Source organism: Streptomyces sp. NPDC092952, assembly GCF_044754785.1.
GTDB lineage: Bacteria > Actinomycetota > Actinomycetes > Streptomycetales > Streptomycetaceae > Streptomyces.
On sequence record NZ_JBIVPT010000001.1, the window covers coordinates 197,909 to 254,587 of the forward strand.

Annotated in this window: 49 protein-coding genes (2 of these 49 only partly in view); 26 read left to right on the forward strand and 23 right to left on the reverse strand. The window is 71.8% G+C overall.

The genetic code is table 11. The features are described 5' to 3' along the window. Positions 1-417, forward strand: partial view of a malonic semialdehyde reductase gene (locus ACIQGQ_RS00890; RefSeq protein WP_402389002.1) — the 3' portion only. 174 nt of this gene lie to the left of the window's left edge; the window shows 417 of its 591 coding nt (coding positions 175-591); its start codon lies off the left edge, out of view; its stop codon occupies positions 415-417. A 125-nt stretch (positions 418-542) separates the two neighbouring features. Here the strand turns inward: ACIQGQ_RS00890 and ACIQGQ_RS00895 are convergent, their stop codons facing one another. Next, the gene (locus ACIQGQ_RS00895; protein ID WP_402389004.1) at positions 543-1,091 is read right to left on the reverse strand and encodes a DUF4245 domain-containing protein; all 549 of its coding nucleotides are present in this window, start codon (positions 1,089-1,091) and stop codon (positions 543-545) included. A 154-nt stretch (positions 1,092-1,245) separates the two neighbouring features. Here ACIQGQ_RS00895 and glpX point away from each other — a divergent pair, with 154 nt between their 5' ends. Next, positions 1,246-2,277, forward strand: a complete 1,032-nt coding sequence (gene glpX, locus ACIQGQ_RS00900) for a class II fructose-bisphosphatase (RefSeq protein WP_402389006.1) — start codon at positions 1,246-1,248, stop codon at positions 2,275-2,277. A gap of 172 nt (positions 2,278-2,449) precedes the next feature. Here the strand turns inward: glpX and ACIQGQ_RS00905 are convergent, their stop codons facing one another. Then, a complete protein-coding gene (locus ACIQGQ_RS00905; RefSeq protein ID WP_366295475.1) occupies positions 2,450-2,833 on the reverse strand; it encodes a WhiB family transcriptional regulator in 384 nt (127 codons plus the stop codon). Positions 2,834-3,232: 399 nt separating this feature from the next. After that, on the reverse strand, positions 3,233-3,892 hold the full coding sequence (locus ACIQGQ_RS00910) for a DUF1707 domain-containing protein (RefSeq protein WP_402389010.1): 660 nt from the start codon (positions 3,890-3,892) through the stop codon (positions 3,233-3,235). Positions 3,893-4,123: 231 nt separating this feature from the next. On the opposite strand from ACIQGQ_RS00910, the gene ACIQGQ_RS00915 reads away from it, so the two are divergent. Both ACIQGQ_RS00915 and ACIQGQ_RS00920 read left to right on the forward strand, forming a co-directional pair. Next, the gene (locus ACIQGQ_RS00915) at positions 4,124-5,791 is read left to right on the forward strand and encodes a fumarate hydratase (protein WP_402389013.1); all 1,668 of its coding nucleotides are present in this window, start codon (positions 4,124-4,126) and stop codon (positions 5,789-5,791) included. A gap of 465 nt (positions 5,792-6,256) precedes the next feature. Further along, a complete protein-coding gene (locus ACIQGQ_RS00920; protein ID WP_402389016.1) occupies positions 6,257-7,558 on the forward strand; it encodes a M18 family aminopeptidase in 1,302 nt (433 codons plus the stop codon). 72 nt (positions 7,559-7,630) lie between these two features. On the opposite strand, the gene ACIQGQ_RS00925 is transcribed toward ACIQGQ_RS00920, so the two are convergent. Continuing rightward, positions 7,631-9,163 (reverse strand): ricin-type beta-trefoil lectin domain protein, encoded by a 1,533-nt coding sequence (locus ACIQGQ_RS00925; RefSeq protein WP_402389018.1) that lies wholly within the window; start codon positions 9,161-9,163, stop codon positions 7,631-7,633. Positions 9,164-9,278: 115 nt separating this feature from the next. On the opposite strand from ACIQGQ_RS00925, the gene ACIQGQ_RS00930 reads away from it, so the two are divergent. From ACIQGQ_RS00930 to ACIQGQ_RS00945, 4 genes are all read left to right on the forward strand, one after another. Further along, positions 9,279-10,703: a class II fumarate hydratase gene (locus ACIQGQ_RS00930; protein ID WP_402390265.1), complete on the forward strand. Its 1,425-nt coding sequence runs from the start codon at positions 9,279-9,281 to the stop codon at positions 10,701-10,703. Positions 10,704-10,748: 45 nt separating this feature from the next. After that, the gene (locus ACIQGQ_RS00935; RefSeq protein ID WP_402389021.1) at positions 10,749-11,447 is read left to right on the forward strand and encodes a DUF402 domain-containing protein; all 699 of its coding nucleotides are present in this window, start codon (positions 10,749-10,751) and stop codon (positions 11,445-11,447) included. A 378-nt stretch (positions 11,448-11,825) separates the two neighbouring features. Then, positions 11,826-13,718: a SpoIIE family protein phosphatase gene (locus tag ACIQGQ_RS00940; protein WP_402389024.1), complete on the forward strand. Its 1,893-nt coding sequence runs from the start codon at positions 11,826-11,828 to the stop codon at positions 13,716-13,718. A gap of 135 nt (positions 13,719-13,853) precedes the next feature. Continuing rightward, positions 13,854-15,332, forward strand: a complete 1,479-nt coding sequence (locus ACIQGQ_RS00945) for a catalase (protein WP_402389027.1) — start codon at positions 13,854-13,856, stop codon at positions 15,330-15,332. Between the two features lie 104 nt (positions 15,333-15,436). Here the strand turns inward: ACIQGQ_RS00945 and ACIQGQ_RS00950 are convergent, their stop codons facing one another. Further along, positions 15,437-17,662 carry a transglycosylase domain-containing protein gene (locus ACIQGQ_RS00950; protein WP_402389029.1) on the reverse strand — a complete coding sequence of 742 codons (2,226 nt, stop codon included), beginning with the start codon at positions 17,660-17,662 and terminating at the stop codon, positions 15,437-15,439. Between the two features lie 238 nt (positions 17,663-17,900). On the opposite strand from ACIQGQ_RS00950, the gene ACIQGQ_RS00955 reads away from it, so the two are divergent. The 5 genes from ACIQGQ_RS00955 to ACIQGQ_RS00975 all read left to right on the forward strand — a co-directional run bounded on the left by ACIQGQ_RS00955 (position 17,901) and on the right by ACIQGQ_RS00975 (position 22,907). Further along, positions 17,901-18,872 carry an SPFH domain-containing protein gene (locus ACIQGQ_RS00955; RefSeq protein WP_402389032.1) on the forward strand — a complete coding sequence of 324 codons (972 nt, stop codon included), beginning with the start codon at positions 17,901-17,903 and terminating at the stop codon, positions 18,870-18,872. Next, positions 18,869-19,213 (forward strand): hypothetical protein, encoded by a 345-nt coding sequence (locus tag ACIQGQ_RS00960; RefSeq protein ID WP_402389034.1) that lies wholly within the window; start codon positions 18,869-18,871, stop codon positions 19,211-19,213. The genes ACIQGQ_RS00955 and ACIQGQ_RS00960 overlap by 4 nt, the downstream gene beginning before the upstream one ends. Positions 19,214-19,297: 84 nt before the next feature. Further along, a complete protein-coding gene (locus tag ACIQGQ_RS00965; RefSeq protein ID WP_402389035.1) occupies positions 19,298-19,822 on the forward strand; it encodes a PadR family transcriptional regulator in 525 nt (174 codons plus the stop codon). After that, the gene (locus ACIQGQ_RS00970; protein WP_366295453.1) at positions 19,819-20,505 is read left to right on the forward strand and encodes an ABC transporter ATP-binding protein; all 687 of its coding nucleotides are present in this window, start codon (positions 19,819-19,821) and stop codon (positions 20,503-20,505) included. The genes ACIQGQ_RS00965 and ACIQGQ_RS00970 overlap by 4 nt, the downstream gene beginning before the upstream one ends. Next, entirely contained in the window at positions 20,502-22,907 is a 2,406-nt protein-coding gene (locus tag ACIQGQ_RS00975) for an ABC transporter permease (protein WP_402389038.1), read from the forward strand. Before ACIQGQ_RS00970 ends, ACIQGQ_RS00975 begins: the two co-directional genes overlap by 4 nt. Before the next feature lie 87 nt (positions 22,908-22,994). On the opposite strand, the gene ACIQGQ_RS00980 is transcribed toward ACIQGQ_RS00975, so the two are convergent. After that, the gene (locus ACIQGQ_RS00980; RefSeq protein ID WP_402389041.1) at positions 22,995-23,972 is read right to left on the reverse strand and encodes a hydrogen peroxide-inducible genes activator; all 978 of its coding nucleotides are present in this window, start codon (positions 23,970-23,972) and stop codon (positions 22,995-22,997) included. Between the two features lie 130 nt (positions 23,973-24,102). Here ACIQGQ_RS00980 and ACIQGQ_RS00985 point away from each other — a divergent pair, with 130 nt between their 5' ends. Beyond that, entirely contained in the window at positions 24,103-24,657 is a 555-nt protein-coding gene (locus ACIQGQ_RS00985; RefSeq protein ID WP_031083404.1) for a peroxiredoxin, read from the forward strand. Between the two features lie 12 nt (positions 24,658-24,669). Then, complete coding sequence (locus ACIQGQ_RS00990) at positions 24,670-25,203, forward strand: alkyl hydroperoxide reductase (protein WP_402389044.1); 534 nt, start codon at positions 24,670-24,672, stop codon at positions 25,201-25,203. A gap of 80 nt (positions 25,204-25,283) precedes the next feature. Here ACIQGQ_RS00990 and ACIQGQ_RS00995 read toward each other — a convergent pair whose 3' ends face one another. The 4 genes from ACIQGQ_RS00995 to ACIQGQ_RS01010 all read right to left on the reverse strand — a co-directional run bounded on the left by ACIQGQ_RS00995 (position 25,284) and on the right by ACIQGQ_RS01010 (position 30,311). Continuing rightward, complete coding sequence (locus ACIQGQ_RS00995; RefSeq protein ID WP_402389047.1) at positions 25,284-26,714, reverse strand: AI-2E family transporter; 1,431 nt, start codon at positions 26,712-26,714, stop codon at positions 25,284-25,286. Positions 26,715-26,848: 134 nt separating this feature from the next. Continuing rightward, positions 26,849-27,544 carry a transglycosylase SLT domain-containing protein gene (locus ACIQGQ_RS01000; RefSeq protein ID WP_366295447.1) on the reverse strand — a complete coding sequence of 232 codons (696 nt, stop codon included), beginning with the start codon at positions 27,542-27,544 and terminating at the stop codon, positions 26,849-26,851. A 387-nt stretch (positions 27,545-27,931) separates the two neighbouring features. Further along, entirely contained in the window at positions 27,932-29,254 is a 1,323-nt protein-coding gene (locus ACIQGQ_RS01005) for a PhoH family protein (RefSeq protein ID WP_366295446.1), read from the reverse strand. A 295-nt stretch (positions 29,255-29,549) separates the two neighbouring features. Further along, positions 29,550-30,311: an isoprenyl transferase gene (locus ACIQGQ_RS01010; protein ID WP_352273621.1), complete on the reverse strand. Its 762-nt coding sequence runs from the start codon at positions 30,309-30,311 to the stop codon at positions 29,550-29,552. A 202-nt stretch (positions 30,312-30,513) separates the two neighbouring features. On the opposite strand from ACIQGQ_RS01010, the gene mgrA reads away from it, so the two are divergent. Further along, complete coding sequence (gene mgrA, locus ACIQGQ_RS01015) at positions 30,514-31,554, forward strand: L-glyceraldehyde 3-phosphate reductase (RefSeq protein WP_366295444.1); 1,041 nt, start codon at positions 30,514-30,516, stop codon at positions 31,552-31,554. Positions 31,555-31,778: 224 nt separating this feature from the next. Here mgrA and ACIQGQ_RS01020 read toward each other — a convergent pair whose 3' ends face one another. From ACIQGQ_RS01020 to ACIQGQ_RS01030, 3 genes are all read right to left on the reverse strand, one after another. Then, positions 31,779-32,243 (reverse strand): hypothetical protein, encoded by a 465-nt coding sequence (locus ACIQGQ_RS01020; RefSeq protein ID WP_402389052.1) that lies wholly within the window; start codon positions 32,241-32,243, stop codon positions 31,779-31,781. A 43-nt stretch (positions 32,244-32,286) separates the two neighbouring features. Beyond that, a complete protein-coding gene (locus ACIQGQ_RS01025) occupies positions 32,287-33,087 on the reverse strand; it encodes a class I SAM-dependent methyltransferase (RefSeq protein WP_402389054.1) in 801 nt (266 codons plus the stop codon). A gap of 62 nt (positions 33,088-33,149) precedes the next feature. After that, complete coding sequence (locus ACIQGQ_RS01030) at positions 33,150-34,112, reverse strand: prepilin peptidase (RefSeq protein WP_402389057.1); 963 nt, start codon at positions 34,110-34,112, stop codon at positions 33,150-33,152. Between the two features lie 97 nt (positions 34,113-34,209). On the opposite strand from ACIQGQ_RS01030, the gene ACIQGQ_RS01035 reads away from it, so the two are divergent. Next, positions 34,210-34,596, forward strand: coding sequence for a DUF192 domain-containing protein (locus ACIQGQ_RS01035; protein ID WP_402389060.1), 387 nt, complete (start codon positions 34,210-34,212; stop codon positions 34,594-34,596). 52 nt (positions 34,597-34,648) lie between these two features. Here the strand turns inward: ACIQGQ_RS01035 and ACIQGQ_RS01040 are convergent, their stop codons facing one another. Beyond that, positions 34,649-35,233: a helix-turn-helix domain-containing protein gene (locus tag ACIQGQ_RS01040; RefSeq protein ID WP_402389063.1), complete on the reverse strand. Its 585-nt coding sequence runs from the start codon at positions 35,231-35,233 to the stop codon at positions 34,649-34,651. Positions 35,234-35,461: 228 nt separating this feature from the next. Between ACIQGQ_RS01040 and ACIQGQ_RS01045 the strand changes: the two genes are divergently transcribed. From ACIQGQ_RS01045 to ACIQGQ_RS01065, 5 genes are all read left to right on the forward strand, one after another. Beyond that, positions 35,462-36,610, forward strand: a complete 1,149-nt coding sequence (locus tag ACIQGQ_RS01045; protein ID WP_402389066.1) for a zinc-binding dehydrogenase — start codon at positions 35,462-35,464, stop codon at positions 36,608-36,610. Continuing rightward, positions 36,607-38,034 (forward strand): APC family permease, encoded by a 1,428-nt coding sequence (locus ACIQGQ_RS01050; protein ID WP_402389068.1) that lies wholly within the window; start codon positions 36,607-36,609, stop codon positions 38,032-38,034. Before ACIQGQ_RS01045 ends, ACIQGQ_RS01050 begins: the two co-directional genes overlap by 4 nt. 207 nt (positions 38,035-38,241) lie before the next feature. Beyond that, positions 38,242-40,251, forward strand: a complete 2,010-nt coding sequence (locus ACIQGQ_RS01055; protein ID WP_402389071.1) for a hypothetical protein — start codon at positions 38,242-38,244, stop codon at positions 40,249-40,251. 71 nt (positions 40,252-40,322) lie between these two features. Beyond that, positions 40,323-40,916, forward strand: coding sequence for a hypothetical protein (locus ACIQGQ_RS01060; RefSeq protein ID WP_402390268.1), 594 nt, complete (start codon positions 40,323-40,325; stop codon positions 40,914-40,916). Between the two features lie 75 nt (positions 40,917-40,991). Then, positions 40,992-41,441, forward strand: a complete 450-nt coding sequence (locus ACIQGQ_RS01065) for a DUF3592 domain-containing protein (RefSeq protein ID WP_402389074.1) — start codon at positions 40,992-40,994, stop codon at positions 41,439-41,441. A 39-nt stretch (positions 41,442-41,480) separates the two neighbouring features. Here the strand turns inward: ACIQGQ_RS01065 and ACIQGQ_RS01070 are convergent, their stop codons facing one another. From ACIQGQ_RS01070 to ACIQGQ_RS01080, 3 genes are all read right to left on the reverse strand, one after another. Further along, on the reverse strand, positions 41,481-42,209 hold the full coding sequence (locus ACIQGQ_RS01070) for a hypothetical protein (protein WP_402389076.1): 729 nt from the start codon (positions 42,207-42,209) through the stop codon (positions 41,481-41,483). Between the two features lie 50 nt (positions 42,210-42,259). Beyond that, the gene (locus ACIQGQ_RS01075) at positions 42,260-44,644 is read right to left on the reverse strand and encodes a Tox-REase-5 domain-containing protein (protein ID WP_402389079.1); all 2,385 of its coding nucleotides are present in this window, start codon (positions 44,642-44,644) and stop codon (positions 42,260-42,262) included. Positions 44,645-44,819: 175 nt separating this feature from the next. Further along, on the reverse strand, positions 44,820-45,413 hold the full coding sequence (locus tag ACIQGQ_RS01080) for a hypothetical protein (protein ID WP_402389081.1): 594 nt from the start codon (positions 45,411-45,413) through the stop codon (positions 44,820-44,822). A gap of 278 nt (positions 45,414-45,691) precedes the next feature. Between ACIQGQ_RS01080 and ACIQGQ_RS01085 the strand changes: the two genes are divergently transcribed. Then, entirely contained in the window at positions 45,692-46,195 is a 504-nt protein-coding gene (locus ACIQGQ_RS01085) for a DinB family protein (protein ID WP_402389084.1), read from the forward strand. A gap of 74 nt (positions 46,196-46,269) precedes the next feature. Here the strand turns inward: ACIQGQ_RS01085 and ACIQGQ_RS01090 are convergent, their stop codons facing one another. Next, positions 46,270-47,139 carry an LLM class F420-dependent oxidoreductase gene (locus ACIQGQ_RS01090; protein WP_402389087.1) on the reverse strand — a complete coding sequence of 290 codons (870 nt, stop codon included), beginning with the start codon at positions 47,137-47,139 and terminating at the stop codon, positions 46,270-46,272. A 269-nt stretch (positions 47,140-47,408) separates the two neighbouring features. On the opposite strand from ACIQGQ_RS01090, the gene ACIQGQ_RS01095 reads away from it, so the two are divergent. Continuing rightward, positions 47,409-47,981, forward strand: coding sequence for a dihydrofolate reductase family protein (locus ACIQGQ_RS01095; RefSeq protein WP_402389089.1), 573 nt, complete (start codon positions 47,409-47,411; stop codon positions 47,979-47,981). A gap of 82 nt (positions 47,982-48,063) precedes the next feature. Here the strand turns inward: ACIQGQ_RS01095 and ACIQGQ_RS01100 are convergent, their stop codons facing one another. The 3 genes from ACIQGQ_RS01100 to ACIQGQ_RS01110 all read right to left on the reverse strand — a co-directional run bounded on the left by ACIQGQ_RS01100 (position 48,064) and on the right by ACIQGQ_RS01110 (position 50,184). Next, positions 48,064-48,948 (reverse strand): hypothetical protein, encoded by an 885-nt coding sequence (locus ACIQGQ_RS01100; protein WP_402389092.1) that lies wholly within the window; start codon positions 48,946-48,948, stop codon positions 48,064-48,066. 86 nt (positions 48,949-49,034) lie between these two features. Further along, positions 49,035-50,036 carry a peptidoglycan-binding protein gene (locus ACIQGQ_RS01105; protein ID WP_402389095.1) on the reverse strand — a complete coding sequence of 334 codons (1,002 nt, stop codon included), beginning with the start codon at positions 50,034-50,036 and terminating at the stop codon, positions 49,035-49,037. Position 50,037: 1 nt separating this feature from the next. Beyond that, a complete protein-coding gene (locus ACIQGQ_RS01110) occupies positions 50,038-50,184 on the reverse strand; it encodes a hypothetical protein (RefSeq protein WP_402389098.1) in 147 nt (48 codons plus the stop codon). 302 nt (positions 50,185-50,486) lie between these two features. On the opposite strand from ACIQGQ_RS01110, the gene ACIQGQ_RS01115 reads away from it, so the two are divergent. After that, positions 50,487-54,311 carry a hypothetical protein gene (locus ACIQGQ_RS01115; protein ID WP_402389100.1) on the forward strand — a complete coding sequence of 1,275 codons (3,825 nt, stop codon included), beginning with the start codon at positions 50,487-50,489 and terminating at the stop codon, positions 54,309-54,311. A 300-nt stretch (positions 54,312-54,611) separates the two neighbouring features. Here the strand turns inward: ACIQGQ_RS01115 and ACIQGQ_RS01120 are convergent, their stop codons facing one another. Next, positions 54,612-55,310, reverse strand: a complete 699-nt coding sequence (locus ACIQGQ_RS01120) for a DUF2690 domain-containing protein (protein ID WP_402389103.1) — start codon at positions 55,308-55,310, stop codon at positions 54,612-54,614. Positions 55,311-55,504: 194 nt separating this feature from the next. After that, on the reverse strand, positions 55,505-56,005 hold the full coding sequence (locus ACIQGQ_RS01125; protein WP_402389106.1) for an ATP-binding protein: 501 nt from the start codon (positions 56,003-56,005) through the stop codon (positions 55,505-55,507). A 321-nt stretch (positions 56,006-56,326) separates the two neighbouring features. Here ACIQGQ_RS01125 and ACIQGQ_RS01130 point away from each other — a divergent pair, with 321 nt between their 5' ends. Further along, positions 56,327-56,679, forward strand: the beginning of a protein-coding gene (locus ACIQGQ_RS01130; protein ID WP_402389108.1) for a helix-turn-helix domain-containing protein. Its footprint extends 499 nt past the window's final position; 353 of the gene's 852 nt are visible here — the first part of the coding sequence; the start codon lies at positions 56,327-56,329; the stop codon falls past the right edge of the window.

The window sequence follows — 56,679 nt, forward strand, 5'->3', positions numbered from 1 at the left end:
TCCGACGACGCCCGCGCCCGCCTGGTGAACCACATGGCCGAGGGCAACCAGGCCAAGACCTCGACCGCCCCGCTGGTCGCGATCCTGGCCACCGACAACGAGTTCCACGAGGAGCTCCCGGCCCTGCTGCCGCACTTCCCGCAGGCCAAGGACGCGTTCTTCTCCGAGCGCCCGGTCCGCGAGTCGTCCGCCGCGCTGAACGGCGCCCTGCAGGCCGCGTACTTCATCATCGGCGTCCGCGCCGCCGGCCTGGCCGCGGGCCCGATGACCGGCTTCGACGCCGCGGGCATCGAGAAGGAGTTCCTGGACGGCGACCACAGCCTGCTGATGGTCGTCAACATCGGCAAGCCGGGCGAGGACGCCTGGTTCCCGCGCCTGCCGCGCCTCTCCTACGACGAGGTCATCACGACCGTCTGATCCGTCACCCGGCCGCACGGCCGTCCGGGTGGTCGTCGACCGCCCGCGCCACGACGAGGCCCTGGAGCGATGAACGCTCCAGGGCCTCGTCGCGTACGTCCGCGCGCCGCGCGGGCGGGGTGCCGTCAGGAGGACGGGGAGGGCGCGGGGGACGCGGCGGCGGTCTTCAGCGCGGCGGCCATCTCCGCCAGCCGCTCCGTCGACGCCGAGCCCGTGACCACCGTGGTGGAGCCCTTGTCCTGGCGCACGAGGGCGTCGTACTTGTCGCCCTCCCAGTGCTGCCAGGCCTCGCCCGCGACCTGCCGCGTACGGCCGGTGTCCGCGGCCTTCTGACTGACCTCGGTGACGTACCGCTTCGCCGGGGAGGTGGACTGCTCCACGGCGACGTACTTGCCGTCCGGGTCGAGGAAGCCCAGGTGCCAGCTGTTGCCCGCCTTGCGGTCGTAGCTGACCGAGGTGGCCTTCCAGCCGCCGGCCAGCCCGTCCGGGGCGGCCACCGGGTACGGCGCCGCGCGCCGCGCCGTCAGGAGCTCCACCCGGTAGTCGACGGCCGGGACCGGATCGGCGTCCTTGTTCTGCGGAATGAAGATGTAGACACTGCCCGCGACGGCGGTGATGACCGCCATCGACAGGAACATGTCCCGCGCCGTCTGCTTGCCTCGCTTGCTAGCCACGGACCCATGGTCGCATTGCGCCCGGCGGACCCGACCGGGGGGCGGCGGCCGACAACAAGCGCTCAAAAGTGACCCGGTCTGCTCATTTTGTCGACCTGGCGATAGAGTCACAGCACCCTCTTCCGGTCGTCGCCGTACAGAAAGGTGCGCTCCGATGCCCGAGCATCATCTGCCGTCTCCTCTCGAGGTCTCCCCCGAGGCCCCCGACCGCAACCTCGCCCTGGAGCTGGTCAGGGTCACCGAGGCCGCCGCCATGGCGGCCGGGCGCTGGGTGGGCCGCGGCGACAAGATCGGCGCGGACGGCGCCGCCGTGAAGGCCATGCGGACCCTCGTCTCCACCGTCTCGATGAACGGCGTCGTCGTCATCGGCGAGGGCGAGAAGGACGAAGCCCCCATGCTGTTCAACGGCGAGCGCGTCGGCGACGGCACCGGCCCCGAGGTCGACATCGCCGTGGACCCGATCGACGGCACCACCCTGAACGCCAAGGGCATGCCGAACGCGATCGCCGTGCTGGCCGCCGCCGACCGCGGCGCCATGTTCGACCCCTCGGCCGTCTTCTACATGGACAAGCTGGTCACCGGCCCCGAGGCCGCCGACTTCGTCGACATCAACGCCCCCGTCGCGGTGAACATCCGCCGGGTCGCCCGGGCGAAGAACTCCGCCCCCGAGGACGTCACGGTCGTCGTGCTCGACCGCCCGCGCCACGAGGGCATCGTCAAGGAGATCCGCGAGACCGGCGCCCGGATCAAGTTCATCTCCGACGGCGACGTCGCGGGCTCGATCATGGCGGCCCGCGAGGGCACCGGCGTCGACCTGCTGATGGGCATCGGCGGCACGCCCGAGGGCATCATCTCGGCCTGCGCCATAAAGTGCCTCGGCGGCGTCATCCAGGGGAAGCTCTGGCCGAAGGACGAGGCCGAGCGGCAGCGCGCCCTGGACGCCGGGCACGACCTGGACCGGGTGCTCTCCACCAACGACCTGGTCAGCGGCGACAACGTGTTCTTCGCCGCGACCGGCATCACGGACGGCGAGCTGATGCGCGGGGTGCGGTACCGGGCGGAGACGGCCACCACCGAGTCCATCGTGATGCGCTCCAAGTCCGGCACGATCCGGCGGATCGACTCCACGCACCGGCTCTCGAAGCTGCGCGCCTACAGCGCCGTCGGCTTCGACCGCGCGCAGTAGGAGCCGACCCCAAGGGCACCTCTTCGGAGCGGGTCCTCAGGCGCGGCACGCGAAGAGGCGCCCCCCGTGTGCGGTGGGGGCGCCTCTTCGCGTGCCGCGCCACCGGGCCGCCGTCGGGCCGGTGCGCGCGGAGGCCGGACCGCGGCGGCGTGCGCGCGGCCCGGTCGGGCGGTCAGCCGGCCGCGGCGATCCGGCCCGTGGCCCCGGCCGACGCCGACGACGCCTTGAGCTCCATCTCGCGCCGCCTGCGCCGGGCGAGCACCACCCGGCGCTCGGCGGCGGTGAGCCCGCCCCAGACCCCGTAGGGCTCCGGCTGTATGAGCGCGTGCTCCTGGCACTCGATCATCACGGGGCAGCGCGCGCAGACCCGCTTGGCGGACTCCTCACGGGCGAGTCTGGCCGCCGTCGGCTCCTTCGACGGGGCGAAGAACAGCCCGGCCTCGTCCCGGCGGCACACCGCCTCCGAGTGCCAGGGGCCGGCCTGGTCCTCCCGCGCGGGGGCGCGCTGGGCAGGCACGGCGGCTACCTGCAGGGGCTGATGCGGCAGTTGCAGCACGGTCCACTCCTGACGACGGCTTCGCGAGCGAGAGACGATGCAGCATTCCCTACCCCCTGTACGCACGCCCATGCACTGAGTGGCACCCCGCCCCCGGCGCGGAATTGCGGCGCCCCGGGAATTGGCTTGTTCTCGAAGTTTGACGAAGGTTCGCAAACATTCGCGAAGATTCACGGGGACTCACGGAGGTTCGCGCGGGTTCGAGAAGTCCCACGGAGGTCCGGAAGGCCCGCCCGGGAACACCCGGGGCCCGCCGAAAGCCCCCGCGGGCGTTCCCCACGGCTTTCCAGGACCGCCGGAGGAACGCGGGACGAACCCCCGGGGAACCACGGAGGACCGCCCGGCGCGCCCCCTCGTACCGCCGCGGACCAGCCCCGACGCGCATGCCGGTGCGACTGGTCAGCCGAGGCGCTTGCGCAGCCGGTCCTGGAGGTCCGCGATGAACTTGCCGCGCTTGGGCCTCGCCTCGACGCTGCCGAACACGGAATATCCGTTGACGACGACGACCGGCGCCTCGGGGTCGCCGGATTCCAGGGTGGCGACCTCGAAATTACCGAAGACGCCCACGCCGCCGCCGCGCAGCGAGATGTTCTCGGGAACCCTGATGTCGACGCTCCCGAAGACGGAAGTCGCATTGACGACCGTCAGTCTCTGACCGAAAAGCGCCTCGGTCAGATCGATCTCCACACTGCCGAAGAGCGCGAAGGCGTTCGTCCGGGCGCCGACCCGCCAGCGGCCCTTGCGGGTCGATCCGCTGAAGATCGCCACCAGGTTGTCGGCCGGACCGCCGGGCTCCGCCGCCTCCTGCGCGCCGGAGGCGGCGGAGACGGCGGAGCGGACTGCGCCCGGCGCGCCCGGCAGGTCCCGCACCAGCGGTTCCAGCTCCCCGACGGTCTTGGCCCGGTAGACGGCGTCGACCCGCTCGGCGTGCTCGTCGGCGGTGAGCCGGCCCTCGGCCATGGCTTCCCGCAGGATGTCCGCGATCCGGTCCCGGTCCGCGTCGGAGGCGCGGATGCCGACCGGTGCCACCGGCTGCTGAGGCTGCTTCTCTAGGTCCACCGGACCAGCGTACCCAAACGCGATAGATCGCGACTAGGGTGCGGGGCGCCCGGCGTGCCGGACCGGCCCGGTCCGCCGCCTCCTCCGGCACACCCGCCACCCCGGACACACGGGGCGCATCCGGCGACTGAGCCTTACCTCACAGCTTCGGCGCGCCCGCGGCGCTCTACCCTGGTGGGTGCGCTGCCCGAGGGAGGCCAGCCACCGTCTGCCGAGTGAGGAATGGCCGTAATGCCAGAGTTTGCGTACTCCGATCTGCTCCCGCTGGGAGAGGACACCACGCCGTACCGCCTGGTGACCTCCGAGGGTGTCTCCACCTTCGAGGCCGACGGCCGTACGTTCCTCAAGGTCGCCCCGGAGGCGCTGCGCACCCTGGCCGCCGAGGCCATGCACGACATCTCGCACTACCTGCGCCCCGCCCACCTGGCGCAGCTGCGGCGGATCGTGGACGACCCCGAGGCGTCGTCCAACGACAAGTTCGTCGCGCTCGACCTCCTGAAGAACGCGAACATCGCCGCGGCCGGCGTGCTGCCGATGTGCCAGGACACCGGCACCGCGATCGTGATGGGCAAGCGCGGCCAGAACGTGCTGACCGAGGGCGGTGACGAGGAGGCCCTGTCGCACGGCATCTTCGACGCGTACACCAAGCTCAACCTCCGCTACTCGCAGATGGCCCCGCTCACCATGTGGGAGGAGAAGAACACCGGCTCGAACCTCCCGGCGCAGATCGAGCTGTACGCCACCGACGGCGGCGCGTACAAGTTCCTCTTCATGGCGAAGGGCGGCGGCTCGGCCAACAAGTCGTTCCTCTTCCAGGAGACGAAGGCCGTCCTGAACGAGACCTCCATGATGAAGTTCCTGGAGGAGAAGATCCGTTCGCTGGGCACGGCCGCCTGCCCGCCGTACCACCTGGCGATCGTCGTCGGCGGTACGTCGGCCGAGTTCGCGCTGAAGACCGCGAAGTACGCCTCCGCGCACTACCTGGACGAGCTGCCCGCCGAGGGCTCCCCCACCGGTCACGGCTTCCGGGACAAGGAGCTGGAGGAGAAGGTCTTCGAGCTGACGCAGAAGATCGGCATCGGCGCCCAGTTCGGCGGCAAGTACTTCTGCCACGACGTGCGCGTGGTCCGGCTCCCCCGGCACGGCGCCTCGCTGCCGGTCGCGATCGCGGTGTCCTGCTCGGCGGACCGTCAGGCCGTCGCGAAGATCACCGCCGAGGGCGTCTTCCTGGAGCAGCTGGAGAAGGACCCGGCGCGCTTCCTGCCGGACACCACCGACGAGCACCTGGACGAGTCCGGCGACGTCGTGGAGATCGACCTCAACCGGCCGATGGACGAGGTGCTGGCCGAGCTGACCAAGTACCCGGTGAAGACCCGGCTCTCGCTGACCGGTCCGCTGGTCGTGGCCCGCGACATCGCGCACGCCAAGATCAAGGAGCGGCTGGACGCGGGCGAGGGGATGCCGCAGTACCTGAAGGACCACCCGGTCTACTACGCGGGCCCGGCGAAGACGCCCGAGGGGTACGCCTCCGGTTCGTTCGGCCCGACGACGGCAGGCCGGATGGACAGCTACGTCGCCCAGTTCCAGGCGGCGGGCGGCTCCAAGGTGATGCTGGCCAAGGGCAACCGGTCCAAGCAGGTCACCGACGCGTGCGACGCGCACGGCGGCTTCTACCTGGGCTCGATCGGCGGCCCGGCCGCGCGCCTCGCGCAGGACTGCATCAAGAAGGTCGAGGTCGTCGAGTACGAGGAGCTCGGCATGGAGGCGGTCTGGAAGATCGAGGTCGAGAACTTCCCGGCGTTCATCGTCGTCGACGACAAGGGCAACGACTTCTTCACCGAGCCCGCCCCGGCCCCGACGTTCACCAGCATCCCGGTCCGCGGCCCGGGCCTCGCCTGATCCGCACGCCGACCGGCCCCTCGCACCCGTACGGGTGCGGGGGGCCTTCCCCTGTCCCCGGGCAGGTTCGAGGAGGCGGTCGCGGCGGTCGCGCCGTGGCCGCTCCGCGCGCGCCGGAGCCGCCCCCGGCCGGGGTGGAGCGGTGAGCGGGCCGTACAGCGTTATCCGGCCAATTCCGCGAGGGTCGTCGCGGTGCCGGACGCCCGCCGTGTCCGGCCGGGTGGTGCCGGTGGGCCGCCGTGCGCCCGGAGCCCGGCGGATCCCCGCGATGGACCGGCACCACCGCTTTCCCGCACCGGCGTGCGCGACGGACTTGCGCCGCACCGAGCCGCTTTGGTGGGTTGTCCGGCGTTCCCGAAGCGCTCCCACCGCCTCCGGACGCCACCCGTACCGCACCGCCCCCGGCGGCCTCGCGCGGTACACCCTCCCCTCATCACCGTCGAACACCGGAAAGGCGGACGCCGTATGACGCCGCTTCCCCACCGCAGCCACAGCGACGACCTGCTGGACTTCATCGGCGCCAGCCCGTCCCCGTACCACGCGGTGGCCAGTGCCGCCCGGCGTCTGGAGAAGGCCGGGTTCCGCGAACTGCGCGGCACGGACGACTGGACGGGCACGACCGGCGGCGCCTTCCACATCCGCGACGGCGCGCTGATCGCCTGGTACGTCCCGGAGGGCGCCCCGGCGCACACCCCGTTCCGGATCGTCGGCTCGCACACCGACTCCCCGAACCTGCGGGTCAAGCCCGTCCCGGACACCGGCGGCTCGGGCTGGCGGCAGGTGGGCGTGGAGATCTACGGCGGTGTCCCGCTGAACACCTGGCTCGACCGCGACCTCGGCATCTCCGGGCGACTCGCGCTGCGCGGGGAGGGCGGGGCGGTGGAGACCCGGCTCGTCCGGATCGACGAGCCGCTGTTCCGGGTGCCGCAGCTGGCCATCCATCTGGACCACTCGGTCAACGACGGGCTGGCGCTGGACCCGCAGCGCCACCTCGCCCCGGTGTGGTCGCTCGGCACGGCCGAGAAGGGCGCGCTGATCCGCCGGGTGGCGGCGGCCGCCGGGGCGGAGCCCGGCCGGGTGCTCGGCTGGGACCTGATGCTGCACGACGTCCAGCCGCCCGGATACCTGGGCGCGGAGCGGGAGTTCGTGGTGGCGTCGCGGCTGGACAACCTGGTCTCGGTGCACGCCGGGGTGGTGGCCCTGACGGCCGCGGCGGACACCGTCGAGGAGCCCGTGTGCGTCCCCGTACTGGCCGCCTTCGACCACGAGGAGGTCGGCAGCGGTTCGGCGACCGGGGCGCACGGGCCGCTCCTGGAGCGGGTGCTGAGCCGCTCGGTGACCGCCCGGGGCGGCTCCCCGGAGGACTGGTCCCGGGCCCTGTCCGGCTCCTTCTGCGTCTCCGCCGACATGTCCCACGCGGTGCACCCGAACTACGCGGAGCGGCACGACCCGGAGCACCGTCCGCTGCCCAACGGCGGCCCCTCCCTGAAGGTCAACGTCAACCAGCGGTACGCGACCGACGGCACCGGCACGGCGGTGTTCGCCGCGGCCTGCGAGCGGGCGGGCGTGCCGTGGCAGCCGTTCGTCTCCAACAACGCGATGCCGTGCGGTACGTCGATCGGCCCGATCACCGCGGCCCGGCTCGGGGTGCCGACGGTCGACGTGGGGGTGCCGGGGCTCTCCATGCACTCGGCCCGTGAGCTGTGCGGGGCGGCGGACCCGGGCCATCTGGCGGCCGCGCTGGGCGCGTTCGTCACCTCCGGCTGAGTCCCCCGGACGCCCGGAGGGGCGGGGCGGCCTCCCGGCCTCCCCGCCCCTCCGTCGTACGTTCCCGTGCGTCTACGCGAACCGCTGCTGCGCGCCGCCGTCGCAGGCCTGGAGCCTCAGCGGGTCCTTGGCGCCGGCCAGCGTCAGGCAGAGCCCCGTGGAGGCCGCCGGGCGCAGGGTGGCCCCGTCCTTGACGAACTGCTGGTTGGCCGCGCCGGAGCAGTTGTACAGGATGAGCGTGGCGCCGGCCTTGTAGTCGGCGCCCGGCACGTCCAGGCACCGGTCGTGGCTCAGCTCCGTGCGCAGGTTCTTCGTGCCGGAGTCGTACCACCAGCCCTGGTTGCGGCCGCCGTGGCAGTCCCAGCCGCCGACCTTGGTGTCGTTGCGGGTGACCGAGGCGGGGGCGTCCAGGCAGGTGCCGGTGGCCTCGTTCTTCACGGGCTTGAACAGGTCGTCCCAGGCCCCGGCCTGGAGGACCGGCTTCCCGGTGCTGGCCGGGTCGGCGCAGCTCGCCTCGCGCAGGCCGGAGTCGTAGATCTGGGTGAGGCAGGACGCGAAGGCTCCGTGGCCCCGCTCGTTCGGGTGGTAGGACTGCCGCAGCGAGTTGGAGTCCGGCGGGAAGTGCCCGAGGTCGATGTAGAGACCGCGGGCGAAGGTGTTCTCGCTGCACACCTCGTGCCCGTGGAAGAGCCGGGAGTTGTCGAGGTAGACGGCGCCGGTGTCCGCGGCGGCCTTGCGCATACCGCGTTCGAAGGCGGGGACGGCGACGTTGCGGCCCCAGGCGGCGTCGGAGTCGTATCCGGCGCAGCCGCCGGGCAGCTTGCCGGGGAAGGCCGGGTTGTCGTAGAAGTCCGGGCCGATCGGGCTCGGGTAGCCCATGACCACGAGCTTGTAGTCACCGGCGGCGTATCCCGCGTCGGACATGACGGTCTTCAGGTCGCGCACGGTCTTCTCGACCTTGGGGACGAGTCCGTCGACGCGCGCCTGCCAGCCGCCGTCGTACTTCGGCTCGCAGGTGCCCTGGGAGAGCACCCAGCGGGTGACGCAGTCGGTCATGACCGGACCGAACTGGAGGTCGTCGTTGGCGCCCGCGACCAGCACGATCATCTTGATCCGGGTGTTGCGCGCCTTGATCGCGAGGTTGTCGCTCTGCACCAGCTCGTCGGCGTACTGCTTGGAGCCGCCGATCACGATGTTGCCGGTGTACGCGCCGGAGCAGGAGACGTTGTACGTGACGTCCGCCGGGATGCCGGTGCGGTGGATCGCGGAGTCGGGCGAGCGGTGGCACCAGTTGTCGGGGCCGTTGGTGCCGGCCTCGTAGTTGCCGACGCCCTCGCCGGAGATCTCGCTGTCGCCGAGCGAGATCAGCCCGGTCTTGCGCTGGGCCATCGGCCGTTCGGCGGAGTCGCCGTACAGCTTGGTGGCCTCGGCCGCGCGGATCGCCTCCAGTTCGGGCGAGAGGGGGGTGGCCGCGGTGGTGCGGGCGGTGGCCCCGTCCGCCGCGTTCGCCGCCGGGCCGGTGGCGAAGGCCGTGCCGCCGAGTGCCGCCGCGATCGCCGCGGCGGCCGCGACCGTACAACGGAGTCTGTGCCTGGTGTGCCTCATGGTGCCTCCCCGGGTTGTGGTTACCCCCGGTATTTACTGGCCGGTAGCTGTCTTGGGAATAGAAAGAACAAGACAAGTGCTCAACTTTTTCAGGAGGTTCAAGGAGATGAACGAGATGAACGGGTCGCCGAGCGGCTCCGCTTCCCCTGGCGACGGGGCGGGCTTCCGCGTCGAGCACGACTCGATGGGCGAGGTCAGGGTGCCCGCGGCCGCCAAGTGGCGGGCCCAGACGCAGCGCGCGGTGGAGAACTTCCCGATCTCCGGACAGCGCCTGGAGCGGGCCCACATCGAGGCGCTGGCCCGGATCAAGGCCGCCGCCGCGAAGGTGAACGCGGAACTGGGCGTGGTGGACCCGGAGACCGCCGCGGCCATCGAATCGGCCGCCGCCGAGGTCGCCGAGGGCCGCTGGGACGAGCACTTCCCGGTCGACGTCTTCCAGACCGGCTCGGGCACCTCGTCCAACATGAACACCAACGAGGTGCTGGCCACCCTCGCCACCGAGCGGCTGGGCCGCGAGGTCCACCCCAACGACCACGTCAACGCCTCGCAGTCGTCCAACGACGTCTTCCCCTCCTCCATCCACATCGCGGCCACGGCGGCCGTCACCCGCGAGCTGGTCCCGGCGCTGGATCACCTGGCTTCCTCCCTCGAACGGAAGTCCGCAGAGTTCGCCCCGGTGGTGAAGGCGGGACGCACCCATCTGATGGACGCCACGCCCGTGACGCTCGGCCAGGAGTTCGGCGGCTACGCGGCGCAGATCCGGTACGGGGTCGAGCGGCTGCGCGCCTCGCTCCCCCGCCTCGCCGAACTGCCGCTGGGCGGCACGGCCGTCGGCACCGGCATCAACACGCCGCCCGGCTTCTCCGCCGCCGTCATCGCCGAGGTGGCCCGCGCCACCGGACTGCCGCTGACCGAGGCCCGCAACCACTTCGAGGCACAGGGCGCGCGGGACGGGCTGGTCGAGACCTCGGGCCAGCTCCGCACGATCGCCGGCTCGCTCACCAAGATCGCCAACGATCTGCGCTGGATGTCCTCCGGCCCGCGAACCGGCCTCGCCGAGATCAACCTTCCCGACCTCCAGCCCGGCTCCTCGATCATGCCGGGCAAGGTCAACCCGGTCGTCCCGGAGGCCGTGCTGATGGTGGCCGCCCAGGTGACGGGGAACGACGCGACGGTCGCCGCCGCCGGCGCGGCGGGCAACTTCGAGCTGAACGTGATGCTCCCGGTCATCGCCAAGAACCTGCTGGAGTCGGTGCGCCTCCTGGCCAACGCCTCCCGCCTGCTGGCCGACCGCACCGTCGACGGCATCACCGCCAACCCCGAACGGGCCCGCGAGTACGCCGAGTCCTCCCCCTCCGTCGTCACCCCGCTGAACAAGTACATCGGCTACGAGGAGGCCGCGAAGGTCGCCAAGAAGTCCCTCGCCCAGCGCCGCACCATCCGCGAGGTGGTCCTGGAGTCCGGCTACGTCGACCGGGGCGACCTCACGCTGGAACAGCTCGACGAGGCACTCGACGTCCTGCGCATGACCCGGCCGTGACCCGCGCCGCTGCCGCGGCGGGCCGGGCAGCCCTAAGATCCGGCCATGGCAGGTACCGGAGAAAGTGAGCGCTGGGCGCCGGGCGAGCAGATTCTGTGGCGCTACCGCCGCAACGGCGCGTCGGTGGAGGGCGGTGCGCCGGGGCGGTGGGGCGGGGACATCCATATCTGCCGTCCGGTCACCGTGGTGCAGGACACCGCCGAGCTGCTGGCGGTGTGGGTGGCGCCGGGCACCGAGTGCGTGAAGCCGGTGCTGGCGGACGGCCGGGACGTGCACGCCGAACCGCTCGCCACCCGCTACACGGCCCCGCGCACCACGGCCCGCTCCCCCTGGCTGGGCAACGGGGTGCTGAAGCTGGCCCGGCCCGGGGACCCCTGGTCGGTCTGGCTGTTCTGGGAGCCGGCCTGGCGGTTCCGCAGCTGGTACGTGAACCTGGAGGAACCGCACACCCGTTGGCAGGGCGGCGTCGACTCCGAGGATCACTTTCTCGACATCTCCGTCTACCCGGACCACAGCTGGGTCTGGCGCGACGAGGACGAGTTCGCGATGGCGCAGCGGGCCGGCCTGATGGCTCCGGAGACCGCGCGCCGGGTGCGTGAGGCGGGGCGGGCGGCCGTCGGGCTGATCGAGGGCTGGGGAGCCCCGTTCCGGGACGGCTGGGAGCGCTGGCGGCCCGATCCACAATGGCGAGTTCCCGCACTGCCGGATGACTGGGACCGCACCCCTTCGGCCATGCCGTCGTGAGACCCTTGGTGCATCCCGAGGGGGCAAACGTAGGATCGTCCTCCGGGGAGCCGCGCCGCTCCGACCGGGAGGCGCGGCACCGCACCTGACCACAAGTCACCGCACGAGCACCACGCACTGCATGAGCTGTGAGCTGTACGAGCCGCATCAGGCGTATGCATCGTATGAACCACTTCGAGGGGGTGGAGACGTGCTCACCGTTGCCCGCCCCGTCGCCGGAAACGTTGTCACCGGACCGTTCCGCGGGCGTCAGGTTTCAGCCCCTCGTCCCGGGGCATCCGGTGACAGCCGTTGTTATCGCCGCTCCTACGGGGGCACAGTAACGCCCCAGCAGGCGACCGCCTCGTACAACCGGCCCGGACGGACGGAACCCCAAGCGTGACGGAGCACCCCACCTCCCACGAAGGCCGGCAGCCCCTGGCGGCCCGGTCGCAGGAACGCACCCGGCCGCGGCAGCAGGACGCCGCGCCGGCCGCCTCCCCTGCCACCGCGGCGATCCCCGGCCCCGCTCCGGCGCCCGGCCCCGCGGGGCTCGACCCGCAGGCCGCGGTCCGTCGTGAGGGCGACCGGCTGCGGTTCGTCGGCGCGGCCACCCGGCGGATCGCCCGCGGCATAGACCTGGACGAGATCGTGCTGGGCCTGTGCCGGGCCAGTGTGCCGACGTTCTCCGACGCCATACTCGTCTACCTCCGCGACCCGCTCCCGGTCGGCGACGAGCGGCCGGTCGCGCCGTTCGTGCTGCGGCTGCGCCGGTCCGACCGGCTGCGGCTGAGCGACGAGGAGACCGAGGGCCCGGCGGAGACCGAGCGGCTGCGGCTGCCGGTGATCGATCCGCACGGCGACCTGACCCCCGCCGCCGAGCTGTGCGAGGTCCGCTCCGGCGGGGCGCTGGCCGAGGTGCTGCGCGGGGTGCGGCCGGTCTTCGGGGACTCCGCGGCGGCCCGCGCCGCCCTGCCCGAGCTGCTCGGCGCGGGCCGGACCGTACCGACCGGGCACCGCGCCATCCTGGCCCCGCTGCGCGGCCGGCGGCGGGTGATCGGCGCCGCCGTCTTCCTGCGCGGCACGGAGCGGCCGGCCTTCGAGGCGAACGACCTGCTGGTCGCCGCCCAGCTCGCGACGCACACCGCGCTCGGCATCGACAAGGCCGTGCTGTACGGGCGCGAGGCGTACATCGCGGACGAGCTCCAGCGCACGATGCTGCCCGACGGGCTGCCGCAGCCCACCGGCGTCCGGCTCGCCTCCCGCTACCTCCCGGCCGCCGAGACGGCCCGGGTCGGCGGTGACTGGTACGACGCGATCCCGCTCCCCGGGAGCCGGGTCGCCCTGGTGGTGGGCGACGTCATGGGCCACTCCATGACCTCCGCCGCGATCATGGGCCAGCTGCGCACCACCGCGCAGACCCTCGCCGGGCTCGACCTGCCGCCCCAGGAGGTGCTGCACCACCTCGACGAGCAGGCGCAGCGGCTCGGCAGCGACCGCATGGCGACCTGCCTCTACGCGGTGTACGACCCCGTCACGCACCGGATCACCGTCGCCAACGCGGGCCATCCGCCGCCCGTCCTGCTCCATCTGGGCGGCCGCGCGGAGGTGCTGCGGGTACCGGCCGGTGCGCCGATCGGGGTCGGCGGGGTGGACTTCGAGGCGGTCGAGCTGGACGCGCCCGCCGGGGCGACGCTGCTGCTGTACACGGACGGGCTGGTGGAGTCCCGGCTGCGGGACGTGTGGACGGGGATCGAGCTGCTGCGCGAGCGGCTGGCCGCCACGGCCCGGCTCACCGGCCCGGACCACTCGCCGCCGCTGGAGGCGCTCTGCGACGACGTGCTGGACATGCTCGGCCCGGGCGACCGGGACGACGACATCGCGCTGCTGGCCGCCCGGTTCGACGGGATCGCGCCGAGCGACGTGGCGTACTGGCACCTGGATCCGGAGGAGACCGCCCCCGGGAAGGCCCGCAGACTGGCCCGCCGGGCGCTGAGCCGGTGGGGGCTGGACGATCTGTCCGACGCGGTGGAGCTGCTGGTCAGCGAGGTGGTCACCAACGCGGTCCGTTACGCGGAGCGACCGGTGACGCTCCGGCTGCTGCGTACCGACATCCTGCGCTGCGAGGTCGGCGACGACTCCCCGCAGCTGCCCCGGCAGCGCCGGGCGCGGGACATGGACGAGGGCGGCCGGGGCCTGTTCCTGGTGAACCGGCTGGCCAGGCGGTGGGGGGCGACGCGGCTCTCGACCGGCAAGGTGGTCTGGTTCGAGATGCCGCCGCGCGGGCAGTAGCGGCGCCGAGTTCCGTACGGGCGCCGTACCGTCCTGCACGGAGAGCGACGAAATGTTGCCGACCTCCTGTCGGCGGGTTTGACTCGGTCGTGAACGAGACGACCTGGCCGAAACCCCACCGACGGGAGGACGCTCGTGTCCGAGGAATCCACGACCGCCAAGACCCCGAACACCGCGTACACCACCAACAACGCCGGCATCCCGGTGGAGAGCGACGAGCACTCGCTCACCGTCGGGGCCGACGGGCCGATCCTGCTCCAGGACCACTACCTCATCGAGAAGATGGCCCAGTTCAACCGTGAACGGGTTCCCGAACGGGTGGTCCACGCCAAGGGATCGGGGGCGTACGGCCACTTCAGGGTGACCAACGACATCAGCCAGTTCACCAAGGCCGACCTGTTCCAGCCGGGCAAGGAGACCGCCATGCTGGCGCGGTTCTCCACGGTCGCCGGCGAGCAGGGCTCGCCCGACACCTGGCGCGACCCGCGCGGCTTCGCGCTGAAGTTCTACACCGAGCAGGGCAACTACGACATGGTCGGCAACAACACGCCGGTCTTCTTCGTACGGGACCCGATGAAGTTCCAGGACTTCATCCGCTCGCAGAAGCGCCGCCCGGACAGCGCGGTGCGCGACCACGACATGCAGTGGGACTTCTGGACGCTCTCCCCGGAGTCCGCGCACATGGTGACGTGGCTGATGGGCGACCGGGGCATCCCGAAGACCTACCGCCACATGAACGGCTACAGCTCGCACACCTACATGTGGGTCAACGCGGGCGGCGAGCGGTTCTGGGTGAAGTACCGCTTCAAGACCGACCAGGGCATCGACTACTACCCGCAGGCCGAGGCCGACCGGATGGCCGGGGTCGACGGGGACGTCCACCGCCGCGACCTGTACGAGGCGATCGAGCGCGGGGACCACCCGAGCTGGACGCTGTACGTGCAGGTGATGCCGTTCGCCGACGCGCCGGACTACCGGTTCAACCCGTTCGACCTCACGAAGGTGTGGCCGCACGCGGACTATCCGGAGATCGAGGTCGGGCGGATGACGCTCGACGAGAACCCGGAGGACTTCTTCGTCCACATCGAGCAGTCGTCCTTCGAGCCGTCGAACCTGGTGCCCGGCATCGGTCCGTCGCCGGACAAGATGCTGCTCGGCCGACTCTTCTCGTACCCGGACACCCACCGGTACCGGATCGGCCCGAACTACGCGCAGCTGCCTCCGAACCGCCCGCGCTTCGGCCGCAACTCGTACGCGAAGGACGGCCCGATGCGGTACGAGCCGAGCCGTACGGCGGCGGTCTACGCGCCGAACTCGTACGGCGGCCCGGCCGCGGACACCGAGCGCTTCGGCGACCCCGCGGGCTGGGCGACGGCGGGCGAGATGGTCCACGAGGCGTACAAGCTGCACAGCGAGGACGACGACTGGGGCCAGGCGGGCACGCTGGTGCGCACGGTGATGGACGACGCGCAGCGCGAGCGGCTGGTGGGGAACATTTCCGGCCATCTGCTGGACGGGGTGAGCCCCCCGGTCCTGGAGCGGGCGCTGCAGTACTGGCGGAACGTCGACAAGGACCTCGGCGACCGGGTCGCCAAGAAGGTCAACGGCGGCTGACCACGGCCGGCCGGAACGCGTGACACGGGTGAGGGGCGGTGCCGACGTACGGCACCGCCCCTCACTCACTCCGTGCTCACCGGCCGGCGGTCACGGTCGCGCGTTCACTGGTTGCCCGCCGGGGCGTTGTTCCCGCCCGCCTGGCCGGGGCGCCCGTTCTCCAGCCCGTCGCCCGGCTGCTCCGGGGACTGGCTCGGCGGGGGCACCTCCGGGGACTGGCTCGGCGGCACCTCCGGGGACTGGCTGGGCGGCACCTCCGGGGACTGGCTCGTGTCCTGCGAGGGGGTGTCCGGCGACTTGCTCGGGGACGTGTCGGTGCTCGCGGACTGCGAGGGCGACATCGACGGCGAGGACGGCACGGTGGACTGGCCGCGCTCGACGTCCTCCAGGTCGAACCGGGCGGTGGAGCCGCCGCCCAGCGCGCCGAGCGTGTAGTCCGCCCAGATCTGCGCGGGGAAGCCGCCGCCGTTGGCCCGGCCGGAGTTGGCGGTGCCGGTCAGGCTGACCTGGGCGCCGCCCTTGGGGGACTCGCCGAAGAGCGCGACGACGGTGGTCAGCTCGGGGGTGTACGCGGCGAACCAGGCCGACTTGTTGTTCTCCGACGTACCCGTCTTGCCCGCCGCGTCGTAGGCGCTGGTGTTGGCGGCCTTGCCGGAACCGGCGTCCACGACCCCGGTCAGCACGGAGGTCACCGTGTCGGCGGACTTGCGGCTGATCACCTGCTTGCCGACGCCCTCGACCGGCTCGACGGTCCGGTCGCGGTGCTTGGCGGACTTCACGATGAAGGGGGTGACCTTCTTGCCGTGGTTGTCGAGCGTGGCGTACGCGCCCGCCATGTCCCAGGTCGAGGCGTTCATCGTGCCGAGCGTGATGGCGGGGCGCTCGGGGAAGTTCTTGTCGGGCAGGCCGAGGGACAGCGCGGTCTTCTTCACCTGGGCCGGGCCCACGTCCACGACCATCTGCGCGAAGGCCGAGTTGATCGACGCGTTCATCGCCTTCTGCACGGTGACGGGGCCGTAGCTCTGGTCGTCCTCGTTCTCCGGGGCGAAGGGGGTGTCGCTGCCGACGACGGGCCGCTTGCTGGTGCCGTCGTAGCGGGTGTTGACGCCGATCAGGTCGCCGTCCTGGGTCTTGGACTCGTTCTCCAGCGCGGAGGCGAACACCAGCGGCTTGAAGGTGGAGGCGGGCTGGAAGTCCCGGCGGGTGGCGTTCGAGTAGTAGTGCTTGACGTAGTCCACCCCGCCGTACAGCGCGACGACGGCGCCGGTCCTCGGGTTGACGGACGTGGCGCCCGCCTGGACGGTCGCGTCGACCTTGTTGCCCTTGCGGTCCAGCTTGGACTCCAGCTGGCGGTCGACGGACTCCTCCAGCTGCTTCTGCTTCTTCTTGTCGATGTTGAGCGTGAAGGTCCAGCCGCCGGCCCGGCGCATCTCGTCGGTGACGCCCTGCGCGCGCAGCTCCGCGTTGGCGGCCTCGACGAGGTAGCCGGTCTGGCCCTCCATCCCGGGGGCGGGCTTGGCCTTCTGCGGGACCGGGAACTTCTGCTTGTCGCGCTCGGCCTGGGAGAGCCACTTCATCTCGACCATGTTGTTGAGGGTGTAGGCCCAGCGGTCCTTGACCAGCTTCCGGCCGGTCGGGGAGGCGGTCTGCCAGTCGTACTGGCTGGGGGCCTGGAGCACGGAGGCGAGGTAGGCGCCCTGGGAGACGGTGAGGTCCTTGGCGTCGACACCGTAGTACGCCTGCGCGGCGGCCTGGATGCCGCTGGCGCCCCGCCCGTAGTAGGCGGTGTTGATGTACCCGGCGAGGATGTACTCCTTGCTCTTCTTGCTGTCGACCTTGAGCGAGATCACCAGTTCCTTGAGCTTCCGGCTGATCGTCGGGTCCTGCGTCAGGTAGTAGTTCTTCACGTACTGCTGGGTGATGGTCGAACCACCCTGCTTGCCCTTGCCGCTGAGCGTGTTGAGCAGACCGCGCGCGGTGCCCTTCAGGTCGACGCCCTTGTCGTCGTAGAACGCCATGTTCTCCGCCGCGACGAAGGTGTGCTGCACCGCCTTGGGCACCTCGGCCAGGTCGACGATCTGGCGGTTGACGCCGTCGCCGGTCCTGGCCAGCAGCGATCCGTCGCTGTACTGGTAGACGTTGCTCTGCCGCTCGGCCAGGGCGTTGGCCTTCGGGATGTCCACGTAGAGGTAGAGGGCGACGAAGGCGCCCATGCCCAGCAGGCAGAACCCGAAGAAGGCGCCCAGCATCTTCCGCCAGGTGAAGAGTCTGCGTATGCCGCCGCTCTTCGCAGCCCTCCGTTGGGCTCGCCGCGCATCCGCTCGACCCATCGCTGTTTCGCTCCTGTTTCTCTGCTCGACCCGCTCAGCTCAGCTCAGCCCAGCCAGCTAACACCTTCGGCAAGGACGAAAAGCAAGAGATGCGGTCTTTTGCGGACGTGACAATCAGCACCCACTCCCAAGGGAACCGACTCCCGAGAGGCGTCCAAGGTTGCCATCCGGGGTAATGTGTAATCACATTGCTAGCACCGGGCGGACCAGTCGCCCGGTCTCGGAACGGGGGGACCCCATGACCGGTCACGACATGGCGCGCGACACCACGGCCCAGGACACCGACCTCGCACCCGACGCCCCGCAGATGCCCGAACCGCAGGTGCGGGAGGTGACGGCGCACAGCATCCCCGGCGGCCTCGGCCTGCTGCTGACGGTGCTCGGGGTGATAGCCGGCATCGGCCTCGCGATCGCCGGCGGCGTCGTCGGCTCCAACGGCAACAACGGCGTCGGCGTCCCGGTCTGCGTCTTCGGGGTGCTGCTCGCCATCGCCTCGTTCTTCTGCATGACGGGTGTGAAGATGGTCGCACCGGGCGAGGCCCGGGTGATCCAGCTCTTCGGCCGCTACGTCGGCACGATCCGCACCGACGGCCTGCGCTGGATCAACCCGCTCACCAGCAGCCGCAAGATCTCCACCCGGGTCCGCAACCACGAGACCGCCGTCCTCAAGGTCAACGACGCCTACGGCAACCCGATCGAGCTCGCCGCGATCGTCGTCTGGAAGGTCGAGGACACCGCGCAGGCCCTCTTCGAGGTGGACGACTTCCTGGAGTTCGTCGCCACCCAGACCGAGGCGGCGGTCCGGCACATCGCGATCGAGTACCCCTACGACGCCCACGACGAGGGCGGGCTCTCGCTGCGCGGCAACGCCGAGGAGATCACCGAGAAGCTGGCCGTGGAGCTCACCGCCCGGGTGCAGGCCGCCGGGGTGCGGATCATCGAGTCGCGCTTCAGCCACCTCGCGTACGCCCCGGAGATCGCCTCGGCGATGCTCCAGCGCCAGCAGGCCGGTGCGGTGGTCGCGGCCCGGCAGCAGATCGTCGAGGGCGCGGTCGGCATGGTCGAGATGGCGCTGACCCGGATCGCCGAGCAGGACATCGTCGAGCTGGACGCGGAGCGCAAGGCGTCGATGGTCAGCAATCTGATGGTGGTGCTGTGCGGCGACCGCGCGGCCCAGCCGGTCCTGAACACGGGCACCCTCTACCAGTGACCGGACAGACCCCGCCCCGCCGGACCCCGCCGCAGCGCAAGCAGATGCTGCTGCGGCTGGATCCGGCGGTGCACGACGCGCTGGCCCGCTGGGCATCCGACGAGCTGCGCAGCGCGAACGCCCAGATCGAGTTCCTGTTGCGCAGGGCGCTGGCGGAGGCGGGCCGCCTGCCGGGCGCGGCACGGCCGATCCCCCGCCGGGGCCGCCCGCCGAAGAACCGGCCGGAGGAGCAGGAGACCCAGGGGGTGCAGGGGATGCAGGGGACGCAGGGGTCACAGGGGGCTTCGGAGACCCCGAGGACACCGGAGCCCCGGGAGGCGCCGGAGGCCCCGGAGGACTGAGTTCCGGAAGCCGCCGGGGGCGGCCGATAGCCTATTCACCAGGGGTATACATCGTAGGTATACACACCGTGTAGAGTGCTCCGCATGTCTATCGGCCACACCCTGCTCGGACTCCTGGAGTCCGGCCCCCGCCATGGCTACGACCTCAAACGCGAGTTCGACGAGAAGTTCGGCCATGACCGCCCCCTGCACTACGGGCAGGTCTACTCGACCATGTCCCGGCTGCTCAAGAACGGCCTCGTCGAGGTCGACGGGATAGAGAGCGGCGGCGGCCCCGAGCGCAAGCGCTACGCCATCACCGAGGCCGGGATCACCGACGTCGGCACCTGGTTGGAGCAGCCGGAGAAGCCCGAGCCGTACCTCCAGTCGACGCTCTACACCAAGGTCGTCCTGGCCCTGCTCACCGGGCGGAGCGCGGAGTCGCTGCTGGACACCCAGCGCGCCGAGCACCTGCGTCTGATGCGCATACTCACCGACCGCAAGCGCAAGGGCGATCTGGCCGACCAGCTGATCTGCGACCACGCGCTCTTCCACCTCGAAGCCGATCTGCGCTGGCTGGAACTGACCGCCGCCCGGCTCGACCGACTCGCCATGGAGGTGGGCGCGTGATCCCCGCCGGTTCCCTGCTCAGCGCCGACAGCCTGCACAAGACGTACAACCGGACGCCCGCCCTCGACGGCGCGTCCTTCTCGATCCACCCCGGCGAGGTCGTCGCCGTGCTGGGCCCCTCCGGCTCCGGCAAGTCGACCCTGCTGCACTGCCTCGCGGGCATCGTCACCCCGGACCGGGGCACGATCACCTACGCGGGCCGCGAGCTGTCCGCCATGTCGGACGCCGAGCGCAGCGCGCTGCGCCGTACCGAGTTCGGCTTCGTCTTCCAGTTCGGGCAGCTCGTCCCGGAGCTGACCTGCGTGGAGAACGTCGCGCTGCCGCTCCGGCTGGCCGGGGCCAAGCGCAAGGAGGCCGAGCGCACCGCTCTGCACTGGCTGGAGCGGCTGGAGGTCGACAACGTCGCCGCCCAGCGTCCGGGCGAGGTCTCCGGCGGCCAGGGGCAGCGCGTCGCCGTGGCCCGCGCGCTCTCCGCCTCCCCGAAGGTGATCTTCGCGGACGAGCCGACCGGCGCGCTGGACTCGCTGAACGGCGAGCGCGTGATGCAGCTGCTCACCGAGGCCGCCCGGTCCACCAACGTCGCGGTGGTCCTGGTGACCCACGAGGCGCGGGTGGCCGCGTACTCCGACCGTGACGTCACCGTGCGCGACGGACGGACCCGCGACCTGGAGCACATCGCATGACCCTGCTCGACGAGAAGAACGCGGCGGCCCCGCCGGACGTCCCGCGTCCCACCGCCCCCACCGGCCTCGCGGCCTGGATACGCGACCTCGGCCTCGGCATCCGCTTCGGCGCCGGCGGCGGCCGCGAGGGCTGGATCCGTACCGCGCTGACCGCCGTCGGCGTCGGCCTCGGGGTGGCCCTGCTGCTCACCGCGGCCTCCGTGCCGCACATGCTCCAGCAGCGCAGCGACCGCAGCGCCGCCCGCGCCGCGAGCGTCATCGACTACTCGCCGGGCAAGCCGGCCCCGAAGTCCGACGTCTCGGTGCTGCGGTCCGACGTCGAGACGGAGTTCCGCGGCCGCGTCGTCGAGGGCCAGCTGATGCGCGCGGACGGGGCGCACCCGGTGCGTCCGCCGGGCGTCGACCGCTTCCCCGCCCCGGGCGAGGCCGTGGTCTCCCCCGCGCTGAAGGAGCTGCTGGACTCCTCCGAGGGCCCCCTCCTCAAGGACCGGCTGCCGTACCGGATCGTCGGCACCATCGGCGACCCGGGCCTGGTCTCGCCGGGCGACCTGGTCTACTACGCGGGCAACGACACCCTGACCGACGACCGCGGCGGCCAGCGGATCTCCGGGTACGGCGACCGGAACATGGCCGAGGAGATGCCGCCCATCCTCATCGTGCTGATCATCCTGATCTGCGTGGTGCTGCTGATGCCGGTCGCGATCTTCATCGTGACGGCGGTGCGGTTCGGCGGCGACCGCCGCGACCGCCGGCTCGCCGCGCTGCGGCTGGTCGGCACGGACATCCGGATGACCCGGCGGATCGCGGCGGGCGAGGCCCTGTTCGGGGCGCTCCTCGGCCTCGTGACCGGCGTGCTGTTCTTCTTCGTGGGCCGGGAGTTCGTCGGCGGCGTGGAGGTCTGGAACGTCAGCGTCTTCCCGGCCGACCTGGTGCCCGATCCGCTGCTGACGGCGCTGGTGGTCCTCGCGGTGCCGCTGACGGCCGTGGTGGTGACGCTCGGCGCGATGCGCGCGGTGGTGATCGAGCCGCTCGGCGTCATCCGCAACGGCCGCAGCCGCGGGCGCCGGATCTGGTGGCGGCTGCCGGTGCCCCTCGCCGGTCTGGCGGTGCTCGGGCTGACCGGCAAGGTCGACGCGTACGGCCCGGTCAATCCGTACCCGATCGCGGGCGGGGCGGTGCTGGTCCTGGTCGGGCTCGCGCTGCTGCTGCCCTGGCTGGTCGAGGCGCTGGTGAACCGGCTGAACGGCGGCCCGGTCTCCTGGCAGCTCGCCGTCCGCAGGCTCCAGCTGAGCAGCGGGGCGGCCTCCCGGGCGGTCAGCGGGATCACGGTGGCGGTCGCGGGCGCGGTGGCGCTGCAGATGATGTTCGCCGCGGTCGGCGACGAGTTCAACAAGATGATCGAGGAGAACACCTCGGGGGCGCAGTTCTCCTCGTACTCCGAGCAGGTCCCCCGGGACGGTGCCACCCGGACCGTCGAGGCCCTCCGGGAGACCAAGGGCGTGAAGTCGGTCGTCGGCATGGTCACCGTCTACGTCACCCACCCCGGCAGCTCCGAGGACGAGGAGGTCCAGCGGACCACCAGCCTGACCATCGCCGACTGCGCGAGCCTGCGGAAGATGGCCGACATCGGCGCCTGCGAGGACGGCGACACCTTCGTCTCCCACCCCGCGAAGGACAAGGACATGTCGCGGTGGATCGACCGGACGGCCCGCAAGGGCAAGGACGTCCTGATCGAATCCGGCGGCTCCGCCGGGAAGTCGGTGCGGTGGACGCTGCCCGCCGACTCCCGGACCGTCACGGCCCGGAACACCGTGCTGGGCGACGGGGCCACCGGCATCCTCGCCACTCTCGGCGCGGTGGACCCGAGCACCCTGCCGGACGCGACGACCGAGGCGCAGATCACGATCGACCCGAGCGTGCCGGACGTCGGGGAGTACGTGCGGAACACGGTGGCCCGGATCGACCCCACCGCACGGGTGTCGACCTACCAGTCGGAGGCCCGGGACAAGAAGTACGCCAGTGTGCAGCGCGGCCTCCAGGTCGGCGGCACGGCGACGCTGCTGCTGATCGCGGCCTCGATGCTGGTCTCCCAGCTGGAGCAGCTGCGTGAGCGCAAGCGCCTGCTCTCGGTCCTGGTCGCCTTCGGGACCCGGCGCTCCACGATGGGCTGGTCGGTGCTCTGGCAGACGGCGGTGCCGGTGGTCATCGGCCTGGCGGTGGCCATCGCGGGCGGGCTCGGCCTGGGCGCGACCCTGATCTACATGATCGACAAGGAGGTCACCGACTGGTGGCTGTTCCTGCCGATGACCGGTGCGGGCGCGGCGCTGATCGCACTGGTGACGCTGGTGTCGCTGCCGCCGCTGTGGCGGATGATGCGGCCGGACGGGCTCCGTACGGAGTGACCGGGCGGTGAGGGGGAAGGGGCGCGGCCGTGCGGGCCGCGCCCCTTCGGCCGTCCTGCCGGTGCCGCCGCTTCCCCCGGGCGAGCCTCAGGCGTCGGGCCGGTCCCGTACGCCGTCCGTCACCCGGACCGGCAGCGCGGCCATCGCCCGGCGCAGCGCCGCCGCCAGCTCCTCGAACTCCTCCCGCCGCGCCGCCCCGGTGCGCATCCCCAGCGCGACCCGCCGCGACGGGGCCGGTTCGGTGAAGTAGCCGGTGGCCAGGGCGTCGTTGCGGTCGGTCTCGACGGTGAGCGCGGTACGCGGCAGCAGCGTCACCCCGAGCCCGCCGGCGACCAGCTGCACCAGCGTGGAGAGCCCGGCGGCGGTCGTGGTGACGGGGGCGCCGGTGGTGCGCCCCGCCTCCCGGCAGATGTCCAGGGCCTGGTCGCGCAGGCAGTGCCCCTCGTCGAGCAGCAGCAGCGGCAGTTCGCGCAGCGCCTCGCGCGGGATGTCGGCGCGCCCGCCCAGCCAGTGGTCCTTCTCCATGACCAGGACGAAGTCCTCGTCGAAGAGGGGTAGTTCGGTCACCCCGGGCACCCCGAGCGGCACCGCGAGCAGCAGCAGGTCCAGCCGTCCGGCGGCCAGTCCGTCCAGCAGCGAGGCGGTCTGCTCCTCGTGGACCTGGAGGTCGAGCTCCGGATAGTCCTCGTGGACCAGCCGCAGCACGGTCGGCAGCAGATACGGGGCGACGGTCGGGATCACGCCCAGCCGGAGGACCCCGGTGAACGGCGCCCGGACCGCCTCCGCCTCCTCCATCAGCTCACCGACCGCCTCCAGCACCGCCCGCGCCCGCACCGCGAGCCGCTCCCCCGCCGGCGAGAGCAGCACCTTGCGCGTCGTACGCTCGATGAGCCGGACACCCAGTGCCTCCTCCAGTGCCGACACCGCGCCGGAGAGCGCCGGCTGACTCATCCCGATCGATGCCGCCGCGTCCCGGAAGTGCAGGCACTCCGCGACGGCGACGAAGGCACGCAGCTGCGAGAGGCTGGGCTGTTTGGGGCGAGTGCCCTGATTGCTCTGCACCACTGATAGGCACCTCCGATCATCACGACCAAGTGTAGCTATTTCCGTGATCAATGCACTCTGTGCCAAGGTGGATCTCGTCCAACCCTCAGGAAAGCCCCAAAAGGGATTTCCAACGCTGCAAGGAGAGCGCGTGCTCACTGTCGGTGACAAGTTCCCCGAGTTCGACCTGACTGCTTGTGTCTCGCTGGAGAGCGGCAAGGAGTTCGAGCAGATCAACCACAAGACCTACGAGGGCAAGTGGAAGATCGTCTTCGCGTGGCCGAAGGACTTCACCTTCGTGTGCCCCACCGAGATCGCCGCCTTCGGCAAGCTGAACGACGAGTTCGCCGACCGTGACGCGCAGATCCTCGGCTTCTCCGGCGACTCCGAGTTCGTGCACCACGCCTGGCGCAAGGACCACCCGGACCTGACCGACCTGCCCTTCCCGATGATGGCCGACTCGAAGCACGAGCTCATGCGTGACCTCGGCATCGAGGGCGAGGACGGCTTCGCGCAGCGCGCCGTCTTCATCGTCGACCAGAACAACGAGATCCAGTTCACGATGGTGACCGCCGGTTCCGTGGGCCGTAACCCCAAGGAGGTCCTGCGGGTCCTGGACGCCCTGCAGACCGACGAGCTGTGCCCCTGCAACTGGACCAAGGGCGAGAACACTCTCGACCCGGTCGCGCTCCTCTCGGGCGAGTGAGCTGACGGCGACATGGCACTCGACGAACTGAAGGCCGCCGTTCCGGACTTCGCCAAGGACCTGAAGCTGAACCTCGGTTCGGTGATCGGCAACAGCGAGCTCCCGCAGCAGCAGCTGTGGGGCACCGTCCTCGCCTGCGCGATCGCCTCGCGCTCGCCGAAGGTGCTGCGCGAGCTGGAGCCGGAGGCGAAGGCCAACCTCTCCGCGGAGGCGTACACCGCCGCGAAGTCGGCCGCCGCCATCATGGCGATGAACAACGTCTTCTACCGGACCCGGCACCTGCTGTCGGACCCCGAGTACGGGACGCTCCGCGCCGGCCTGCGGATGAACGTCATCGGCAAGCCCGGTGTGGAGAAGGTCGACTTCGAGCTGTGGTCGCTCGCGGTCTCCGCGATCAACGGCTGCGGCCAGTGCCTGGACTCGCACGAGCAGGTGCTCCGCAAGTCCGGCGTGGACCGGGAGACCGTCCAGGAAGCCGTCAAGATCGCCTCGGTGATCCAGGCGGTCGGCGTGACCCTCGAAGCCGAGGCCGTGCTCGCCGAGTAGGACTCGTACCCGCCCGACCGGCGCGTATGGTGGAAGGGCCCCGTGGACGACCGACCGTCCACGGGGCCCTTCCGTATGTCCTAGGACCTGTCCTGGGCGTCCTTCGCGTCGTCCTCGCCGTCGTCGCGTCCGGCGGGGCCGGGCGGTGTGCCGGGGGCCGGTGTCGGGGCGACGTCGAGCGCGGTCGCCCCGCGCGGCGGCGGGGCGTGGCGCAGGGCCTCCTCCTGCCCGTACGCCCGCAGATAGCCGACCACCGTGTTGGTGACCGCGACCAGCGGCACCGCGACGACCGCGCCGCCGATGCCGGCCATCAGGCCGCCCGCCGCGACCGAGAGCACCACGGCCAGCGGATGCACCCGCACCGCGCGCCCCAGGATGAACGGCTGGAGCACATGGCCCTCGATCTGCTGCACCGCGAGCACCACCGCCAGCACCATCAGCGCGGTGAACACGCCCTGGGTGACCAGCGCGACGACCACCGCCAGCGCCCCGGAGATCACCGCTCCGACCAGCGGGATGAAGGCGAAGAGGAAGATGAAGACGGCCAGCGGCACCGCCATCGGCACATCGAGGAAGAAGATCCCGAGCCCGATGAAGAACGCGTCGATCAGCGCGACTATGACGGTGCCCCGCACATAGGCGGTCAGCGTCCGCCAGGCCCGCGGCCCGGCCCCCGCGACGCCCGGCCGGGCCTGGGCGGGCACCAGCTTCAGCACCCAGTGCCAGATGCGCCGGCCGTCGTAGAGCAGGAAGAGCGTCGAGAACATCGCCAGCAGCATCCCGGTGAGGACCTCCACCATGACGGTGACGCCCTGGAGTCCGGCCGTGGTGATCTGCTCGGTGTTGGTGCCGATGGTGTCGCTGAGGTTCTTGGCGACGTCGTTGATCTGCTGCTCGGTGACGTGGAAGGGGCTGTCGAGCAGCCAGTGCTTCAACTCCTCGATCCCCGTCTGCACCTTGGCGGAGAGGGTGTCGAGGTTGTCCATGACCTGCCAGACCACGAACCAGCCGACCAGGCCCATGATGACGAAGCCGAGCACCGCCGTGACGGCGGTCGCCAGTCCGCGCGGCAGCCCGCGCCGCCGCAGCCGGGCGACGGTCGGCTGGAGCAGGGCGGTGACGAGCAGCGCGGCGACGAAGGCCAGCACCACCAGCTGTACGGCGCTGATGATCCACATCAGCACCCAGAGCGTGCCCGCGAGGACCAGCAGCCGCCAGCCCGCCTCGGCGGCGACCCTCATCCCCCAGGGGATCGCCGCGACCGGATCGGGCCGGGCGGCGACGGAGGGCGCGTACGAGGGCGGCGGCGGCACCCGGTCCCTCGCGGCAGCGGCGGGAGGAGCGGGCTCCTCCGCCTCGTCCCGGACGGCCGGAACGCCGGTCAGGACGTCCTCCGCCCCGGGCGGGGGCGGCTCCTTGCGCTCGGTGTCGGCCCTGCGCCGCTCCAGCCGGTCGCCCAGCTCGGTCAGTTCGCCGCCCAGCCGGGAGAGCCACCCCGGAAGTTTCGACATGTGCGTTCCTCTTCCCCCGTCGTCTCGCCGCCGCTCCCCGACCGAGCCGCGGGAACCGACCGTACACGCGTGAAGCCCCCCACCGTGGAACGGCGAGGGGCTTCGTGGCGCTGGGAACCGGAACCCAGGGGGTTCTAGTACCAGTTGTGCTGCTGCCAGAAGGACCAGGCACCACACGGGCTGCCGTAGCGCCCGTTCATGTAGTTGAGGCCCCACTTGATCTGGGTGGCCGGGTTGGTCTGCCAGTCGGCACCGGCGGAGGCCATCTTGGAGCCGGGCAGCGCCTGCACCAGACCGTAGGCACCGGAGGACGGGTTGGACGCCCGGTAGTTCCACGTGGACTCGTGGTTCACGATGTTGCTGAAGCACTGGAACTGGTCGGCGGGGACCATCTGCCGCGCGATCGCCTGGACGTCGGCGGCGGAGTACGAGCCCTGCGTCGCGAAGCTGGAGGCGCTGCGGATGGACGAACGGTTGGCCCGCTCCTCCTTCTCCTTGCGCTCCTGCTCGACCCGCTGCTCGGCGGCCGCCTTCTTGGACTTGGCGTCCTTGGCGGCCTGGATGCGGGCCGCTTCCTCCACGGACTTCTTCGCGGCGGCGTCGGCCGCCGACGCCTGGGCGTCGGCCTGCTGCGTCAGCGAAGCGGTCTGTACCTGGGCCTGCTGGCCCGCGGGAATGTCTGCGAGCAGCGTGGTGTCGGCTGCGGTCGCCTCGAAGTTGTTGTCATCGACAGCGGGAGTGCTGCCCGACGCAACGCCCACGACGGCGCCAACGGTGGTTACGGCGGTGGCGGATGCCACGGCGAACCCCCGGACCGAGATCCGGCTCACACGGTGTCCTTCCAGCATCGTCCGCTTAGGTGACCTCGCGGACGCAATCGTGCCCCTGACGCTGGCCTCCCTACTGCTTGGGTCACGGGAGGCACGGGCCCGGTGGGCGGCTCCCGGAGGAGCGCCGCGTGGTACTCGCGGGCGGCATACGGACGGCGTCTGTTGAGTTGTGCGGTGCATGGCACCTCGAAAGGTGCGGGTGTGCCGTATGCGGGGCCTGACGGAAGCAAGACTCTGCCGGAACGGCACGCCGGGAAGCAATTCTCTGTTGCGTGTGAAAGCTCACACCTCGTTTGGAGCAGACGATTTCCGGAAACAGCGCCGTGACGCGACGCCGCCCGGCTAAGCTGCTTCGCTCGCCGGGCGGCACCAGGTTCACATCTCCGGTCAGATCTGCCCTTCCTCCAGCATTTCGGTCACCAGGGCGGCGATCTGCGAACGCTCGGAGCGGGTGAGGGTGACATGCGCGAAGAGCGGATGCCCCTTCAGCTTCTCGACCACGGCGACGACTCCGTCGTACCGGCCGACCCGGAGGTTGTCCCGCTGCGCCACGTCGTGGGTGAGGATCACCCGGGAGTTGGCCCCGATCCGGGACAACACGGTCAGCAGGACGTTCCGTTCGAGCGACTGCGCCTCGTCGACGATCACGAAGGCGTCGTGCAGCGAGCGGCCCCGGATGTGGGTGAGCGGCAGGATCTCCAGCATCCCGCGCCCCAGCACCTCCTCGATGACCTCGCGCCCGGCGACCGCCGAGAGCGTGTCGAAGACGGCCTGTGCCCAGGGGCTCATCTTCTCGGCCTCGGTGCCGGGGAGGTAGCCCAGCTCCTGCCCGCCGACCGCGTACAGCGGGCGGAAGACCATCACCTTCCGGTGCTGCCTGCGCTCCAGGACGGCTTCGAGACCGGCGCAGAGCGCCAGCGCCGACTTGCCGGTGCCGGCCCGGCCGCCCAGCGACACGATGCCGACCTCCTGGTCGAGGAGGAGGTCGAGCGCGATGCGCTGCTCGGCGCTGCGGCCGTGGATGCCGAAGGCCTCCCGGTCGCCCCGCACCAGGCGGACGTTGCCCTCGGCGGTGACCCGGCCGAGCGCCTTGCCGCGCTCGGACTGGAGGACCAGCCCGGTGTGCACGGGCAGTTCGGCGGCCTCGGGGACGTACAGCGTCTCCTCGCCGTAGAGCAGGTCCACCTGCTCGCCGGAGAGGGAGAGCTCCGCCATGCCCGTCCAGCCGGAATCGGTGATGGCGAGCTCGGCGCGGTACTCCTCGGCGAGGAGGCCGACCGAGGACGCCTTGATGCGCAGGGGCAGGTCCTTGGAGACGACCGTGACGTCGTACCCCTCGGCCTGGAGGTTGCGCGCGACCGCGAGGATCCGTGAGTCGTTGTCCCCCAACCGGTATCCGGCGGGCAGTACGCCGGGGTCGGAGTGGTTCAGTTCGACGCGCAGCGTGCCGCCCAGCTCCCCGAGGGGGATCGGGGCGTCGAGCCGGCCGTACCGGATGCGGAAGTCGTCCAGCAGGCGCAGGGCCTGCCGGGCGAAGTACCCGAGCTCCGGATGGTGGCGTTTGGCCTCCAGTTCCGTGACCACGACGATCGGGAGCACGACCTCGTGCTCGTCGAAGCGGGTCATGGCGTTCGGATCGGCCAGCAGGACGCTGGTGTCGAGAACATAGGTGCGCCTGTCGGGAATGCGGCGCTTTGTGCTGGTCACCACGGAAGGACGTACCCCCTCGGACGAGGTTGGGGTGCGACGGCGTCGCGGAGCATCCCAATGGGAGAGGAATGACCGGGCAGGGACCCCGATGCACGGGCCGGGCACCGGCCCTCCGCGTCGGCCGCGTCGTTCGTACGGTCCTCCGTGTGCAAAGGGCCTCCCCGGCGAGCGGACTCCATGCCGCTCACTTGGACACGACGTCCGCCTGGTTCCTGACCGGACGTCGACCTGTCTGGGGTATTCCCTCGAACAACCGAAGCCATGCCGCCCGGGGCGGGCGGGCCGTGTGTGACGTTCAGCCGCCGTAGCGGCGTCCCCGGGCTGCGTAGTCGCGCAGCGCGCGCAGGAAGTCGACCTTCCGGAAGGCCGGCCAGAAGACCTCGCAGAAGTAGTACTCGGAGTGCGCGGTCTGCCAGAGCATGAATCCGGACAGCCGCTGCTCGCCGCTGGTGCGGATGACCAGGTCGGGGTCGGGCTGGCCGCGGGTGTAGAGGTGCTCGGAGATCATGTCGGTGGAGACGATCTCGGCCAGGTCCTCGAAGGAGGTGCCCTTGGCGGAGTGGTCCAGCAGCAGCGAGCGGACCGCGTCGGCGATCTCCTGGCGGCCGCCGTAGCCGACGGCGACGTTGACGAGTATCCCGTCGACGTCGAGGGTGGCCTGCTCGGCCTCCTTGAGCACGATCTGGGTGTGGGAGGGCAGCAGGTCGAGCGTGCCGACGTGGTGGACCCGCCAGCGGCCGTCCGCCGCGAGGTCGCGCACGGTGTTCTCGATGATCCCGAGGAGCGGCTTCAGCTCGGACTCGGGGCGGTCGAAGTTGTCGGTGGAGAGCAGCCAGAGCGTGACGACCTCGACGTCCGTCTCGCTGCACCAGCCGAGCAGGTCCTTGATCTTGTCCGCGCCCGCCTGGTGCCCCTGCGCGGCGGTCCCGCCGGACGCCTTCGCCCAGCGCCGGTTGCCGTCGAGGATGACGCCGATGTGCTTGGGCACCTGGGTGAGGTCGAGCCGGGCCTCCACCCGGCGCGCGTAGAGCCCGTACACCAGGTCGCGCAAGTTCACTGAGTTCACCCTCTCGGTTCCGTGCGGGCCCGACCGCCCCCCGCTGCCCGGGTCCGGGGCCGTCCCCCCTGGGGTCGCCGCACCCGCCCGCGGGGCGCGTCGCCCCGCCGTGCCGTGGTGGTCCCCGAAGCCGCCACATTACTGCGCGGGCGGTGCACCGGCCCAACCTGGTCTGTCACAAGTCCGTGATAAGCAGAGAAACGTGACTGATTCTTCCTTTCCCCACCGGGCCTCCGACACCCGATACGACTCCATGGAGTACCGCCGCACCGGCCGCAGCGGTCTCAAGCTGCCCGCCGTCTCCCTCGGCCTCTGGCACAACTTCGGCGACGACCGCACGCTGGACTCCCAGCGGGCGATCCTGCGCCGCGCCTTCGACCTCGGGGTGACCCACTTCGACCTGGCCAACAACTACGGGCCGCCGCCCGGCTCCGCCGAGCTGAACTTCGGCAAGCTCTTCCGCCAGGACTTCGCCCCGTACCGGGACGAGCTGATCGTCTCCACCAAGGCGGGGTACGAGATGCACCCCGGCCCGTACGGCGAGTGGGGCTCCCGCAAGTACCTGCTGTCGTCGCTCGACGCCTCGCTGAACCGGATGGGCCTCGACTACGTCGACATCTTCTACTCGCACCGCTTCGACCCGGAGACCCCGCTGGAGGAGACGATGGGGGCGCTCGCCTCCGCCGTCCAGCAGGGCAAGGCGCTGTACGTGGGCGTCTCCTCGTACAACGCGGAGCAGACCGCCGAGGCCGCCCGGCTGCTGCGGGAGATGGGCGTACCGGCGCTGATCCACCAGCCGTCCTACTCGATGATCAACCGCTGGGTCGAGGACGACGGGCTGCTCGACACGCTGGAGACGGCCGGGATGGGCTGCATCTCCTTCGTGCCGCTCGCCCAGGGCCTGCTCACGGGGAAGTACCTGAAGGGCATCCCGGAGGGCTCCCGGGCCACCCAGGGCAAGTCGCTGGACCCGGCGCTGCTCTCGGACGAGGTGGTGCGCCGGCTGAACGGGCTGAACGGGATCGCCGAGCGGCGCGGCCAGTCGCTCGCCCAGCTGGCGCTGTGCTGGGTGCTGCGCGACAGCCGTATGACGTCCGCGCTGATCGGCGCGTCGAGCGTGGCGCAGCTGGAGGAGAACGTGGCGGCGCTCGCCGGGCCGCCGCTGTCCGAGGCGGAGCTGAAGGAGATCGACACCTTCGCCGTGGACACCGCGGGCACCAACATCTGGGCCGGGCGCGGCTGACGGGACGGGTGGTTCCGCGGGGCCGGTGCGGCCGGTGCCGCGGGCCCAAAAAAACGGGCCGGTCCGTGGGGGGGGATACGGACCGGCCCGAGGGGGGGTTTCCACCATAACCCTTCGTAAGTGCCGACGCGTGCCACGCCACACAACAATCACTCTCCGGATACACCGTGGATGCGGACAGCTTCCGGTCCGGCGAGCGGGGGGCGCGGCGGCGGGCCGGGTGGTCAGGTGGTGGACGGGGCGCCCCGGTGGCCCCGGGTGAAGCGGACCGTCACGGTGTCCCCGCCGCCGACCACGAAGCTGCCGCCCTCGCAGCGGATCACGGCCTCGCGCACCTGTCCGTTGGCGTCGCCGCGCTCCTCGGTGCGTACGACCGTCCAGCCGCCGTCGGGCGGGGGCGGCAGCCCCGGAAGGGTGGCGAACTCCCACTGCCCGGACGGTACGCACCAGTCGGGCAGCCGGGGCCAGACCCCCGGGCCGATCCGCAGGCTCCAGTCCGAGGCACAGGTCAGCAGCAGCGACTGGCCGTCGGCCAGCAGGAACTCGACGGCCTCCGGCTCCGCCAGCAGCCCCTCGGGGCGGTAGACGACACCGAGCACCCCGACGATCCGCGCGCCGCTGAGCCAGTCGGCCCGGCGCTGCCTCGGCACCCTCGGTGCCCTCGCCACGTCCTCGTTCTCCGCCCGCATGGTCGGCTCCCTCCCCAGACGCCCGCCGTCCAGGGTCGCATCCTCACCGGGGCCGCGGGGGCCGCACCGGTTTGCGCGCCTCGATCAGGAACCGGGTGGTGTGGGCGGTGAACGGGCCCTCGGTCTCGATCAGATGGTGCAGTTCGGCGAGGCGGGGGCGGTACTCCTCGACGGTGAAGCCCGGCACCATCCAGATCACCTTGCGCAGGAAGTAGACGACGGCGCCGATGTCGAGGAACTCGGTGCGCAGCCGCTCGGACCGCAGGTCGACGACGTCCAGCCCGGCCGCCTCGGCCGCCGCGCGGGCCTGTTCGGGGTCGCGGGCGCCGCGCACCCCGGGGGGCTGCGGGCCGAGGAAGTACTCGACGAGTTCGAAGACGCTGGCGGGGCCGACCTGCTGCGAGAAGTACGTCCCGCCGGGGGTGAGGACCCGGGCGATCTCCTGCCACCAGGTGGTCACCGGGTGGCGGCTGACGACGAGGTCGAAGGCGTTGTCGCCGAAGGGCAGCGGCGGTTCGTCCGGGTCGGCGACCACGGCCGCGCCGCGCGGGTGCAGCAGCGCGGTGGCGCGGGCGATGTTCGGCGGCCATGACTCGGTGGCGACGGTGAGCGGCGGCAGCGCGGGGACGGCGGCGAGGACCTCGCCGCCGCCGGTCTGGATGTCGAGGGCGGCCGTGGCCCGGCCCATGCGCTCGGCCATGGCGCGGGCGTACCCCCAGGAGGGACGCTCCTCGGTGGCGCGGCCGTCGAGCCAGGAGAAGTCCCAGCCGTCGACGGGGGCGGCGGCCGCCTCCGCGACGAGTTCCTCGAACCGGGCGCGCTCTGCTTCGGATGCTGCGGACATACGGGCATGGTCGCAGCGGGGCGCCGGGCGGCGCGACCGGGTATCCCGGGGACCGGTCCGGGTCAGGCGGCCAGGGCGCCGAGGAGGATGCCCAGCAGCGCGCCTGTGATCATGAACGGGCCGAACGGGATGCCGGTCTTGCGCCCGGCCCGCCGCAGGACCATCAGCCCGAACCCGTACGCCGCGCCGAGCAGGAATCCGGCGAAGCCTCCGGCGAAGACCATGGCCCAGCCGTACCAGCCGAGGACCGTGCCCAGGGACAGGGCGAGCTTGACGTCGCCGAAGCCCATGCCGTTCGGGTTGATCAGGAAGAGCAGGAAGTAGAAGCCGCCGAGGGCGGCGCCGCCGAGCAGCGCGGTGGGCCAGGAGCCCGCGTGCTCGGGGAGGAGCGCGGCGAGGCCGAGGAGGACGGCGGCGGCCCCGGCGGCGGGCAGGGTCAGCCGGTCGGGCAGCCGGTGGACGCGGCGGTCGATGGTCGCGAGGAGTACGGCGACGGGAGCCAGCAGCAGCCAGGCGGCGAGTTCGGGGCGGGGCCCGGTGGCCGCGCCGAGGGCCGCGCAGGACAGCGCGGTGACGACGGGGACCAGGGCGCCGGGGGCATACCGGGCGGGGTGGGGGCGGGTTTCGCCGGGGCCTTCGGCGGGCGGGTCGCTGGGCGGCTCGGTCTGCTGCTCGGTGGAGCCGTCGGCCGGGGCTTCGGCGGGGCGGGCGGTCCGCTGCCCGGTGGTTCCCCCGAACGGTGCCTCCGCGGGCGCCTCGGCGGTTTCCGTGAGCGGGTTCTCGGCGGTTTCCGCGCGCGGGCCCTCGGCGGGGACGCGGTCGGGGGCGGCCGGGGACGTGGCACAGGCCGTGCAGCGGGTGGAGCCGAGCCAGCCGCCGGCCGGGCCGGTCAGCGGGTGGCCCGCCGGGCAGGCGTCGCGCCAGGGCTCCTCCGGTTCCACGGAGAACCGGTAGGCGGCGCGCGGGACCAGCAGTCCGGCGGCCGCGCCCCAGAGAGCGGCGAGCACTGTCAGCATGGCGTCCACAAGGGCGACCCTAGGCGGGGCCCGGAGACGGGTCATGGGTCCTGGGGCCCACTGGGCTCCGTTCCGGACCCAGGATCCGTCACTGGGCGCTACCTTCATGGCCATGGCTCAATGGCGCAATGGCACAGGCACGTTGACGGTCACCGACGGACAGGGCGGGCGGGGTGAGGCGATACCGCTGCGGATCGCGGCCTCCTACCGGGCCCGCAGCCGCGGTCTGCTGGGGCGGGACGGGATCGACGGCGCCCTGATGATCACCCCGTGCGGGAGCGTGCACAGCTTCCGGATGCGGTTCACCATCGATGTGGCGTACCTGGACCGGAAGTTCCGGGTGGTGGCGGTCCACACGATGAAGCCCGGCCGGCTGGGTCTGCCCCGGCTGCGGGCCCGGCACGTGATCGAGTCGGAGGCCGGGGCGATGGAGAAGTGGGGCATCCGGCCGGGGGCCGTGGTGGCCGTCGAACAGACCGGGACCGACCGGTAGCGAAGGCCCGGTGCGCCCGGCCGCTCGGCGGGCGGCACCGTGAAGACAGGGCCTACGGCCTGAGTTTCGTGCGGGAGAGCGGGAGGGCCGGGGCGATCGACCAGAGGACCTCGGTCTCCTCCGCGCCGGGGTTGTCCCAGGCGTGCGCGGCCCGTGCGGAGAACGTCGTGGAGTCGCCCGCCTCCAGGAGCCTGGGCTCGCCGTCCACGGTGAGCCGCAGGGTGCCGCGTACCAGGTACGCGAAGACCGTCTCGGCCTCCAGGCTGTACGCGCCGCCGGAGCCGCCGCCGGGGCGCAGGATCGTCCGCATCACCTGGACGTACCGCTCCTCGGCGGGGGTGAGGAGGAACTCCTCGATGCCGTGCCCGCCCATCTCCAGCTTGGCGCCGAGCCCGCCCTTGACGACGTCCTGGTCCGGATAGTCGAAGAGCGTGGCGATGCCGGTGCCCAGGGCCTCGCAGATACGGATCAGGGTCGGGACGGAGACCGAGGTCTTGCCGCGTTCGGCGAGGCTGAGGAAGCCCTTGGTGACGCCCGCCTCCTCGGCGACCTGAACCAGGGTCAGCCGCTGGGACTGCCGGAGCTCGCGCAGCCGCGGACCGATCGTGGACATGTGGCTGTCAGCGGCTTCGGACATGGCGAACACGCTACCTGTCGGAGACGTCACGGGCAGTGGCCGGGGGAAGAGCCAGGTCAAAAGGGATGCAGAAGGGTCTTTACCCATCGAGTTTAGTGCTGTAAAACTTGACGAAAGTTTAATGGCGCTAAACAAGACGCCATGGCGGCCTTCCGTGCCGCCCCCTCGACGGCCGTATGTGCCGCCCCCTCCCCCGTTTCGTTCCGCACCACCCCGAGGAGTAGGCCGATGAGCTCCCCGTCCTTCCAAGAGAGCACCGCACGTACGGTGCGCGGCGTCGTCTTCCGCTCCCCCGGCCAGGACGTGGCCGTCACCGACGTCACCCTGGCCCCGCCCGGCCCCGGCGAGGTCGAGGTGGCCGTGACGGCGGCCGGGGTCTGCCACTCCGACCTGCACGTCATCCGCGGCGAGTGGGACCACCCGGTCCCGGTCGTCCTGGGCCACGAGGGCTCCGGCGTGGTCACCGCGCTCGGCGCGGGCGTCACCGGCCTGGCGGTCGGCGACCACGTGGTGCTGTCCTGGGTGCCGTCCTGCGGCGAGTGCCGGTTCTGCCTGGCCGGGCGGCCCGCCGCGTGCAGCCTGGTCGCCGAGGTCGTGGCGCCCGGCGGCGTGCTGTACGACGGCACCAGCCGGCTCTCCGTCGACGGCGAGAAGGCACACCACTACCTGGGCGTCTCCTCCTTCGCCGAGCGGGTCGTGGTCCCCGCCTCGGGCGCGATCAAGGTCCGTGAGGACGCCCCGCTCGACGTGATCGCCCTGGTCGGCTGCGCCATCGCCACCGGCGTCGGCGCGGTCCGCAACACCGCCGGTGTCGAGGAGGGCGCGACCGTCGCCGTCATCGGCTGCGGCGGCGTGGGCCTGTCCTGCGTGCAGGGCGCCCGGCTGGCGAAGGCCGGCCGGATCGTCGCCGTGGACGTCGTCCCGGAGAAGCTGGAGCTGGCCCGCAGGCTGGGCGCGACGGACGCGGTGGACGCCCGGGACGGCGATGTCGTCGAGGCGCTGCGCGCCCTGGTCCCCGAGGGCCTGGACTACGTCTTCGACGCGATCGGCAAGATCGAGACCACCGAGCAGTCCATCGCGGCGCTCGGCCAGGGCGGCGCCGCCGTCATCGTCGGCCTCCCGCCGACCGGCCGGACCGCCCGCTTCGACCCGCTCGCCCTCGCCGAGGCCGACCAGCGCATCCTCGGCTCCAACTACGGCTCGGTGGACGCCGCCCGCGACATCCCCGCCCTGGTGGACCTGGTGGTGTCGGGTGAGCTCGACGTGGAATCGATGATCTCGGCGCGGCGCCCGCTGGACGAGGCGGGCGACGCCCTGGCCGACCTCGCCGCCGGCCACGCGCTGCGCCAGCTGCTGATGATGGAGGACCGGACATGAGCACCGCCGGAAAGCAGACCGCCCCCGCGCCGTCCGACGGCCTGGCCCACCGGTCCGTCTCCACCTTCGAGGTCGGCGCGCAGAGCGTCGCGAACGTGGCGCCCAGCGCCGTCATCGCCTTCGCCCCCGCCAGCATGGCGGCGTCCGCGGGCAACGGCGCCTGGTTCTCGTTCTTCCTGGCCATGGCCGCCGTGCTGGCCATCGCGTACTGCATCTGCGTCTTCGCCCGCCGCCGGGCCGGGGTCGGTTCGCTGTACGCGTTCTCCCGGCTCTCGCTCGGGCCGTCCGGCTCCTTCGTGACCGGCTGGGCGCTGCTGATCGGCGCGGTGTGCATCGGTTCGGGTTCGCTGGCGGGCGCCGGGTACTACACGGCGCGCGCCCTCGACCAGATCGGCATCGGGGTCTTCACCGGGATCACCGGCCAGATCCTGCTGGACGTGCTGCTGGCCGCCGTCGCGATGCGGCTGACGATCTCCAGTGTGCGCACGGCGGCCCGGGTCGCCTCGGTGCTGGAGGTCGTGTCGATCGTCCTGATCGTGGTCGTGCTGCTGCCCGCGTTCTTCAAGAGCGGCAACATCATCGACACCGACCAGCTGAGCCTGAGCGGCTCCACCCTCGACGGCATCGTCTTCGCCGTGGTGCTGGGTGTGCTCGGCTTCGTCGGCTTCGAGGGCGCCGCCTCGCTCGGCGCCGAGGCCACCGACCCGTACAAGGCGATCCCCCGCTCGGTGATGGGCAGCGCGGTGCTGGCCGGGGTGCTGTACATGTTCGCCACGTACGCCCAGGTCGCCGGGTTCGGCGGGGCGGACGCGCTGGGGAAGAGCTCCGACCCGATGGACGAGCTGGCGGAGATGTCCGGGCTCGGCTTCCTGAAGTTCTTCCTGCACGCCGGGTTCGCCGCCTCGTTCGTGGCCGTGGTGATGGCCTGCATCACCGTCGCCGCCCGGCTGCTGTTCGGCATGGCGAACGAGGGCGTCATGCCGGCCAGGCTCGGCCGTGCCCACCCGCGCCACCGCACCCCGTCCGCCGCGATCTGGCTCATCACCCCGTTCGTCGCCGTCCCGGCGGTGCTCGTGGTCGGCGCCGGGACCGCACCGCTGAACGCGACGTCGTACATCGACACCATCGGTGTCTTCGGCTACATGCTCAGCTACACCCTGGTCTGTCTGGCCGCCCCGCTGTTCGTGCGCCGGATCGGGGCACGGGGGCTGGCCGTCGCCTGGGCCCTCGGCCTGATCGGGGCCGCCGCCATGGTCTACGTCTTCTACCGCAACCTGTGGCCGGTGCCGGAGTCCCCGCTGAACGTGCTGCCGTACGTGTTCGTCGGCGCGCTGGTCGTCGGGATCGCCGGATTCGCCGTCCTGAAGATCCGCCGCCCGGAGGTCGCCGAGCGCGCCGGAACCTTCGCCGACGACCTGGACTGATCTCCGGATCCGCTCCCCCGGCGCGATGCCCCGCCCCACCCCCGCACCCGGCGGGCGGGGCGGGGCATCGCGCGTTGGGCCCGACTTTGGGGCCAAGGGCCCAGGTCACCCGGCTCGTACACCCGTACGCTCACGGCCACGCCCGCATCCCGAACCGCGGGCTCACGCAGGGCAAGCAGGGCGAGCGGGCGTCGGAGAGGAAGAGCCGTGACTGGTGGCGGGGGCTGGGGAAGTGGAGGCCGGGGCCATACACCTCCCGGGGGCCGGGGCGGTGGTTCCGGCGGGAGCAGTGGGACGTTCTTCGCGCTGACCCGTAGCTGGGCCGCCGGGGCGCTGGTCTACATCGCCGCCGGGTATCTGCTCTCACGCGGGCTCATGGAGCTGCTGGCCTCGGACGAGCGGCTCGCCGGCTTCGGCTGGCGGCTGGCCCTGCTGCACGTGCCCAACGTCATCACCACCCTGGTCACGGTCCTGGCCGCCGCCCGGGTGCTGCCCGCGGAGTACCGGGAATCGCGGGTGGTGGCGCTCGGCGCCTCGCTCACCGTGCCGGTGGCCGCGCTGGTCTACGGACTCGCCGTCTCCTGGCACCTGGTGGGCATCGAGGGCACCCTGATGCCGATCGTCTCGCTGGTGACCGGCGCGGCCGCGGGCCTGGCCGTCGACCGGCTCCTGGAGGACCGCGGCGAGGAGGACGCGCCGGCCCCGTACCAGCCGTACTCCTGGCGGGACGGCGGGGCCACCGCCATGGAGTACCTCGGCGTCATCGTCCTGGTCGTCACGTTGATCGGCGCGATGTCGATGGCGGGCGTCGGCGGACAGATCGGCGAGCGCATCCGCTGCGCGATCAACGCGATGGGCGGCGGCGGGGGTTCCTGCTCCACCGGCGGCGGTGACGGCAAGGACACCACCGCGAAGCCGAAGACGGACGCCGACTACGAACCCAAGATGTGCCAGGTCTCCAGCGTCTCCGACACCGTCGGCGGCAAGGTGAAGATCGGCTGGTTCGAGTGGGGCAACGAGTACGGCTTCCAGCAGAAGGTCAGCCAGGCCAACACCGACATCAACGGCGACGGCAAGGTCGACGAGAACGACAAGCTGGTCTACATGACGTTCACCGACGCCGCCTCGGCCGGGGCCACCGCCTCCACCCCCGGCGTCAAGCTCGGCAAGCTGGGCAAGGCGGACGTCGACGTCGGCGGCGGCATCAAGATCACCAACGGTGACACCTGGGTCTTCAAGAGCGAGGAAGAAGCCAAGAAGATGCGGGACGACATCGAGGAAATGAAGATGTGGGAGACCTCCACCAAGTACAGCGGTGGCTACGGCGGTGGCTGGTACTCCGGCATGAAGTGGGCCGACAAGAAGAAGGATGTCGAGAAGAAGATCGGCGACAAGAAGATCTCGTACTCGACGATCGGCCTCAACGCCTACGCGGACGGCGGGCTCTCCATCAACGCGGGCGACGACACCAAGCTCGGCGCGAAGCTCGGCGGCAAGGCGAAGTTCTCCCCCGAGGTGACCATCACCAAGGACGACGTGAACGGCAACGAGTCGTACACGTACACCGCCAAGCTCGAACTGGAGGGCAAGGTCAGCGGCACCGCCGGCCCGTTCGGCGGCACGGCCGGCGCGAAGGACACCCGGACCGGGGCGGTCACCGTCACCCGCGACCAGAAGACCGGGAAGATCGTCCGCATCGACATGACCCAGACCCTCGAGGGCACCTCGACCTCGGACAAGGGCGACATCAGCGGCGACAACGGCAAGAAGGACGGCGACAAGCGCGGCGGCAAGGTCAGCGGCACCGACTCCTCCGGCGAGACGGGCATCCAGGTCAAGACGAACTCGATCGTCTTCGGCAAGGACACCGACGCGGACACCGAGGCCAAGCGGGCCATCGCCGAGCAGTGGCTGGACGGCTCCGGCAACAACACCGCGCCCTTCGAGTACCTCTTCGGCGACCACAACATGGAGAACAAGCCGGCCGGGAACGACCCGTTCGATCAGCTGATGTTCCAGGACGGTCTGTCGAGCACGATGAAGTACACCGGCCAGACGGACGCCCAGGAGTTCGGCTTCGAGGTCTCGCTCGGCATGAGCCTCGGGTTCTCGATCTCCGACGAGCACAAGAAGGAGACCCTGAACGACGCGCAGTTCCTCGGGGCTCCGCAGGGCGACAAGCGCTCCTATCTCCCGTACAGCTACTGCGCGAAGTAGCGGTACGGAAGGATGGCCGCGGAGCACACCGACCGGGGCCGGCACACAGGTACGACGAAGAGGCGATGGCGATGACGATGGCGATGACGACACGGAAGATCCACCGGGCGATCGGCACGACCGTTGCCGCCGCCGTCGGCCTCGCCCTGCTCTCCGGGTGCGGCAGCGACTCCGCCGCCCTCCCGGAGGGCTGGGGCAAGCTCGACACCAAGAGCCTCTCCGTCGGATACCCCGGCAACCAGGGCTACAAGGAACAGCCCGGGGCCGAGCTGGCGAAGGGCAACGCGGCCGTCGCGCTGAAGGAGGAGAGCGGGCTGCGCACCGGCATGGTCTCGGTGCAGCTCGACTTCGCCACCGGCGTCGACGACGCGGGCGAGGCCGCGGCCGCGGCGGGCGCCGGCATCGGGGTCGGCGCCACCCGCAAGGCCACCCAGGAGGTCCGGCTCACGGGCCCCGAGAGCGCCCGCGACGCCCGCCGGATCGACTACGAGTTCACGTCCAACGGCGAGCAGCGGACCCCCGCCGACGGCACCCGGATGACCGGGGTCGTGGTGGCGGGCGTCGACTCGAAGAAGGTGCCGTTCGCGGTGCGGATCAACGCCGTCAAGGGCACCCTGAGCGCGAAGGACCTCGACGCCTTCGTCGACTCCATCACCGTCAAGTAGCGGACACGGCCGGTACGGTCGGGTGGTCGACCCGGCCGTACCGGCCGTTTCCTTGAGGAGCGGGGGAGCTCGTCCATGCAGGTCCTGCCCGGTGGCACGGCCACCTTCCTGCTGCTGTTCGGCCTCTTCCTCGGGGCGTTCGCGATCCGCTCGGCCCTGCGGCTCAACCGCGTGCTGGCGCTGCTGCGCCGCGGCGAGCGCGCCGAGGGGCGGTGCGCCGAGCGGCGCACCGTGGACCGGGGGCCGGGCACCGAGCGCGGCTACGCCACCGAGTACGTCTTCGCCTTCCGCACCCGCGACGGCCGCGACATCGAGTTCACCGACCACGCCCCGGGACCGTTCGGCTTCGAGGTCGGCGCCCCGGTGCGGGTCAGCTACGACCCGGCCGACCCGGAGCGGCGGGCCACGGTGGCCGGTCCGGGGGCGTGGGGGCCGGTGCTGATGCCCGCGCTGTTCACCGGCGTGCTCGGGGTGTTCGCGGTCGGCCTGCTGGCCGGTTTCGCGGCCGTGCGGGGCTGGCTCTGAGCCTCGGGCCCCGCCCCGGTGGCCGGTGAGGGACGGTCGTCAGTAGCGGTCCCGGTCGAACGGCACCGGGAGCTTCTCCAGCGCCCCGGCCTCCCGCAGCCGCTCGTTCACCTCGATGACCGTGCCGATGTCCGGGGTCTTCGTGCCGCCGTACGTGAGGTCGACGACCAGCCCGCCGTCGGCGGTACGGACGTACGTGCCGGGCAGGTCCTCGGGGGCGCGGGCGGCGCGGCCGGCGGAGAGGAAGACGGCCCGGCCGCACCGGGGCGCGCTGTTCTCCAGGTCGAACCGCTCGGTCACCGCCGCGTCCACGGCCTTGTCGTACACCTGCCCGGCGTCGATCTCCCAGTGCTCCGCGAGGACGCGCAGGATCTCGGGGGTCCGCCGGATCACTTCGGCGGTCTCGTCGACCTCGCGCGACCGGAAGACGAGGGAGACGGAGTGCGGCGCGTAGCGCGACGTGCCGCCCGCGTGCGTCGTCAGGGACACGTACGCCGCCTTGGGGTTCCGCGCCCACGACGACGACGTGTAGCCGACCACGTCGAGGTCGGGGCCCGTGTTCCGCCGCTCGATGTACTCCGCCAGCGCGGGGGCCGAGGGCTCCAGCACGGGGTCGGACGGAAGGTCGTCACCGGCCTCGTGCCATACGTCGAAGGTCTGGGCGTCGATGTCCCTGAGGGCGGCGAGCGTGCCGGACCAGCGTTCGGCGACGCTCCCCACGGATTCCGCGCGGGGGCCCCAGAGACCGTTGACGACCACGTACAGCACGAGACTCTCTCCTCGGATTCGGGTCCTGCGCTCCGCTGCCCGGCCGGTGCTCAGCCGCCGACCAGGTCATCGGGGGTGTTGATGACCTTAACGTCGATGCCCTGCTCCTTGAACATCTCACGCGCGGCCTCGGCGACGTCCGGGTCGGAGAGGTGCCACTCGACCGGCCGGCCGCGCGCCGCGTCGACCTGCCGCCTCGCCTGGGCGGACCACCGCTCGGTGATCTTCGGGGTGAGCTTTCCGGTGTCGGCGTTGTAGAAGTCCGGGCTCTTGTACCCGTACTTCGCCTCCAGGTAGGTGCCGCGCGCGGAGTCCCAGCCGTCGAAGTCGACCGGCTTGCCGGTGAGCTTGTCGAGCGGTACCTCGTACTCCTTGCCCCGTCCCACCTTGGAGATCTGCTCCTGGTAACGGGCGCCCATCTCCGTCGCGTAGCTGAAGACGCCCGGCTTGATCTCCGCCCAGGACCCGTCGCCGGCGTCCTTGGCCCCGGCCGGCGGGTCCTTCAGGTCCTGGTACCAGGCGGGCTTCGGCTGCTTCTGGGCCCGCTCCAGCCCCTGCCTGCGCTTGGCCGCGGCGGCGGCCTTCTTCGCCTCGTCGGCCTGCTTCTGGGCCTCGTCGGCGGCGGCCTTCTTCTCCGGGTCGACGTCGCCGCACTTCTCCATGAAGAAGCCGACGGGCACGGAGGCGGGCGGCGCGGCCAGGACGGCGGTGCCGGTGCCGGAGGCGCCGACGGCGGGGCCGGGGCCGTACGGGACGCGGAGGCGGCCGCCGATGCCGACGGTGCAGCCCTTGAGCCCGGCCTTCTCGGCGGCGTCGTCGGCGTGCTTCTGCGCTTCCTTGGCGGCCTTCTCGGCTGCGGCGACGTCGCCCGCCTTGGCGGCCTTCTTCGCCTTGGTCGCGGCCTCGCCGGCCTTCTCGGCGAACTCACCGAGCTTGCCGAGTTTCCCGAGCTTGCCCAGCTTTCCGAACTTGCCGACGAGCTTGCCCTCGCCGTAGCCGGGGATGAACAGCGAGCCGATGTTCCACAGGCCGGTGCCGATCGCCTGGCCCTGGTCGCCCCGGTTCCACATGTCCCGGACGTCGTCGCCGATGAACATGTCGTCGAGGACCTTGAGGCCGGTGCCGCCGGACGCCTTCGTCCAGTCCCAGACGGCGCCGAGGTAGTCGCCCTTGTCCCACTTGCCGCCGGCGTCCTTGGAGTCCTCGCTCCACTTGTCGCCGAGGCTCTTGCCGTACTCCTTCAGGCCGTCCCAGGCCTTGATGGGGTGCAGGACCGTGTCGATGGTGCCGGTGATGTCGCCCCACAGGCCGTCGCCGACCAGCCCCTTGAAGAAGCCGCCGGTCTGGTGGGCGGCACAGGAGAAGAAGGCGCCGACGCCCGAGGTGCAGCTCTCGCCGGGCTGGTCGTCGCCGTTGGCGGGGCCGCTGTCGTCCTGGTCGTCGCCGCCGTCCGGTTCGCCGGAGGTGTCGACGTCGTCACCGCCGTCGTCGGTCTGGACGACGGTGTCGCCGCCGGAGGAGCCGGTGCTGCCCGAGGAGCCGGTGCTTCCTGTGCTTCCTGTGCTGCCCGAGGAACCGGAGGAGCCGGAGCCGCCGGTGGTGCTGGTGCTGCCCGAGTCGCCCGTACTGCCGGTGCTGCCGGTGCTTCCGGTGCTTCCGGTGCTTCCGGTGCTTCCGGTGCTTCCCGAGGTGCTGGTGCCTCCGGCCGCGTCCGCACCACCGGCGGAGTCGGCGCCGCCGGTGCTGTTGCCGTGTCCCGCCTCCACGTTCCCGCTGCCGGGCGCCGGGCAGGCGCTCCCGGTGAGGCGGCAGATCGCGTCCTGGAGCCCGCCGGTGATCTGGGCGCCAATCCCGGTGACGACCAGCCCCCCGATGAGGGCGACGACCACCAGGACCATGCCCAGGTACTCCATCGCGGTCTGGCCCTCGTCGTCCCGCCGCCACCTGATCATGCGCGCGAGGCTGAACCGCCGGTGCGGCGCCCGCTGTCCGAGGGGGAGGTCGAACCACTCGCGGGCGCTCGCCCGGAACAGCAGGACGAGGACCACGACCGGGATCACCAGCTGGGTGACCCCGCGCGCGCCGCCGCCCCCGAGGGTCGCCAGGGCGCCCAGGGCGAGCCAGACGTGCACGGCCAGCAGCCCGCGCCGCACCCAGGCCCCGCCGGTGCGCACGTACAGCGAGAGCACGAAGCCCACCGCGCTCGGCAGCGCCGCGTACAGCAGCAGCCCGAGCAGCTCGCCGTCGATCCCGTCGAGCTCCGACGCGACCATCAGCACACCGATGCCGCCGAGGGCCGCGACGGCGAAGAGGAGGCGTACGAGGATCAGTACCGCCTGCAGGGGGCGCGGCAGGGACCGCCTGCCGCCGTACCCGCCCGTGACGGCCCCGCCGCCCGCGCCGGCGCCCCCGCCCGCGACCGCTATTCCGCTCATGCCAGACACGACAGGTCCCCCAGCTTGCCGATGAGAGGCCAGAGTTCAGCCAGTTCACGCATCCGACCACACCGGCACCCTTCGGGGCATGGGCCTCAGGGCCCAATGCAAGGCTCAAAATCACTGATTGCACCCTGCACGGACCTGAAGGGGCGGAACCGGGCGTCCGGCGCCGTTACCGGACGGGCACCTCGCTGCCGAACAGCATCCAGGGCGACTGGTCGTACGAGGCCACCCCGGCCAACTGCGGCTGGGTCGCGGCGATCTCGTGCCGCACCGCCAGGGTGTCGGGCCAACTGTCGAAGTACGTCGTGCCGTTGATGACGACCCCGCTCCAGTCCGTGGCCACCGAGGCGCCCTCGCGGTCGACGACGAAGCCGATGCAGAGCACCGATGCCCGCCCGATCGCCTCCCGGATCGCCCGCGCGGCCACCTCCTGCTCGTCCCGGGTCAGCCCGCCGAAGCCGAACTCCAGGGCCACCACCCCGTCCCGCATCCGGCGGACCCGGGCGGGGACCCCGGCACCGCTGTCCACCCACAGCAGGAAGTCGACGCTGTCGAGCCGCTGGAGACCGGCCAGGAGCACGAGCTGCTCCCTGGTCACCCACGACGGAATGCCGCGCGGTCCGGGCCCCGGGCCGAGAAGGGTGACCCGTCTGGTGACCGGATGGCCGAGCCGCAGCCCCGCCGCGTCGAGATCTCCGAAGAGGCACTCGGAGTCCGGGCGGCTCCAGCCGAGATGGTAGGAGTAGAAGAAACCGTCACTCATCGACACATCACCCCATGAAGAATCAGGTGGGAGCGTGCAGTTCAGGTGCGCGCGGGCATGCCGGACGGGCGCGTGTTCCGGCGCCTGTCGAGGGGGCTCGCAGTTGGTCGGGCACGAGCCTAGCCAGGCGCGATCTCCCGGGCGTGGGCCCACGGACCCAGGCCAGGACCCCAATGGGAACCCGCCGCGCCGCCCGCTCCTCCCGCACTCCCCCGGCCCTGGCGGCGGCCGCCGAATCCGGTGGACAACCCGCACCCGGTCGCGGATCGTGTACGCCGATGACACGCACCGACACGCCTCCCGCCCGGGACGAGCGCACCCAGCTGGCCACCTTCCTCGACTACGCGCGCGACACCGCCCGCGCCAAATGCGAGGGGATCTCGCCGGAGAACGCCCGCCGCGCCCCGCTGCCCGGCTCCCCGCTGATGACCGTCGCGGGGCTGATCAACCATCTGAGCTGGGTCGAGTACCACTGGTTCGAGGTGACCTTCCTCGGCGGCGAGGACGAGGGGCCGTGGACGGAGGAGGACCCCGACCGCGAGATGCGCATCGCGCTGGACATGCCGCTCGACGACGTACTGGCGCTGTACGCCGAACGCACCGCCCGCTACCGGGAGCTGGTCGCCTCCCACGACCTGGACACGCTCGCCGCCCGGCCGCGCGGCGACGGCCGCCACCCCGACCTGCGCTGGATCGTCCTGCACCTGATCGAGGAGACCGCCCGGCACAACGGCCATCTCGACCTGATCCGGGAGATCGTCGACGGCACCACCGGCGTGTAGGGCGTGTCCGGCGGATCAGGGGCGGGCACCGCGACCCGGCCGTGATCCGCCGGACCCGCCCCGGCCCCCGCCGGTCACCCGATCGCGGCGACGGCGGGGGCGAGGTGCTCGGCGACCTGGCGGGTGAAGCTCACCGGGTCCCGGTCGGGCAGCAGCTGGATCTCGGTGACGCCCAGGTCCGCGTAGGCGCGGGCGTCGTCGAGGAAGGCGGCCGGGCGGTCCAGCACCGGGCCGTTGTACAGCACGGTCTTGGTGACGGCGTCGTAGTCGCGGCCCTCGGCGACGCAGTGGGCGCGCAGCACGTCGAGCTTGTGGGCCACCTCGTCCCGGCCGGTGGCGAAGAGGTTGCAGGCGTCGGCGTACCGGGCGACCAGGCGCAGCGTCTTCCGCTCGCCCCCGCCGCCGATCATGATCGGCGGGTGGCCGCCGATCGGTTCGGGCACGCAGAGCGTCTCGGCCAGCCGGTAGTACCGGCCCCGGAACGGCCCGTTGTCGTCGCTCCACATCTGGAGGCAGATCAGGAGCGTCTCCTCCAGCCGCTCGAAGCGTTCGGCGACCGGGACGACCGGCACGCCGAGTCCGTACTGCTCCCGCTCGTACCAGGAGGCGCCGATGCCCAGCCGGGCGCGGCCGCCGGAGAGCACGTCGAGGCTGGTGACGATCTTCGCGAGCAGGCCGGGGTGCCGGTACATCACGCCGGTGACCAGCAGGCCGAGGGACATCCGCTCGGTCACCGCGGCCACGTAGCCGAGCGTGGTGTAGCCCTCCAGCATGGGTTCGTCGGCGACGCTGCGCCCGGTCTCCATCTGGAAGTAGTGGTCCATGACGGTGAACGAGGCGAATCCGGCCTGCTCGGCGACCCGGGCCGTCTCGGCGAGGGTGGGCGCGATGAGCGCGGGGTCGGCCGGTGTCGAGTAGTTCCAGTAGTGCAGGCCGAGCTTCATGTCCCGTCTCCGTCCACGCCTCCGTCTGCCGCCTCCCCGGGCCGTACGCGGGCCGTACGCGGTCGGCCGCCACGCTATGCGGGGTGGGGGGCGGCGGCATTCCGGGCGGGGCAGACGGGTGACCGCGCCGCGCCGCCGGCCTTCCTTGACGGTCGGCCCGCCGTGACAGCAGCAGCATGGTCGCACCGATGAGTTCTCGCGCGCCCGGCGGTCGTAACGGGTGAGAGATCATCGGCGTACCACCGCCACGGACACGGGAGACCCCGGACATGCGCACCCTGATCAGCACCGCCTTCATCTCGCTCGACGGCGTCGTGGAGGCCCCCGGCGGCGAGCCCGGCTACCGGAACTCGGGATGGACCTTCAAGGACATCGCGTTCGTACCGGAGTCCTTCGAGATCAAGGGCCGTGAGCAGCAGGAGGCCGCCGCGATGATGCTGGGCCGGACCAGCTACGAGGCGTTCAGCGCGGTCTGGCCGGACATGGCGGAGTTCGCCGACTACAGGACGATGCCGAAGTACGTCGTCTCCACCACGCTCACCGAGGACGACCTGGTGGACAACTGGGGCGAGACCACGATCCTGCGCTCGCTCGACGAGGTCGCCGCGCTGAAGGAGACCGAGGGCGGCCCGATCATCCTCCACGGCAGTGCCTCCCTCAACCGCGCCCTCTCCGACGCCGGCCTCATCGACCGCTACCACCTGCTGGTCTTCCCCGTCCTGCTCGGCGCGGGCAAGCGCCTGTTCAGCACCACGGACAAGGACGCCCAGCAGCTGCGGCTCGTCGAGCACGAGGCCTACTCCAACGGCCTCCAGAAGAACGTCTTCGACGTCGTCCGCTGATGCCCGGGAAGGGCCGTGGGGCGGCGCGAGGGGCGTTCCCGGGCCCGGCCCGGCAACGCCCCTCGCGGCCCTTCTGGACGGCTCAGTGGAACTGGGTGGTGTAGAGGCGGGCCTTGTAGATCTCGGCTCCCGGCCGGGTGCGGTCGCCGCCCTCGGAGAAGTGGACCGTGGGGCCGCCCCAGCGCGAGTCGTCCGGATCGGGGTCGGTGGTCCACATGGCCTGGCCGGAGGAGTGGCGTACGTAGGACTTCGGGTAGGCCAGGGAGACGGTCTTCGTGATCTTCCGGGTCTTCTTGTCCAGCCAGTGGACGTGGTGGCTGTCGCTGACCAGGAGTGTGCCGGGGCTGGAGTAGTCGGGCTGGATGTCGTGGCCGTTCCCGGCGATGGTGATGTCGGGTCCGTACTTCTCCAGGCGGGCGTTGCGCATCGTGCCGTTGACCCGGTAGGTGCGGACGACCGTGCCGCCGGTGACCCACAGGAGGTTGTTCTGGTCGTCCCACAGCACCGCGTGCGCCTTGGTGAAGGACAGCGTCTGGATCTCCTTGAGGGACGCCAGGTCGCTGCTGGAGGGGCCGAAGACGTGCAGCCGGTCCCGGGAGCCCGCGACGACGACGGCCCCGGCATTGGGTACGCGCTCGATGCTGTGCGGGTAGGTGGTGATACGGGCCGACCACAGAAGGTCCGCGCGGGTGAGGTGGGTGTCGCCGGTGACGTCGACGATGCCGGCGCGGCCCTCGCCGGGCTTGCCGAACGTCATGAGGGCGATGGCCCCGTAGCGCTTGGTGTCGCGGAAGCGGATCTCGAAGGGATGGTCCCAGCCGGGGGCGTTGCCCGTGCTGAAGCTCCACTTCACGTTGGCGTCGGTGAACTGGGCGGTGCGCTCGAAGACGAGGATCTGGCCCTTGCGCTGCTCGGTGACGGCCACCTTGTAGCCGGCCGGGGCGGTCGCCGCGGTGGATGTGTCCATGTGTCTCTCCTGGCTGGCGTCGACGGTCGGGACGGGTGCCCGGGGGCGGGGGGCGCCGTGGTGTCCCCCGCCCCCGGTGCGGTCCGTCAGAAGGTGCCGTTGTTCAGGGCTTCCTGGAGCCGGCGGGTGGTGTCCTTGCTCCACTCGCCGTCGCCGGTGCCGCCGAGGTGGTGCTGGAGGGCGGTGACGGTCTTCGGGCCGACGATGCCGTCCGCCGTGACCTTCAGGTACCGCTGGAGGGCGGTGACGGTCTTCGGCCCGAAGGCGCCGTCCACGTCCAGGGCGGCCTGGGCCCGGGTGTTGAGGGTCCGCTGGAGGGCGGAACAGGTGGCGGGCCCGAACTCTCCGTCGGCCTTGAGCGCGCCGGTGGGGACGAGGGCGGTGGGCCGGATCGGCCGGCTGCGCTTGGCGAGGACCGCCTTCATCATGGCCGCCGAGCTCGGGCCGTACTCGCCGTCCACCGTCAGGCGGTTGGCCGCCTGGAAGACGCGGACCGCCTTGTCGGTGGCCGGTCCGAAGTCGCCGTCCACCGTCAGTTTGGCGTTCTGCACGGTGTTGAGGTTCTTCTGCAGGGTCTTGACTGCCTGGCCCTTCGAGCCCCGGCGCAGGATGCCGTCGGTGCTCGGCATCGGGGCGCCGCCGCCCGCGTAGACGGGCCTGCCGTAGCCGACGACGCACGCGGAGTTGCGCAGACGGCGGCGGAAGGCGTTGGAGGTGTTGCCCTCCAGGGTGGTGATGGTGCGGTTGGAGTGCACCGCCTCGACGATGCCGACGTGGTCGATGGCGCCGATGGAGCGCGAACCCGACCAGTCGAAGAACACGATGTCGCCGGGGCGGATGCCGCCGATGCCGTAGTGCCAGCGCCCCTTCTTCTGGAACGCGCGGGCGTGGGCGACGGTGTAGGCGAACTTGCCGCCCACCGCGGAGAGGTTGTCGGAGTGCGCGGCGGCGTAGCTGACCGCCATGTCGCACCAGGGGCCAGCGAAGCCGTACCAGCGGGTGACCAGGTTGCGGTTGGATCCGGGCGGCTGCTCGGTGGTCCCCAGCAGCTTCCGGGCCGCGGCGATCATGCCCTGTACGTTGCCCATGTCAGATCTCCGTGTCTTCGGGGAGGGCTTCGGTGTCCGAGGCCACGACGGTGTCCGGGTCCTGGCTGACGCCGCTCTGGTCGGGGTCCACGTCGAAGACGCCGGCACCGCCGACGGGGTAGGTCGGCTTGTCCACTGGCTCGGTCATGGGGTGGTTCCCTTCATGTCGTTCCTGTCCGTTGTCCGCCGGTGCGGCCGGGCGGTGGCGGAGGCGGTCGTGTCTCCGCGCACCGCCGGACGGCCCGGCGGTCCGTGCCCGGCGGGGCCGTCCGTGCCGGTCGGCGCCGCTCGACAACGACTTCACCGCCCGCCCGGTTGATTGGCACCCCCTGTCCGAGCGGGCAATCAACTCGCCCACCCGCGCGAAGGGTTGGGGATCCCGGTACGGGGTGCCGTAGCGTGGTCGCCCCGGTCGGGGGGCCGGGGCAACTGCCAGGGGGAGGCAGCCGGATGGGACGTCCCGAGAGACCGGTCGACGCGGACGCCGGGCCGGTGCAGCGGTTCGCCGCGGAGCTGCGGGGGCTGCGCGCCGGGGCGGGCGGGCCGACCTACCGGGTGATGGCGAAGGGGTCCGGTTACTCGGCCCCCGTGCTGTCGCAGGCGGCGGCCGGCGAGCGGCTGCCGACACTGGCGGCGGCGCTGGCCTACGTGGCCGCGTGCGGCGGTGACCGCGCCGAGTGGGAACGGCGCTGGCACGCCGCGGCGGCACAGGTCGCGGCCGCTCCCCGGGAGGACGAGCCGGTCGCGGACTCCCCGTACCGGGGGCTGGCCCGCTTCGAGCCGGGTGACGCGGACGTGTTCTTCGGGCGCGACGCCCTGGTGGACGGCCTGGTGGACGTGGTGCGTGACCACCGGTGCGCGGTCGTGCTGGGGCCTTCGGGCAGCGGCAAGTCCTCACTGCTGCGGGCCGGTCTCGCACCACGGCTGGGACGGACGACGGAACGGGCGCTGCGCCCGGCCGCGATCCGGGTCCTGACGCCGGGCCCGCACCCGGTCCGCACGCACGAAAGCAGGCTGCGGCCCGCCGACGGCGAGGGCGACACCCTCGTCGTGGTCGACCAGTTCGAGGAGGTCTTCACCCTCTGCCCGGACCCGGCCGAGCGCGCCCGGTTCATCGATCTGCTGCTCGCCGCCCGGCAGCACGGCAGCCGCCTGCGGGTGGTGCTCGGCGTCCGCTCCGACTTCTACGGCCGGTGTCTGGAGCACCCCGCGCTGGTGCGGGTGATCCGGGACGCGAGTCTGCCGGTCGGTCCGATGGGCCGCGAGGAGCTGCGGCGGGCGATCACCGGCCCGGCCGGGGTGCGCGGCCTGACCGTGGAGCGCTCGCTGACCGCCCAGCTGGTCGACGAGGTGGACGGCGAGCCCGGCGCACTGCCGCTGCTCTCACACGCGTTGCTGGAGACCTGGCGCCGGCGGTCGGGCCGGACGCTGACCCTGCGGTCCTACGAAGCGGCGGGCGGGGTGCGCGGCGCCATCGCCCAGACGGCCGAGGACCTGTACCGCACCTTCACCGCTCCCCAGGCCGCCCTGACCCGCCGGATACTGCTGCGGCTGGTCGCCCCGGGGGACGGCACCGCCGACACGTGCCGCCCCGCGGACCGGAGCGAACTGGAAACGGCCCCGGCGGCGGGGAGACGGTACGGAACCGGCCCGGTGGACGGCACGGACACCGGCACCGGCACCGAGGCAGTCCTCGACCGGCTCGCCCGCGCCCGCCTGGTCACCCTGGACGGGGACACCGTCCGGCTCGCCCACGAGACGCTGATCACCGCGTGGCCCCGGCTCCAGGGGTGGATCGAGGAGGACCGCCACCGGCTGCGCGTCCTGCGCCGCCTCACCCAGGACGCCGCCGACTGGACGGAGCTGGGCCGGGACCCCGGGGCGCTCTACCGGGGAGCACGGCTGGCCGAGGCCGAGGAGAGCTTCGCGCACCCCGCGCACCTGGCGCAGCTGACCCCCGGCGAGCGGGACTTCCTGCACGCGGCCCGGACGACCCGTACCCGTGAACGGCGGCGGCTGCGCGCGCTGGCCGGCTCCGCGAGCCTGCTGCTCGTACTCGCCCTGATCGCGGGCACCGTGGCCTGGCAGCAGAACCGGGACGGCGACCGCCGCCGTATCGACACCGCGGCCCGCCGCACGGCCGGGACCGCCGAGGGGCTGCGCGGTTCGGACCCGCGTACGGCGCTGCGGCTGAGCGTCGCCGCCTGGCGGCTCAGCCGTACGCCGGAGACCCGGTCCGCGCTGCTGGGCGCGCTGGGCCAGCAGGAACTGCCCGGATTCACCCCGTCCCGGCGGTCCGAGGCCACCTGGATACTCGGCTCCGACGGCCGCACCCTGGTCGGCGTCGACGAGCACCGCGTCACCCGGTGGGACATTCCGAGCCGTCGGAGGACCGGCAGCCACCGGGCGCCCGACGGGGGCGACTTCCCGGCCGAGACCGCCGAGACGGCCCAGCTCACCCCGGACGGACGCTTCCTGATCGTGCCCGCGGGCGAGGACGGGCGACTGCGCCTGTGGGACATCCGGGCCGAGCGCTACCAGGGACGCCCGTTCGGCCCGAAGAGCACGGCCGAGGAGCCATCGGCGCCCGACGCGGGGCAGCTCGTCGGGGCCGGCCCTCCCGTCGCGGACGGCGACCTGAGCCCCGCCTCGATGAGCGCCACGGCCGGCTACGGGCCGAGCTCCAGCGGACACGCGATGATCTTCAGTTCCGATGCCGGCCTGGACGTGTGGGACGTACCCACCGGGCGGCGCCTGCTCGCCGCCCTGCCGCTCGCGGGCATGGGCACGCTCGACGACAGCGACGTCAGCCCGGACAACCGGCTGCTCGCCCTGTGCACGAGCCGCGGCCTGGTCCTGTGGGACGTACGCGCGCGCCGCCGCGCCGACACCGCCTGGCACCGCCGCCCCGCCTGCCCGTCCGACGTTCAGCTGCGGTTCACCCCGAACGGCCGGGAGCTGGTCCTGCGGGACGCCTACGCGCTGCGCAGGGTGAGCGTCTCCAGCGGCAGGGACCTGCCGAGGCTGAGCCAAGTGGCCCCGCTGGACTTCGTGTTCTCCGAGGACGGCGCCTACGCGGCGAGCCGGGGTTCGACGGACATCCTCATCTGGCGCCTCGACCGCCCGCAGGCCCCGGTCTTCCGCCATCAGCTGTCCGACGAGGACCCCGTCGAGCTGCGGATCGACACCCGCGCCGGTGTCCTGCGCTATCTCGACGAGAGTCCGGCGAGCAACCAGACCGTCCACGCGCTCGACATCGGCGCCGTCCTGGGCGCCCGTTGGGACGACCGGCCGGTGGAACAGGCCACCCTCAGCCGGGACGGCAGGGTGCTCGCCGTCCTGCGCGACGACCGCCTCGGTCTCTACGACGGCCGTACGGGCCGGCACCGCTCCGACCCGCCGCCGCCTCCCCCGTCCCCCTTCGACGAGGAGCTCGCACCGGACTCCCCCACTCTCTCGCTCAGCGCGGACGGACGACGGCTCGCCTATGTGTCCCAGTACGAGGACGTACCGGGCATGGCGCGGCGCGTCACGGTGTGGGACACCGAGCGCCACCGCCGGATCAGCGAACTGCGGGCCACCGGAGAAGACGGCTTCATGAGCTTCACGCTCTCCCCGGACGGGCGCGAGCTGACGACGACCAGCACGGCCGGTGACGACACCACGGTCTGGAGCTCCGACACCGCCCGCCGGCTGCGCACCGTCGCCGCGCGCACGGCACGGCAGGCCGGCGGCAGCACCCAGGACCCGGGCGAGGGCGCCTCGGCCGACGGAGCCGCGACCACCGGCCCCCCGACGGCGAACTGCGACTGCGTGGCCGCCTTCGACCGCGGCAACGGCCTGGCCGCCAGGGCCGAGTTGTCCGGCCACATCTCCCTGTGGGACACCCGGCGCCGCACCAGGATCGGAATGCTCTACGGCGGCGCGGGAAAGGGCAGCCCCGACGCCCCGGAGGAGATCACCGCCCTCGCGTTCTCCCCCGACGGGACCACCCTGGCCACGGCCGGTTCGTACGGAACCCTGCGCCTGTGGGACGTCCCCTCCCGCCTGGCGCTCGGCACCGGGCTGCCCACGGCCGGGGACCACATCCGCGCGCTGGCCTTCGCCTCGGACGGCCGCACGCTGTCCATGGCGGGCACGCACGTACTGCTGCAACACCGCACCATCGACCCGGACCGCACCACCGAAGCCGTATGCCGCCGCGCCGGCGGCCCCCTGTCACGGGACCAGTGGGACACCTACCTCCCCGAGACCCCGTACCGCAGGATCTGCTGACACGTAGACCGGCCTGCGCTCCAACTCCCTCTCTCCATAAAGAACTTGCCATCACCCCCAACACCCTTGGCGACGATGGCGACTCGGCCTGGGCGGCTGGGCCCTGCTCGCCCTGATGGGCGTATGGGCGATCGCCGTACGGAGAAGGCCGAAGCGGTCGGCCGCCCTCGCCTCTGTGGCGCTACTGGCGGCGGCCTCCGCGTTCCAGTTCGCGCTCAACGGGCAGACGACCCCCTGGCACTGACCGGCCCCCTCCTCCGAGCGGTCGCGACCCACCGGGCGTCCGGGCGGAGGCGTCCTTCAGAGCGACGGACTGGTGGAGGGGGACAGATCACCCTCGTCGGCCCCGATGCGCATGACGTGTCCTGTCGCGACCTCCCGGGCGACGCTCGTATTGACGGCGACCGCCGTCGCCTGCAAGGAAAAATCCTTTGGCACGGCAAGCATCGGGGTGTACTTGGTGTGGCCGCTCACCACCTTCGCCATCTGTCGTCGGGTCGGCGAGGTTTGGATCTCGACGGTGTCGTCGATCTCCGAGCCGGTCAGCTTGCCCCAGGCGGTTCGGCATCGCGGGCTGAACCGGATCTCCAGGTGCATGGCGCCGGCCCATTCCTCCGCGAGAGTCTTCGCTCCCGTTCCGCACCCCGTTTCCTTGGGGTCCAGCCCCGCGCACGCCTCGCCCGAACACGTCGGCGCGGTCGCGGCCCCGCCCTTCGACTCACCGGAAGGGCTGGCGGATTCCGTGGTCCTCCCGCTCTCGTCGTCACCGCCGATCGCCGCGGTCAGGAGCACCGGAACACCGGCGCCCACCGCTGCCACGACCACTGCCCCGATGAGGGTCTCAGGCCCGTGCCGACGCGCCCAGGCGACCGCCCTCCGCAAGCCGAAGCGGCGTTCGGTCCCGTCCGATCGACCGCCCGCACTGTCCGGCCCATCGCCCGCACCCCGCGCTTCTCCGGTTTCGCCGCCCTGAGGTGCGCCGTCACCGCTGTCCGTCATGCCGCCTCCTTCGACCCACGACCCTGTCCGTCGTGGCGTGAAGCGCGTACGCGGTGCGGCAGTCGCTCTCTCTGCGCACCTCGCGCGCACGCGCGACCCCATGCATCCCCCCATTCACCTCAAGTTACGCATTTCCAACCGAAGATGACCGGCCAGCACGGCAGACTGTCGCATTACGCACCCCGACCCCGCCCCTAACGGGGCAGCGTCACCCACGACTTGGTCCCGTGATGCGGCGGCACCGCCTCCCCGGAACCCCACTCCCCGCCCCAGTCATCCACGACGGCCGCCAGCAGCCACAGCGCGCGACGCCGCCGCGCCTCGCAGAGCGTGGCCACATGGGGCCGGTCGTGCCGTACGTGCTGGTCCCAGACCAGGAGGCGCATCGCGTCCTCCCGCTGACGCAGCGACACGTAGATCTCCCGTCCCGGACTGATCCGGGCACTGACGGCCACCAGCTCGTGCACCACATGCGCCGCGGGCCAGACGTACCGCCCGAGCCCATGCGCCTGGAGTGCGGCGGCGACCAGCGTGCGCCCGATGAACGGACTGCGGGAGTCGCCCGGCACCGTGAAACTCAGCCCGAGCCCGAGCCGGCCCACCCCTTCCCGAAACGGTGCGGCCCGAAGGTACGGGACCGACGCACCGGTCTCCGCGACAACCGGGCAGATCGGGGCGAGAGAAGCTGCGAGCATGACTGACTCCCTTACAGGAATGACAAGTTGACGTTTCTCTTCTTCACGTGGGCGCGCACGGATGGCTCACGACGACGCAGCGGCGGACGAGTGGTGGCCTTGTCTCCCCGGCACGGAACCGCCCCTCCCGGGGCAGGAGGTTGCGGGCAGGACCGCGCGATGCACTTCCAACTCGACGACCTTGTGTGAGCGGTGCGTGACCTAACGTAGCGCAGAATCGGCACACGTGCCCCAACTTTGGAGGCAATTGCCTCCCTCTTGTTGGACTGGGTGGCCCCGCAAACGGCAGACTGTTCCCACCGTCCGCAGGAGAGAGGGCCCATGCCGAGCAGTTCCACTCCCACTGAGCGCCAGAAGCGGCTCGGCGCCGAGTTGCGCAAGATGCGCACCGCCGCCGAGGCCACAACGGTCTACGCGGCCGGGCTGTTGGGGGTCGACCGGACGAAGGTCTCCAACATGGAGAGTGGTGTCCGGCCCATCACCTCCGCCCGCGTACGCACTTTGGCCTGCAACTACACCTGTGCTGACACCGATTACGTCGATGCGCTCGTGGAGATGGCCGAGCAGCGCGAGCGCGGCTGGTGGGAACAGTACCGAGGCAGACTTCCGTCAGGACTCCTGGACATCGCCGAGCTCGAATGGCATGCGACACGAATCCGCACGGCGCAGACCGT

Bases quoted from the DNA above. Each gene is read 5' to 3' on its own strand.
- ACIQGQ_RS01040 (WP_402389063.1), bottom strand. From the start codon at position 35,233: ATGTCCGAAGCCGCTGACAGCCACATGTCCACGATCGGTCCGCGGCTG.
- ACIQGQ_RS01050 (WP_402389068.1), top strand. From the start codon at position 36,607: ATGAGCACCGCCGGAAAGCAGACCGCCCCCGCGCCGTCCGACGGCCTG.
- ACIQGQ_RS00915 (WP_402389013.1), top strand. From the start codon at position 4,124: ATGCCAGAGTTTGCGTACTCCGATCTGCTCCCGCTGGGAGAGGACACC.
- ACIQGQ_RS01105 (WP_402389095.1), bottom strand. From the start codon at position 50,036: ATGGGCAACGTACAGGGCATGATCGCCGCGGCCCGGAAGCTGCTGGGG.
- ACIQGQ_RS01090 (WP_402389087.1), bottom strand. From the start codon at position 47,139: ATGAAGCTCGGCCTGCACTACTGGAACTACTCGACACCGGCCGACCCC.
- ACIQGQ_RS01120 (WP_402389103.1), bottom strand. From the start codon at position 55,310: ATGACGGACAGCGGTGACGGCGCACCTCAGGGCGGCGAAACCGGAGAA.
- ACIQGQ_RS01025 (WP_402389054.1), bottom strand. From the start codon at position 33,087: ATGTCCGCAGCATCCGAAGCAGAGCGCGCCCGGTTCGAGGAACTCGTC.
- ACIQGQ_RS01085 (WP_402389084.1), top strand. From the start codon at position 45,692: ATGACACGCACCGACACGCCTCCCGCCCGGGACGAGCGCACCCAGCTG.
- ACIQGQ_RS01110 (WP_402389098.1), bottom strand. From the start codon at position 50,184: ATGACCGAGCCAGTGGACAAGCCGACCTACCCCGTCGGCGGTGCCGGC.
- ACIQGQ_RS01080 (WP_402389081.1), bottom strand. From the start codon at position 45,413: ATGAGTGACGGTTTCTTCTACTCCTACCATCTCGGCTGGAGCCGCCCG.
- ACIQGQ_RS00950 (WP_402389029.1), bottom strand. From the start codon at position 17,662: ATGGGTCGAGCGGATGCGCGGCGAGCCCAACGGAGGGCTGCGAAGAGC.
- ACIQGQ_RS01095 (WP_402389089.1), top strand. From the start codon at position 47,409: ATGCGCACCCTGATCAGCACCGCCTTCATCTCGCTCGACGGCGTCGTG.
- ACIQGQ_RS01060 (WP_402390268.1), top strand. From the start codon at position 40,323: ATGACGATGGCGATGACGACACGGAAGATCCACCGGGCGATCGGCACG.
- ACIQGQ_RS01065 (WP_402389074.1), top strand. From the start codon at position 40,992: ATGCAGGTCCTGCCCGGTGGCACGGCCACCTTCCTGCTGCTGTTCGGC.
- ACIQGQ_RS01100 (WP_402389092.1), bottom strand. From the start codon at position 48,948: ATGGACACATCCACCGCGGCGACCGCCCCGGCCGGCTACAAGGTGGCC.
- ACIQGQ_RS00995 (WP_402389047.1), bottom strand. From the start codon at position 26,714: ATGTCGAAACTTCCGGGGTGGCTCTCCCGGCTGGGCGGCGAACTGACC.
- ACIQGQ_RS01075 (WP_402389079.1), bottom strand. From the start codon at position 44,644: ATGAGCGGAATAGCGGTCGCGGGCGGGGGCGCCGGCGCGGGCGGCGGG.
- ACIQGQ_RS01115 (WP_402389100.1), top strand. From the start codon at position 50,487: ATGGGACGTCCCGAGAGACCGGTCGACGCGGACGCCGGGCCGGTGCAG.
- ACIQGQ_RS00935 (WP_402389021.1), top strand. From the start codon at position 10,749: ATGGCAGGTACCGGAGAAAGTGAGCGCTGGGCGCCGGGCGAGCAGATT.
- ACIQGQ_RS00955 (WP_402389032.1), top strand. From the start codon at position 17,901: ATGACCGGTCACGACATGGCGCGCGACACCACGGCCCAGGACACCGAC.
- ACIQGQ_RS01045 (WP_402389066.1), top strand. From the start codon at position 35,462: ATGAGCTCCCCGTCCTTCCAAGAGAGCACCGCACGTACGGTGCGCGGC.
- ACIQGQ_RS00925 (WP_402389018.1), bottom strand. From the start codon at position 9,163: ATGAGGCACACCAGGCACAGACTCCGTTGTACGGTCGCGGCCGCCGCG.
- ACIQGQ_RS00930 (WP_402390265.1), top strand. From the start codon at position 9,279: ATGAACGGGTCGCCGAGCGGCTCCGCTTCCCCTGGCGACGGGGCGGGC.
- ACIQGQ_RS01020 (WP_402389052.1), bottom strand. From the start codon at position 32,243: ATGCGGGCGGAGAACGAGGACGTGGCGAGGGCACCGAGGGTGCCGAGG.
- ACIQGQ_RS01035 (WP_402389060.1), top strand. From the start codon at position 34,210: ATGGCCATGGCTCAATGGCGCAATGGCACAGGCACGTTGACGGTCACC.
- ACIQGQ_RS00990 (WP_402389044.1), top strand. From the start codon at position 24,670: ATGGCACTCGACGAACTGAAGGCCGCCGTTCCGGACTTCGCCAAGGAC.
- ACIQGQ_RS00920 (WP_402389016.1), top strand. From the start codon at position 6,257: ATGACGCCGCTTCCCCACCGCAGCCACAGCGACGACCTGCTGGACTTC.
- glpX (WP_402389006.1), top strand. From the start codon at position 1,246: ATGCCCGAGCATCATCTGCCGTCTCCTCTCGAGGTCTCCCCCGAGGCC.
- ACIQGQ_RS00975 (WP_402389038.1), top strand. From the start codon at position 20,502: ATGACCCTGCTCGACGAGAAGAACGCGGCGGCCCCGCCGGACGTCCCG.
- ACIQGQ_RS00965 (WP_402389035.1), top strand. From the start codon at position 19,298: ATGTCTATCGGCCACACCCTGCTCGGACTCCTGGAGTCCGGCCCCCGC.
- ACIQGQ_RS01125 (WP_402389106.1), bottom strand. From the start codon at position 56,005: ATGCTCGCAGCTTCTCTCGCCCCGATCTGCCCGGTTGTCGCGGAGACC.